This window comes from Brevundimonas sp. (assembly GCF_027484365.1).
GTDB lineage: Bacteria > Pseudomonadota > Alphaproteobacteria > Caulobacterales > Caulobacteraceae > Brevundimonas.
In genome coordinates this window covers 55,466-111,756 of the sequence record NZ_JAIXTC010000030.1, presented here as the reverse complement: position 1 = coordinate 111,756, position 56,291 = coordinate 55,466, and the positions used below count along the sequence as shown (strand labels likewise).

The window sequence follows — 56,291 nt, the reverse complement described above, 5'->3', positions numbered from 1 at the left end:
CCAGCAGGGTGCCCCCGCGACGGATGGCGCGCCGCCTGCGCTCCGTCGCCGTTTCGACGCCCTGCAACGCCATCAGGGCCGAAACGTCGGCGACGGCGGACGTCGGAGCCGTGGCTGCGGCCGCCGAGGACGGAGCGGCACCGGACGTTTGTGGCATGGAGAAGCCGCCGGCTGAACGCACCGGGCGCTGGCCGCCTGCGGGGGCGGCGCCCGACGGGCCGTTGACCTTCATGAGCGGAGACTCCGGGACATTCCGCACCATCGCCGGACGACCGTCACCGTTTGGTTAACGGCAGGGCAGGATTTGCCGGGTCAGACGGGTGCATCCGCAGTATCATCCCTGATTTTGCTTGTCTTTCTATCCGGCACGATCTTCGCAACCCCGGCCCCTGAACCCTCGTGGAAAGACGGCCCAGTGCAAAAGTTTCTCACCGCCTTCCTGATCCCCGTCGCCCTCGGCGCCCTGATGGCCGCCCCGGCCTCGGCCCAGTCGCGCATCAAGGACATCGCCTCGATCGAGGGCGTCCGCACCAACCAGCTGGTCGGCTATGGCCTCGTGGTCGGTCTGAACGGCACGGGCGACAGCCTGCGCAACTGCCCCTTCACACGCCAGTCGCTGGAGGGGATGACCGAACGTCTGGGCGTCAACATCCGCGGGACCAACGCCAACTCCAAGAACCTGGCGGCCGTCATGGTGACCGCCGAACTCCCGCCCTTCGCGACCCCGGGTTCGCGCGTCGACATCTCGGTCTCCAGCCTGTGCGACGCCAAGAGCCTGCTGGGCGGCACGCTTCTGGTCACCAGTCTCCAGGGCGCCGACAGCCAGGTCTATGCCGTGGGCCAGGGCTCGGTGCAGACCGGTTCGGTCTCGGGCTCGGGCGGGTCAGGGTCTTCCGTGACGCGCGGCGTGCCGACGGCCGGACGCATCGCCTCGGGCGCCACGGTCGAGCGTGAGACAGGGTTCCAGCTCGACAGCCTCACGGAAGTCCGCCTGACCCTGCGCAACCCGGACTTCACCACGGCCCAGCGCGTCGCCGCCGCCATCAACGCCACCTACCCCGCGACCGCCCTGGCCGAGAACGGCTCGGTCATCGCCCTGCGCGCCCCGGCCCAGCTGGGCATGGCCGCCTTCATCAGCCGGGTCGAGAACATGCCGGTCGCGGTCGACACCCCGGCCCGCGTCATCATCGACGAGGTCAACGGCGTCATCGTCATGGGAGAGAACGTCCGCATCTCCACCGTCGCGATCGCCCAGGGCAACCTGACCATCTCGGTCCAGGAAAGCCCGCAGGTCAGCCAGCCCGCTCCCTTCAGTCAGGGTCAGACCGCAGTGGTCCCCCAATCCGACGTCACGGTCGAGGAGGAGCTGGGCCGCGAGATCCGGCTGGTCAACGGCGCGACGTCCCTGTCGACCCTCGTCAACGGTCTGAACGCCCTCGGCGTCTCGCCCCGGGACATGATCTCCATTCTCCAGGCCATCAAGGCGGCAGGTGCCCTGCAGGCCGATATCGAGGTGCTGTGATGAGCGACCTGGCCGTCTCTCCCGCCCTGCTGACCTCGGTCCCGGCCCCGAATGCCGAGACGCCGCGCATGCGCGAGACAGCGGAGAAGTTCGAGGCCTCCTTCCTGTCGCAGATGCTCAAGCCCATGTTCGAGGGCCTCTCGACCGACGGGCCGTTCGGCGGCGGCGAGGCCGAAGGCACCTGGCGCAGTTTCATGATCGACGAAATGGCCAAACAGACCGTCCGCGCCGGCGGCATCGGCCTGGCCGACACCGTCGTCTCCGAGATGATCCGCATGCAGGCTGAACAGACGCAGGGTCTGGCCCAGCCCCTGACGGGAACGACCGCATGAGCCACGACCCGACCACCGCCACGGCCTATCTGCGCAATCTTACGGCCCTAACCGACAGGCTGACCGCCCGGCTGGAGGTGGAGACGGACGCCTTCGCCACGCGTCGCGCCGCCGACGTCGCCGCAGGCCTGGCCGCGACCCAGGAACTGGCCAACCAGTACCGTCGCGAGTCCGCCCATCTGAAGGCCAACAGGGCTATCCTGCTGGCAGCCCCGGCCAGCGAGCGCATGGCTTTGGTCAAGGCGACCGAGGCGTTCGAGGCGGTGCTGGCCGTCCACGGCCGCACGGTCGAGGCCGCGCGCACCATCTCGGAAGGCCTGGTCCGCACCATCGCGCAGGAAGTCGCCGCCGCTCGGGCTATGGGGACCGGCTATGGCGCCTCCGGCCAGGCGAACGGCGGCGACAGCCGCGCCGTCACCCTCAACCGCACGGCCTGATCGCTAGACGGCCATCGCAAGTTCCAGCGGCCCATCGGCCTCGGACACCACAGCCCGTTGGCGATAGACATGCCGGCCGACGACCGGCCAGAGCTGCTCCGCCACCGAGGCCCACAGGCTGTTGATCTCGAAGGCGGCCTGACTGTCCGGCTGATCTTCCTGGGCGCCCAGCCCCTTCCACATCGCGTTCTGATAGGCCGCACGTTGGCGCAGGCCGACCTCGGCCAGAGGGATGCGGAATTCGGACAGGTAGTCGACGGCGTCGCGAATGACGCGCGGCTCCGCCCCATTCCGCCGCACCGGGGCCTGGTTGAGCACGAACAGTCCGGGGCGGCGCAGGTTCTCGACCAGTTGCACCGTCCGGCCGACCGCCTGGAGGTCAAAGAAGTTCGGTCGGACGACGATCAGACACAGGTCCGCCAGACGCGCCGCCTCGGACGCCTCCGTGTCCGCCGACGGGCGGGTGTCGACAAGCATGAGGTCGATGCCCTCGCGCTCGGCCGCGCGGTGGGTCGTGAACAGGGCGCCGGCCCGGCCTTCCATGACCAGCGGCCAATCTGCGGTGCGTTCGCGAGCCCATTCCAGGGACGATCGCTGCGGGTCCATATCGACCAGCATCACGCGTTTTCCGGCCGCGACCGCCGCTGCGGCCATGTGCACGGCCAGGGTCGACTTGCCGGCCCCTCCCTTGCGCGACATCACCGCGATCGTCTTCATGGGCCCCCGCCTGTTCTGGATGATCGGCCCCGCGCTCCCGGAACGTCGTTACCGTTTGTTCACCATAGATGCCGCGCAGACTGCGTCAACGAATCACCCGTCTCACCGCGTGCTGCAGGGCTTTTTCGCGTCATTAAGGACGACTGTGCGGCGAAGTTTAACGGGGAGGGCACAGGATCGACGCATGACGATCCGTACGAGCCTTCTGGGATTCGCCTTCGCCTCTGCCGACCTTTTGCTCGAGCTCGACAAGCGGGGCTCGACGGTGCTCGGCCTCGGCTCCGGCCCGACGACCGGGCTGTCGGCCGAGAGCTTCAATGGCGTGGCCCTGTGGAACCGCGTGGCCCCGGCCAGCGTGGACACGCTGAACGGCGTGCTCAAAAGCCTGCGTCCGGGGGCGCGGTCCGCCCCCGTCGAACTCCTTTTCAACGCGGGCGAGGGACGGATGCGACGGGCGACAGCGCGCTTCTTCCTGCTGCCCGACCTGGCGCCGAATATCTCCTGCTCCGTCACCTGGGAGGGTCCGGCCTATCGCCTGCACGATCCGGAAGCCGCTCCGGCTCTCGAGCCGGAAGCCTTCCTTGCCCGTGCCCAGCAGATGATGGCGCCCCCCGCCGAACCGCGCGACCTGGCCATCGCCTTCGTCAACGTCGAGGGACTGGCCGCCGCCCAGGGCATGGGCGAGGCCGGCGAGCGCCTGAACGCCCGCGTCGAGGCCGCCCTGCAGGCCGCCTCGGTCGACGGCGCCACGGCCGGAAAGCTCGGCCCTGAAAAGTTCGCGCTGCTCCGGGATCGCAGCGAGGCGACTGATCTGGCCGGCGAGATGGAAGAGATCGGCCGCGACGAAGGCTTCGAACTCTTTGCCGACTCGACGGAGTCGGATCTGACCGCAGGCGGTGAGTCGCTCAGCGCCCTGCGCGCCCTGCGGGTCGCCGTCGAAGGATGCCTGAGGGACGGCGGTTCCGGCCGACCGGATCTCAGCTTCACCGCCGCCCTGTCGCAGACCCTGAAAGACGCCCACGCTTTCCAGACCATGGTCAAGGGCCGCCGGTTCGAGCTGCATTACCAGCCGATCGTCGACCTGAAGACCGGCGCCGTGCACCATTTCGAGGCCCTGGCCCGGTTCAGGGGTTCGGACAGCCCGGCCGACGCCATACACATGGCCGAGGAAATGGCCCTGATCGACAGCTTCGACGTCGCCGTGGCCGAGAAGGCCCTGAGCCGACTGCGCCAGCCGGGCGCGGGCCTGCTGAAGTTCGCCGTCAATGTTTCGGGGGCCTCGCTTGCCGACGACCGCTATGTCCAGGCCCTGTTGCGGATGACCTCAGCCCGTCCCGACGAGCGCAAGCGACTGATCGTCGAGGTCACGGAGTCCGCCGCCCTCTCGGATGTCGAGGCAGCCAACCGTCGCCTCGGCGGCCTTCGCTCCGCCGGCATCAAGGTCTGTATCGACGACTTCGGGGCGGGTGCCGCCTCCTACGACTACCTGCGCCGCCTGTCGGTCGACACGGTCAAGATCGACGGGACCTTCATCCAGGGACTGGAAACGGATCCCCGCGCCCGCACCCTGATCGGCCATCTCGTCGAGCTTTGCCGCTCGCTGAAGATCGAGACCATCGCCGAGATGATCGAGACCGAGGCCGATGCCGAGGTTCTGCGCGAGCTCGGCGTCGACCTGGGCCAGGGCTGGCTGTTCGGCAAGGCGGAGGCCGAGCCCCGCACCCAGTTGGCCTACAATGAACCCGTCATGTCCCGCCGGGTCGGCGCGGTGGCCAGCTGGGGCTGACCGGACGCAGACCGTGCGATCGGCGGCGGGAGTGATTTCACCCGCCTCATCACGCTGAACGACGGGCCGGTCCTGCGCGACTGACAGCATCTGGCGGCAGCGCCTTGATGTTCTCACATTGTTCTTGCTGAATCAGCGCGATCAGTCCCCATATAGCGTTGTCGCACCGGACCCCGTCCGGCGCTCCCGCGTTCCCGGCCCCCCGTTTCCTGGCAGCATGACCGAAAAGCACAACTTCATTCGCGTGCGTGGCGCCCGCGAGCACAATCTCAAGGGCGTGGACGTCGACATCCCGCGCGAGAAGCTGGTCGTCATGACCGGCCTGTCGGGGTCGGGCAAATCCTCGCTCGCCTTCGACACCATCTATGCCGAGGGCCAGCGCCGCTATGTCGAGAGCCTGAGCGCCTACGCCCGCCAGTTTCTGGAACTGATGGGCAAGCCGGACGTCGACCTGATCGAGGGCCTGTCGCCGGCCATCTCGATCGAACAGAAGACGACGTCGAAGAACCCGCGCTCCACCGTCGGCACGGTGACCGAGATCCACGACTATATGCGCCTGCTCTGGGCGCGGGTGGGCGTGCCCTATTCGCCCGCCACCGGCCTGCCGATCGAGAGCCAGACCATCTCCATGATGGTCGACAAGCTGACCGCCCTGCCCGAGGGCGAACGTCTGTTGCTGCTGGCCCCGGTCGTTCGCGGTCGGAAGGGCGAGTACAGGAAGGAGATCGCCGAGTGGCAGCGCTCCGGCTTCCAGCGTCTCAAGATCGACGGCCAGTTCTACGCCATCGAGGACGCGCCCCCGCTCGACAAGAAGTTCAAACACGACATCGACATCGTCGTGGACCGGATCGTCACCAAGACGGGCCTGGAGGCGCGCTACGCCGACAGTCTGCAGACCGCTCTCGGCCTCGCCGACGGCATCGCCGTGGCCGAATGGGCCAATGCGGAAGAGGGCCGGGAGCCGCGCCGGCTGACCTTCTCCGAGAAGTTCGCCTGCCCGGTCTCCGGCTTCACGATCGCCGAGATCGAGCCCCGGCTGTTCTCGTTCAACAACCCGTTCGGCGCCTGTCCGGTGTGCGACGGCCTGGGGGTCAAGCTGGCCTTCGACGCCGATCTGGTGATCCCGGACCGCGACAAGACCCTGCACAAGGGCGCTGTCGCGCCATGGTCGCGCGGTCCCTCGCCGCTCTACACCCAGACCCTCCAGGCCCTGGCGCTCCACTACGGCTTCTCGATGGACAAGCCGTGGCGCGAATTGCCCGAGAAGGCCCAGAAGGTCATCCTGAACGGCACGGGCTCCGAGAAGATCAAGTTCGTCTATGACGACAACGCCCGGAAATACGAGGTCTCCAAGCCGTTCGAGGGGGTCGTGCCGAACCTCGACCGCCGCTGGCGCGAGACCGACAGCGCCTGGGTGCGCGAGGAACTGGGCCGCTTCCAGTCGGAAACCCCCTGCGAAGCCTGCGGCGGCAAGCGACTGAAGCCCGAGGCCCTGGCGGTGAAGATCGCCGGCAACGACATCGCCGAGATTTCGATGCTGTCGATCAAAAAGGCCTTCGACTGGGTCAGCGCCCTGCCCGATCAGCTGACCGAGAAGCAGATGGAGATCGGTCGCCGCATCCTGAAAGAGATCAGCGACCGCCTGAGGTTCCTGAACAACGTCGGGCTCGACTACCTCAGCCTGTCGCGCGCCTCCGGCACACTGTCCGGCGGCGAAAGCCAGCGCATCCGGCTGGCGTCGCAGATCGGCTCGGGCCTGACCGGGGTGCTGTATGTTCTGGACGAACCGTCGATCGGCCTGCACCAGCGCGACAACACCCGGCTGCTGGAAAGCCTTCGCGGTCTCCGCGATCTCGGCAACTCCGTCCTCGTCGTCGAACATGACGAGGAGGCGATCATGACTGCGGACTATGTCATCGACATGGGCCCGGCCGCCGGCGTTCACGGCGGCGAGATCTGCGCCGAGGGCACCCCCGCCGAGGTCATGGCGAACCCGAAATCCCTGACCGGCAAATTTCTCACCGGCGAGCGCGAGATCGAACTGCCGCCCGAGGGCCGCCGGCCGGTCAACCGCAAGAAGATGCTGAAGGTCTCGGGGGCCACCGGCAACAATCTGAAGACCGTCACCGGCGAAATCCCCGTCGGGGTCTTCACCTGCATCACCGGCGTGTCGGGCGGCGGCAAGTCGACCTTCACGATCGAGACCCTGTACAAGGCGGCCGCGCGTCGCCTGAACAACGCCTCGGACGCTCCGGCCCCGTTCGACCGGATCGAGGGGCTGGAACATTTCGACAAGGTGATCGACATCGACCAGTCGCCGATCGGCCGCACCCCGCGCTCGAACCCGGCGACCTACACCGGCGCCTTCGGACCGATCCGCGACTGGTACGCCGGCCTGCCGGAGTCCAAGGCCCGCGGCTATGGGCCGGGACGGTTCAGTTTCAACGTCAAGGGCGGGCGCTGCGAGGCCTGTCAGGGCGACGGCCTGATCAAGATCGAGATGCATTTCCTGCCCGACGTCTACGTCACCTGCGACGTCTGCAAGGGCAGGCGTTACAATCGCGAGACCCTGGAAATCGTGTTCAAGGGCAAGTCGATCAGCGACGTGCTGGACATGACGGTCGAGGAGGCTGCGCGCTTCTTTAACGCGGTGCCGCCGATCCGGGACAAGATGAAGACGCTGGAGCGCGTCGGCCTCGGATATGTCCAGGTCGGCCAGTCGGCGACCACCCTGTCGGGCGGCGAAGCCCAGCGGGTCAAGCTGTCCAAGGAACTGTCGAAACGGGCGACGGGCAAGACCCTCTACATTCTCGATGAGCCCACCACCGGCCTGCATTTCGAGGACACGAGGAAGCTGCTGGAGGTGCTCCAGGAACTGGTCGAAAGCGGCAACACCATCGTCGTGATCGAGCACAACCTGGATGTCATCAAGGTCGCCGACTATCTGCTGGACTTCGGTCCCGAGGGCGGCGACGGCGGCGGAGAGATCGTCGCGGTCGGCACGCCGGAACAGGTCGCGGCCAACGACAAATCGTGGACCGGCAAATACCTCAAGGAGGTGCTGGACCGGCACGAGACGCGTCGCAAGGCGCGGGTCGCGGCCCTGACGTCCGAGGCTCCGGTGAAGAAGCCGCGGGCGAAGGCCAGCGCCTGAGCGAAATCAGGTCGCGGGCGCTTCGGGGGTCTCGGCGGACCGGGGCGCGACCGCTTCGGGTATGGCGTGGCCCTTGAATGGCCCGCGCAGGACGACCCAGACACTGCCGCCGAGCAGGATGGCGGTCGTGACCACGCTGGCCTCCGGGCCGAAGGTCGCACCGGTCAGCCACCAGGGTGAACCCGTCGTGGTCGTCAGGTCGACGAACAGCGGGGTGACGTCGAGGACGTGACCCGACACCTCCAGGCCGAAGCCCAGGCCCAGCAGCCAGTTCCACGCCGCATGCCAGCCGCACACGCCCCACAGCGAGCCTTCGCGCGCCGCGTAGAGGCCGATGAAGGTGCCGAACAGGACGATATTGACGACGCCCAGCGCCAGCTCCTTCGTCGGCTCGGTGTTGCCGGCATGGACCAGGCCGAACAGGATGGCGTTAACGATCAGGGCGACGACCAGCCCGTGGCGCGAGGCGATCAACTGCATCAGCCATCCCCGGAACACGATCTCCTCGGTCGAGCCCTGGACTATGAAACCCAGCAGCAGGGCGCCGATGGGAACGAGCGCTGCGACGGCCCCGGCCTTGGCGAAGGCGCCGCCGCTTTCGATGCGATAGCCGCCTGCGACCCAGATCACGCCGATCGTCGCCAGCAGGAACCCCAACCCGATCGCATAGCCGCGCAGGAAGCGCTTCAGGCCGTGCCCGTTGAAACCGATCGTCGGCAGCGGCCGCCGCTCGAACAGGACGACCCAGGCGATCAGCAACACCGCTGTCAGGCCGAAGAAGACGACGAGCTGGTAGAGCTCGCTGAACCACCCCATCCGGGAATTCAGCCCGGTGACCTGGGCGATCATGACCGCGATCAGCGGCCCGGCAATCAGGAAGACGGCCGCGAGGACCACCGCCGCAACGCTCCAGGTGCGCCGATGACGCGCCAGTCTCGGTGCGTAGAGTTCAATTCCGGCCATCTGGGGTTCCCCGCCCTGTTTCCGTGACGCTATCCGCCCGGTCGTACCGCGCCAAGTTACCCTTGCGACAGAAAGCCTAGTCCTGCGGCAGACCCTTCAGCTCGCGATAGGCGGCCGAGAAGGGTGCGTAGATCACCGCGAGCTGCAGCGCCGAGAAGATCGCGTTGATGGCTCCCCAGGCGAGCAGACCCACGCCAGCCGTCTGAAGGATCTGGGCAGTGGACTGGCCGTCGAGCGCGGCCAGCTGGTCCAGTCCTCCAGTCGCCATGGTCACGGGGAGGGCCACTATGGTGGCGAGAATACTGACCAGCATCGACATGATGAAGGCGATCACCGCCATGCCCAGCAAGGGAAGGGTGTGTCCCTTGGTCAGGGCGAAGGTGGCGAAGGGCGAGATGCGCTTCTCATGGAATGTGGCCGGAACGGCCAGGCTGAGTCGAACCGACAGCCAGATCAACACAGCGACGGCTGCGAGACCAAGCACCACGCCGACAAGAATGCCGACGCCCGTATTGACCTGGCCCGCGACGCCGACCGCCACGCCGACGACGGAGAACAGGAGCACGGTCACGGCGAAGAAGACGATGCCCAGAATCACGGTGACCGCCAGCACGCGCAGCTCGTCTCCGCCCAGCCGCATAAAGCCGAACGCCTTTTCGGCGGGCCTCAGCACGGAGCGCGCGACCGCAGCGTTGAGGACCGCCCCAAGCACCAGACTGAGGGGAAGGCCCAGCACCATGAAGCTCGACCAGCTCGCCATCAGCGCCTGGATCTCCTGCGGGCTGGGCTGGGTCCCTTCCAGGCTCTCGGTCGTCGCCATCACCGTGGCCAGAGGCCCGGCGAACAGGCCGAAGAAGGCAGCGAAGCAAATCACATAGGCCAGGGCCCAGAACACGATCGCCACCGGGTTGCGACGCACCACGCGGAAGCCCTCGAAGGCGGCCTCTGTCGCTGAAAAGGTCATAGAATCCCTCCCTGAATCCTCATTTACGAGGACTGTAGCGTATCGATGGGCGGCGCGTCTTCGACGATCGGCCCGACCGGGGGTGTCGGTACCCCGTCGAGCAGTTGCCGCGCCGCGACGACGCCGGGCGCTGCGTACAGGGCCATGATCCAGCCGAACACGATCGAGAACGGGATCAGGGTCGCCAGCGCCGGAACGATCATCGCCTGGACCAGGGGCTGCACATCCGCATAACCCTCGACCTGGGCCGGCCACTCCAGGCCCTGGCCGAAGAAGCTTCCCACCAGGATCGCGCCCGCGAGGGCGTACATGAGGATCAGGCTGACCATGTAGATCAGCCAGACCACCAGATTCAGCCCAAACAGCTTCCACATCTGCCCCCTGGCGAGCGCCCAACCCTCGACGAAGGCGAACCGTTTCAGGATCAGACTGGCCGGCGCGATCAGCGACACCCGCAGCCAGCCCCAGATCGACAGGGCGAGCACCAGCAGGCCGTATAAGACCAGAACGACGATCGCCGTCGCTTCACTGGAACTCCACAACGCCGCAATGATCCCGACGCCGATCAGGATCAACACCAGAAGGGCGATGTACCAGGCGACGAAGACCGCCACGACGGTCACCGCGACCCGCACCTCATCCATTCCCAGGCGCAGAAACAGGAACCGGTCTCCGCGTCCCGGCGACAGGGTCGCCCGCGCCGCCGCCGTCCAGGTCAGCAACATGATGAGATACATCACGAGGTTCATGCCGTTCAGCGCGGCCTGTAACCGCACCGCCTCCAGCATGTAGATGTCGAAAGCCTCCTGGCGATCGGCCGCGCCGATCATCGACCCCATGGCCGGGATCAGCAGGCTGTACATGGCCGCGACCAGGGCCATCATGATCAGGCCCCAGACGAACAGGTAGAGGGGCCGCCGCCTCAACAGGACGAAAGGCGCGCCAATCGCGTCGTTGAAGGAAAAGCCCGGCTTCATCGCTTCGTCTCCTCGGGGAACCAGTATTCCAGTTGGCGGTAGGCGGCACCGAGGAAGCCGATCGTCAGCGGCAGTTGCAGCCCGATCAGCCCCAGCGCCCAGACCACGCTGACGGCCTGCCCTGCCGCCACGCCCGTCCCGATCAGCATCGGCAGAACGAGGTTCGGCACGGCCGTCACGATCAGACCGGCCAGCAGCGGCCAGAAACTGCCGTAGGCGATGCCCATCGAGTTCAGCGACACCATCTGCCGCCGACCCAGGGTCGCGGGCGCGAACAGGGACAGGCGCACGATGAGCAGCAGGGGAATGGCGACGGCGCCGAGCCCGATCACGGCCAGGATGGCAAGCTTCCACGGCTCGCCCACGGCGGCCCAGTTGCGCGCCTGGATGGCCTCAACGTTGAGCTCCGCCATGCCGAAGATCGCGAGGACGACCAGGGCCAGGATGCTCACGATCATCGCCAGGAACAGCAGGCACAGAAGGGCGGCGCCGAGCAGCCGGGCCTCGGGGAGCTTTGCCTGCAATCCCATCGGTCCGAGACCCAGAGCCCGGGCTTCCGCCACGTCGTCGCTGACCGACAGGCGGGCGAGCGCGCCGATGGCGACAAGGGTCGAGGCCCCGACCGCAAGGGCCCAGGCCCATCCCGTCCAGCCTTCGACCGTCACGATCAAGGGCAGCAGCCACAGGCTCCCGCACAGAATCAGGGCACCTGCCGCCCCTCGCCACAGCAAGGGCAGCACACGCAGCGTCCGGCCCAGCGCGACCCGAAGGTTCAGACGCCGGCCTCCTACATCCTTGTGGCTCATCAAGCCCCCTCGCTGAGCAATGCGACATCATAGCCGTCGAAGCCACGGGCTGACAGACACCTGCTGACGAACACCGCCCGCGTGTCTAAGAAGCCGCATGACCGACCTCTCCCCTATCCACGTCATCGGCGGCGGCCTCGCCGGATCCGAAGCCGCCTGGCAGATCGCCTCCGCCGGCGTCCCCGTCGTCCTGCACGAGATGCGTGGCGTGCCCGGCGTCAGGACCGACGCCCACCACACCGACGGCCTGGCCGAACTGGTATGCTCGAACTCCTTCCGCTCCGACGACTGGGAGCACAACGCCGTGGGCCTGCTGCACGCCGAGATGCGGGCGCTCGGCTCGATCATCATGGCCAGCGCCCACGACCATCAGGTGCCCGCCGGCGGGGCCCTGGCCGTCGACCGCGACGGCTTTTCGCAGAAGGTGACGGCGAAGCTGGAGGCCCATCCCCTGGTCACCATCCAGCGCGAGGAGATCGCCGGCCTGCCGCCCGAAGACTGGGACAGCGTCATCGTCGCGACCGGCCCCCTGACCTCCCCCGCCCTCGCCGAGGCGATCCTGTCACTGACCGGCGAGGAGAGCCTGAGCTTCTTCGACGCCATCGCCCCCATCGTCCATGCGGACTCGATCGACTTCGACATCGCCTGGCGTCAGTCGCGCTACGACAAGGAAGGTCCGGGCGGCGACGCCGCCGCCTACGTCAACTGCCCGATGAACAAGGCCGAGTACGAGGCCTTCGTCGACGCTCTGATCGACGGGCCCAAGGCCGAGTTCAAGGAATGGGAGAACGTCCCCTATTTCGACGGCTGCCTGCCGATCGAGGTCATGGCCGAACGCGGCCGCGAGACCCTGCGCCACGGCCCGATGAAGCCGGTCGGCCTGACCAATCCGCGCGATCCCCTGGTCAAGGCCCACGCCATCGTCCAGCTGCGTCAGGACAACGCCCTGGGGACGCTGTTCAACATCGTCGGCTTCCAGACCAAGCTGAAACACGGCGCCCAGGCCGAGACCTTCCGCATGATCCCGGGCCTGCAGAAGGCCCAGTTCGCGCGCCTCGGCGGCCTGCACCGCAACACCTATCTGAACTCCCCCCGGCTGCTGGACCGCCAGCTGCGCCTGAAGTCGATGCCGCGCCTGCGTTTCGCCGGTCAGGTCACCGGGGTCGAGGGCTATGTCGAGAGCGCCGCGACGGGCCTTCTGGCCGGCCGCCTCGCCGCCGCCGAACGGCTCGGCAAAAGCCTGGACGCGCCCGAGGCCCACACCGCCATCGGCGCCCTGGTCGAACACATCACCGGCGGCCATCTGGAAGGCGCCAAGTTCCAGCCGATGAACATCAACTATGGACTTCTGCCCCCGCTCGAAGCGCCCAAGGTCGACGAGGCCGGGGTCAAGATCCCGCTGAAGGAACGCGGACGGGCCAAGAAGCGGCTCATGAGCATCCGGGCCCTGCGCGCGCTGGAAGCCTGGCGGGACGCGGCCTGATCGATGCTTGATCCGGTCAAGGTCACGATCCGTCGCCGGATCAACGAGCTGTTCAACGACTATGAGCGGGGCGAGCGGCCGGCGCTGCGTCGCGCCGACGCCCTGTTCCCGACCGATGCCGTCGCCTGGCGGGTCAATGGCGACATCGTCACCATGATGATCGGCGGGGTGTCGGGTCTGCTGCTGCAGATGCTGCACCCGGCGGTCCTGGCCGGTGTCTGGGACCATTCCGACTTCCGCGCCGATATGCATGGGCGGCTGCGGCGGACGGCCAAGTTCATCGCGGTCACCACCTACGATCACGCCGCCAATGGACAGGCCGCCATCGACCGGGTGAAGGGCATCCACAGGAAACTCGGCGGAACCCTGCCCGACGGCACGTCCTACAAGGTCGACGACCCGACCCTGCTGGCCTGGGTCCATGTGACGGAGATCAAGAGCTTCCTCGACGCCTGGGTCCGTTATGGCGAGCCGGCCATGTCGGCGGCGGATCAGGACGCCTATTTCGACGAGATGGCCCGCATCGGCCTGGCGCTCGGCGCCGACCCCGTGCCGCGCGATCGGGCATCGGCCGAGGCCCTGATCCAGTCGATGCGGACCCAGCTCAAGGCCGACGCCCGCACGCGCGAGGTCGCGGCCCTGGTCATGGCCCAGAGGATCGGCGGCCCGGCCGAGGGCGTCGCGGCCGGGCTGGTCATGGCGGCGGGGGCCGACCTTCTGCCGGACTGGGCCCGCGCCATGCATGGCCTGTCCGCCGCGTCGGCCGCCCAGCGGTTCGGGGCGAGGTCGCTGGCCCGCACCCTCGACTGGGTCTACCAGGGCTCGCCCAACCGCAAGGTCTGGCCCGATCCGGTCAGCGTCTGGCCGGAATAGCCGTCAGGCCAGCCAGAACCAGGCGCAGAGGCCGAACTGGGCCGCGGTCGCCAGCACCAGTCCAGCGACGAGGATCAACTCGACTCGATCCGGTCGCCGAGGGCGTGCGGCCTTGGCCGAAGGCCGGCAGACCGGGGCGGGAAAAGGGTGAACGCTCAACGGCTCGTCTCCAGCGACCGGCAGACGGTACACGATTCGAACAACAACTTGAGCGTGGCAACACAGGCTATTCACCCGCCCTGCGCGGGGTTGGCCCCGCTCCTATTGAAGCGGAGCCCGCCTCAGGTCCTGCAGACTGGCTGAGCCGGTGCAGAAACAGGCTGTGCGCAGCTGGCGGATGACCACCTGGAAATGCTCGACCACCGCCTCGGTCGAGACCGTCGCGGCCTTGAGGACGCCGGCCGCCTGACCCACGAGGTCGGCGCCCAGCCGGATGGCCCTGGCGGCGTCGACGCCGTCCCGGACGCCGCCCGATCCGATCAGGACGATGTCCGGACAGGCAGCCCGCACCTTTGCGATGGCCTCTGCGGTCGGAATGCCCCAGTCGGCGAAGGCCAGGGCGTGGGCCTTGTCGGCGGGGTCGGTGGCGCGTTCGCCCTCGATCAGCCCCCAATTCGCCCCGCCCGCCCCGGCGACGTCGAGCGCCGCGACGCCCATGTCGGCCAGACGCCGTGCTGTCGCCGCAGACAGGCCGGCGCCCGTCTCCTTGACCACCACCGGAGCCTCAAGCCGTCGCACCAAGGCCTCCAGCGCCGCGCCGACGCCCCACCAGTCGCGGTCGCCCTCAGGCTGACAGGCTTCCTGCAGCGGGTTCAGATGCACAATCAGGGCGTCGGCACCGATCATCTCGATGACCCGCCGCGCCTCATCGACGCCGAAGCCCCGGGTCAGCTGGGCCGCGCCGATATTGGCCAGGATCGGAGCGTCCGGCGCCCGCCGCCGCAGCGACGGGTCCAGTCCGCTGGCCCCGCCTTCAAGCGCCGCCCGCTGCGATCCGACCGCCATGGCGATGCCCAGGGCCTGGGCCGCCTCGGCCAGGTGGGCGTTGATCGCCTCCGCGCGGGCGGGCCCGCCCGTCATCGAGCTGATCAACAGCGGAGCCTTGAGCCTGCGGCCCAGAAAATCGGCCCCGAGATCGATCTTTGCAGGATCAAGATCCGGCAGGGCCTCATGGACGAACCGGACGGCGTCGAACCCGGCGTCGCGCGCATGCCGTCCGCCGCCCGACAGGACGACGTCCAGATGCTGGTCCTTGCGGTCGCGGATCGCGTCGTCGGTCATGCTGACTGCTTAGCGGCACGACGCCACGGTTGGAACAGCGGCCGCGCAGGCGTAGTCTGTCGCCATGCTTCCCCTGTGGTTCACACTGCTGACCCTGGCCGTCTTCTTTCTCATGGAGGGCGTCGCCTGGTGGACCCATCGCTATGTCATGCACGGCCCGCTGGGCTGGGGGTGGCACCGCGACCACCACGAGCCCCATGACAAGATGTTCGAGACCAACGACCTCTACGGCGTGGTCGGCGCAGTCGTTGGAACGAGCCTGTTTGTCATCGCCTGGCTGACGGGTCTGTGGTGGGTGCGGGCCATCGCCCTGGGGGTGACCCTGTACGGGGCGGTCTACGCCTTTGTGCACGACGGTCTGGTGCATCAGCGCTGGCCGTTTCACTGGATGCCGAAGAACGGCTACGCCCGCCGCCTGGTCCAGGCGCACAAACTCCACCATGCCGTCCAGACCCGGGAAGGCGCGGTCTCGTTCGGCTTCGTGTTCGCCCCCGACCCGCAACGCCTCAGCGCCATTCTGAAGGCCCGCCGCGCCGGGCGCCAAACCCCGGATCGCCCGGTGGTCACGGAGTGACGGCCGCCCGCCAGACCGCCATCGGCCTGACCCTGGCGGCCCTGATCGTCGCAGGCTGGATCACGCTGCACGTCTGGGGCGTCTTCTTCCAGCCGCTGACCGGGTCGAACCTGGCCGTCGCGCCCCTGATCATCCTGACCCAGAGCTGGCTCGGCGCGGGCATGTTCATCGTCGCCCATGACGCCATGCATGGGTCGCTGGCCCCGGGCCGTCCGCGCCTGAACGCCGTGGTCGGCCAGATCTGCGTCGGCGCCTATGCCGCCTTCTCCTACCGCAAGCTCAACGGCAGCCACCATCAGCATCATCGGACGCCCGGCCAGGCCGCAGACCCCGACTTCCATGCCGCTCGACCCGAGGCCTTCGTCCCGTGGTTCTACCGCTTCTTCACCCGCCATTTCGGCTGGCGCGAGTTCGCCATCGTGACGGCCGTGCTGGTCGCCTATCTGCTGATCGGCGCCCGGGTCGCCAACCTGATCCTGTTCTGGGCGCTCCCCGCGATCATCAGCGCGGCCCAACTGTTCTTCTTCGGCACCTGGCTGCCGCACAGGCATGACCGGACGGCCGAACCGTTCGCCGACCATCACAATGCCCGGACCATCCCCATGCCCTGGATCGCGTCACTGCTGACCAGTTTCCACTTCGGTCTGCACCACGAGCATCACCTGTCCCCGATGACCCCTTGGTGGCGGCTACCGGAGCTCCGGCGGCGGCCGGACGCCTGACGCTTGCCATTTTTTGCCATCGTCATACCTTGGCTGCATGGCCACGATGAACATCTCTCTCCCCGACAGCCTCAAGGCCGATGTCGACAGCCGGATTTCAGAGGGCGGATACGGCACTGGCAGCGAATATGTTCGCGATCTGATCCGTCGTGACCTGGATCGGCAGACGCTCCGGCGCTTGCTGCTGGACGGCGCGTCATCGCCGCCGGACGAACAGCCCTACGAAGACTGGATCGAGTCACTGAGAGAACGGATCAGGACTCACCCATCTTGAAGGCGCGCAGGATCGAACGTCAGACCCGGGCTCGGGAAGACGTCCGGGCCGCACTGGAATTCTACCTTGCCGAAGCGGGGACGACGGTCGCGGAGAGCTTCCTCCAGGCGATCGACGATGCATTTCAACATGTCGCTCGGATGCCGACGGCCGGATCGTCCAGACTGGGACAGGAAGTGGGTCTCCCCGACCTGCGATCGTGGCGGCTCAAGCGCTTTCCATATCTCGTCTTCTACTATGACAAGGGCGACAGCATCGTCGTCTGGCGGGTGCTCCACATGCAGCGCGACCTGCCGAAAACCTTGTCCGAGCTTGGCTAGACGCGCGTCCAGAGCGCGGGTCGAGGCGGCGGCGCCTTGCCGCGATCCAGCGCCTGGGTCCACACGGCGATCAGGGCGCCGCGCCCGAACAGCCAGAGCTTCATCGGCCGACCGACCGAGACGCGCCTGACCCACACGCCCGGCCCGCGCCGGCGGACCTTCCTGCCGATCTCGCGATAGATGCCGCGCGCCGCCGCGATCGCCATGGAGGACCGGAACGGCAGACCGCGCAGCCCGTCGCGTGCACTGTCGTAATAGGGCTCTGCGACCGCCAGCAGGCGAACGGTCACGGCATGAACCACGGCCCGGTTCGCCGGATCCGCCACGGCCGCGGCCGTCGGCTCCAGGCCGGCCTCGACCAGCCAGTCGGCAGGCAGATAGACCCGACCGTCCTCGGCGTCCTCGATCACATCGCGCGAGATATTGGTCAGCTGGAAGGCCAGTCCCAGATCCTGGGCCCGACGCAGCACCTCGGGATCCGTCACCCCCATGACCCGCGCCATCATCACCCCGACGACCCCGGCGACATGCCAGCAATAGGCCATGACATCATCGAGGGTCCGATAGTCCCGATGCTCCACATCCATGGCGAAGCCGTCGATCATATCCATCGCCCAGCGCTCTGGCAGGCGGTGGCGGAGAGCGACCCGCTGGAAGGCGGCGAAGGTCGGGTCGGGCATGGGCTCGCCCGTCATCGCGCGCCGGGTCATGTCGTAGAGCCGGGCCAGACGTCGCTGCTGCTCCTCGACGGACAAGACTTCGTGGCCGAAGCCGTGATCCTGCCCGTCGATCTCGTCGTCGCAGGCCCGGCACCAGGCATAGAGCAGCCAGGCGTCCTCGCGCACGGCCGGATCGAACAGCCGAGAGGCGGAGCGGAAGCTCTTTGACCCCTTGGTGATCGAGGCCTTGGAGGCGGCGAGGACGGCGTCTGTCATGTGGTTCGGACGGCCTGTTCCAGCATCAGCCCCGCCGTCGCCTTGGCCGAACCGACCACGCCGGGGATGCCTGCCCCCGGATGGGTGCCGGCCCCGACAACATACAGGTTGGAGATGACGTCGTCGCGATTGTGCGGCCGGAACCAGGCGCTCTGCGTCAGGATGGGCTCGAGCGAGAAGGCCGAGCCCAGGTGGGCGTTCAGGTCTTCCTTGAAGTCCGCGGGCGTCCAGATGCGCGTCGTGACCAGATCCCGTCGCAGGTTAGGGATGTACCGTTCTTCCAGGTAGTCGATGATCTTCTCCCGGTACTCCGGCCCCTTGGTCTCCCAGTCGATGTCGGCGGCGCCCAGGTGGGGCACGGGCGACAGGACATAGTGGCTGCTCATGCCCTCCGGGGCCATCGACGGGTCGGTGGCGCAGGGGGCGTGCAGATAGAGGGAGAAGTCCTCGGGCAGGGTCGGACCGGAGAAGATCTCCGAGATCAGTTCGCGATAGCGCGGGCCGAAACAGATGGTGTGGTGGGCCAGCTGGGGCTGGGGCTGGGACGTGCCGAAGTGAAGCACGAACAGGGACATTGAAAACCGCTTGGACTTCAGCGACTTCGCCTTGGCCTTGCCGCGCGGGGTACGGCCCAGAAGCCTGTCGTAGGTGTGGACCACGTCGGCGTTGGACGCGACCATGTCCGCGGCAATGGTCTCGCCGGTATCGAGCGTCACGCCCGTCGCCCGGTCGCCTTCCGTTTCGATCCGCTCGACGGAGGTGTTCAGGCGGACGGTACCACCCAGATCCTCGAACCCCTTCACCAGGCCGGCGATCAGGGCGCCGGTTCCGCCCCGCGCGAACCAGACGCCGCCGCGCCGTTCCAGGGCATGGATCAGGGCGTAAACCGAACTGGTCTTGAAGGGATCACCGCCGACCAGAAGCGTGTGGAAGCTGAAGGCCTGCTGCAGATGCGGGTCCTTGACGTAGCGGGCGACCATGGCGTGGACGCTGTTCCAGCTTTCCAGCCGCGCCAGCGCGGGCGCCGCCTTTATCATCGACCAGAAGGACTGGAACGGCACAGCCCCCAGCTTGAGGTAGCCCTCCTGGTACAACTCCTCGGAATAGGCGTGGAACCGGTTGTAGCCCTCGACGTCGGCCGGGTTGAAGGCTGCGATCTGGCGCTCCATCGCGGCCTGGTCGTCGTTGTAATCGAACGACGCCCCATCCTCCCAGCACAGGCGGTAGAAGGGATCGACGGGCAGCAGTTCGGCATAGTCAGACAGCGACCGGCCGGTGCCCTCGAACAGTTCGATGAGGCAGTCGGGGTCGGTGATGACCGTAGGGCCGGCGTCGAAAGTGAAGCCCTGCTCCTTCCAGACATAGGCACGGCCGCCCGGCTTGTCGCGCTTTTCGACCAGGGTCGTCTGGATACCCGCGCGCTGAAGCCGGATCGCCAGGGCGATGCCGCCGAAGCCCGCGCCGATCACCACCGCACGCCGGGCCGTCACGTCTCTCATGCCGCTCTTCCTCGCCCGGTTTCCCGGAGTTGCCTCAGCGCCCGACCGACGGGCACGGGGGGTTTTCCCGCCAGGATGCGGACCTTGTCCAGCGCCGTGCTGGTCCCTGCGTAGAAACGCCTCACCAGGGGTTCCGGCAAGCCGTAGAAGCGCCTGAGCACCTTCCACCGTTCCCCCGGCACCGCGGCCCGGAACAGCATCCGGTCGAGCAGGCGATAGTAGGCCCGATCGGCCCAAAGCGCTTTGGAGTGCGTCTCCAGCAGCATCCGCAGGCCGGCCGAGGACAAATCACTGGCGCGGGCGACCAGACGGGCGACGGCGACCGCATCCGGCAGGGAATAACCCGTCGTCGGATGGAACAGCGCGCCCGCCAGCCCGGCGCGCCCCACGGCCGGCCCCTCGGCCCAGAAGGCGTCGACGTCGCCATCGAGCGCAATGGGCAGCACGCCCTGTTCCTCGTCGACCACCGCCTCGACGCTCCAGCCGCGCGAACGGATATAGGCGTCGATGCGGCGGCCCAGCAGCGCCCGGTCCAGATCGGGCCCATCCGCATAGTAGGTGTCCTCGACCAGCACGGTCCGCTCGTCGAACGGCAGCAGATAGACGAAGCGATAGGCGTCGCCCTGCCCCACCGTGGCGTCCATGATCGTCGGGCGCGTCAGGCCGTGGGGCTCGGTCAGTCGAACCGTGCGACCGACGAACACCTGCCAGCCGAGGTCGAGATGAGGTGTCGGGGCGGGGCCTCTGGCGTCGATGACGCCGGCGGCGCGCAGAACGGTCTGATCACTCAGTGTCACAGCATCGGGTGAAACCGCCACTGCGTCCCCCCGGATCAGGCGATCACCGAGCAGCGGCGCGACCGCTTCATGCAGCCGCGCGGAGGTCAGGCTGTTGTAGGGCGTCTGCAGCACCCGGCTGAGGCCCGGGAAATAGACCTCATACCCGTCCGGCCAGCGGTGCGGGGTCGCGGGCGCCAGCCAGGCGCGGTCCTCGTCCGACACATCGCCATCGAAGAAGGACCAGGTGTGCTTTCCACCCAGCCGCCCTTCGCGCTCGACCACGGCGACCCGCACCTCCGGCCGGTCGATCGCCAACCGCCAGGCGATCAGGCTGGACGCCAGCCCGCCGCCGACGAGGATCAGATCATGGTCGGGGGAGCCCATGTCCGACTCATAAAGCGAAAGAGGCCCCGACGCGAATGCATCGGGGCCTCCTCGAAGATTGCAGACTCTGTGCGATCTGCAGAAATCTGCATAGCCGTCGTCACCGAAATCACCGGCCGACAGCCGTCATTGCGTCGTCGAAATCACCGCGAACTCACCGGTTGGCCAGCAACGGCAATCGACTACTCCTTGGGCTCGACCGTCAGGGCGTAGGCGCCCGACTGACCCGAGGAGAAGCTGCGGGCGCGGATGACGTAGTCGCCCTCTTCCTCAACCGCCCAGTCGATCTTGGCGTGGGTGTCGGACAGGCTGTCGTCATCAGAGACCACCGAGGTGAAGACCCCGGCCTCGTCTTCGCGGCCGATGTCGATGAAGGCGTCGAACTCATTGGAAACCATGGTCAGACGCAGCTTGTCGCCGGCCTTCACCGAAATCTTGTAGGCATCGTAGAAGCTGCCGTCCTCGGCCAGGGCGTCATCCTCTCCGAGCGTGCCGCGCGCCGTGGCGCCGACCAGGATGCTGCCCGGCAGGGGCTGCGGACCGCGATCCAGCAGTTCCAGTGAATACAGGCCGTTCGCATCCGAAGAGAGCGGCGAGGCGCGGACGATGAACTCCCCGTCGTTCGGCAGGACGTAGTTCAGGCGTGAGTCCGTCCCTTCGCCGAGGCCGTCGTCGTCCGAAGCCATGGCGTAGAAGTCGCCTTCGGGGCTGCCGATCTGAAGATAGGTGTCGAAGTCGCCCGAGCGCATGATCAGCTGGATCCGGTTCCCGGCCGTTCCGCTGAAGCTGTAGGCGTCGAAGCCACGGCTCTCGTCGTCGAGCGGATCGCCGGCGACGATCTCGCCCTGCACCGTCGTACCGTAGCCCAGGGCCACCGGAGCCGGCAGGGGCGCCGCCTCCTCGAACGTCAGGGTATAGTCGCCTTCGCCTTCACCGGTGAAGGCGCGCGCCTCGATCGTGTACTGGCCGTCGGACGGGATGGTGTAGGTCAGGCGCGAGTTGGTGCCTTCGCCCGCGCCGTCGTCGTCCGAGTCCAGCGCATACCGGCCGCCGTTCTCATCAGAGTTCTCCGAGAACAGCTCGAGATAGGTGTCGAACGCGTCCGAGCTCATGGTCGCAACGATCCGCTGGCCGGCGGTCCCGGTGAAGCTGTAGGCGTCGGCGCGCTGGCCGAATGCGTTGCCGCCGTCGCCGGCGTCGAGGGAAGCCTCGACCGTCTCGCCCACGGCGATCGAACGCGCCACCAGCGGCGGCGGACCTTCGGCCAGACCCAGTTCGTAGTCGCCGTCGGTCGACCCATCCAGGGGCGCGGCGCGGATCACGAATTCGCCGTTCGCGGGGGCAGTGAAGACCAGATAGGAATTCAGGCCGCCGGCGCCTGAGTCATCGTTCTGGGCCAGTTCCTCAAACGCGCCGTTGCGGCCCATACGGCCGACGCGCACGATCGGATCGAAGTCCTCGCTCTCCAGAGTGATAGCGAGCCGTTCGCCCTGGCGCGCCCGGAAGCTGTATCCGTTGTACGTGTACTCCCCGTACTGCCCGTCTTCCTCGACCGGGCTGCGGTCGCTGATCGCGCCGTTGACATTGTCGCCCAGGCGGATAGCGGTCGGGCGGGGCGCGCGCGGGGCCTGACCGCGGTCGATGACCTCAAGTGTGTAGTCGCCGCCCTCAAGGCCGGCCAGAGTACGGGCGCGGATGATGTAGGTCCCGCGCTCGGCGGTGAAGCGGGCGCGCGCGTTGGTTCCCTCTCTCAGGCCGTCGTCGTCCATGGCGATCGCTTCGCCCGTGTCGGTGTCCTTGTAGACTTCCAGATAGGCATCGAAGGCGTCCGAACGCATCGCGACCTGCAGGCGCTGACCGTCGCGGGCCTGAACCGACCAGGTATCGTAGACAAACTGGCCGAAGTTCTCGTTGTCGACGCTGGGGTCCTCGGCGGTCAGCTGACCGCTGACCGTCTGGCCGATGCGCAGCGGCGTGGCGTCCTGCGCGGCGGCGTGGCCGGCGGCGAACAGCGCCATGGCGCTGACGGTCATGATGAAAGCGGAGCGGCGCATTGGATTTCCCTGTTCTGAGAGGCCAACATAGACGCTGAACCGTGACGCCTGTAAATCGCCCGCACCTTATCGAATCCTGACGAAAGAGGGCCTCCCATGGCCGAATCCAACGCGCGCGCGGCGATCATCGACGGCAAGGCCTTCGCTGCCGGTCTGGTCGAGCGGGTGGCGGCCGCCTCGGCGCGGCTCGAGGCGGCCCACGGTCTCAAGCCGGGACTGGCCGTGGTGATCGTCGGCGAGGATCCCGCCAGCCAGATCTACGTCCGCAACAAGGGCGAAACGACCGCTCGCGCCGGGATGAGGTCCGACACCCATCGCCTGCCTGACACAACCAGCCAGGCCGAGCTGCTGGCCCTGGTCGAGACGCTGAACGCTGACGCGGGAATCCACGGCATCCTCGTACAGTTGCCCCTGCCCGCTCAGATCGATTCCTCGGCGGTGCTGGGCGCGATCGATCCGGACAAGGACGTGGACGGGTTCCACGTCGTCAATGCGGGCCGCCTCGCGGTCGGCCTCCCGGGCCTCGTGCCCTGCACGCCGCTGGGGTCGACCATGCTGCTGAAGGACAGGCTCGGCGATCTCTCGGGGCTGAACGCGGTCATCGTCGGCCGCTCCAACATCGTCGGCAAGCCGATGGCCCAGCTGCTTCTGGCCGAGAACTGCACGGTCACCATCGCCCATTCGCGCAGCCGGGACCTGCCCGCACTGTGCCGCGCCGCCGACATCCTGGTCGCCGCCGTGGGCAGGCCAGAGATGATCAGGGGCGACTGGATCAAGCCCGGCGCGACCGTGATCGACGTCGGCATCAACCGCGTCCCGTCCGCCGATCCGGTCAAGGCGGCCGAAGGCAAGACACGCGTCGTGGGCGATGTCGCCTTCGCCGAGGCGGTGACCGTCGCCGGCGCGATCACGCCCGTGCCCGGCGGGGTGGGCCCGATGACCATCGCCTGCCTGCTCGCCAACACCTATACCGCCGCCTGTCGCGCTGCCGGGGTCGCGCCGGAACCACTGGACGCTTGAAGCGGCGTCACGAACGCCTGATAGTCCCCCATCGACAGACGGCGCTTCGCCGTTGGATGGAGAGATTCATGGCTCGCAGCGCATCTCGTCTCGCCGGTTCGGTCGCCATCCTTCTCGCCGCCCAGAGCCTGGCGGCCTGCGGCTACAACACCATCCCGGAGAAACAGGAGCGGGCCGAGGCGGCCTGGGCCGACGTCCAGAGCCAGTACCAGCGCCGCGCCGACCTGATCCCCAACCTCGTCGCCACCGTCCAGGGCGCAGCGATCCAGGAGCGCACCACCCTGACCCAGGTGATCGAGGCCCGGGCCCGCGCCACGGCCGTCCAGATCACGCCAGAGACGCTCAGCGACCCGGCCGCCTTCCAGCAGTTCCAGGCCGCGCAGGGCCAGCTGACCAGCGCCCTGTCGCGCCTGCTGGTCACGGTCGAAGCCTATCCCCAGCTTCAGGCCAACCAGGGCTTTCTGCAGCTCCAGTCCCAGCTGGAAGGCACCGAGAACCGGATCACCATCGCGCGGCGCGACTACAATGAGGCGGTCCGCGACTACAATACGAGCCTGCGCACCTTCCCGACCGTGATCTGGGCCAGGACGGCCTTCTCGGGCGAGGAGCCGATGCAACTGTTCACCGCAACAGCCGAGGCGCAGACCGCGCCCCAGGTGTCGTTCAACCTTGACGGTCAGGCCGCCGCCGCGCCGGGCGGTTCCGCCCCTGCCGTCGCACCGGGCTCGACGCCACCCGCCCAGTGAACCCGTTCCGGGCACCCAGTTTGACCAGGGATTTTCGGGTCGTCGTCCTCGCCGGTCTGGCGGCGCTGCTTTCGTTCGTTCCCCAGGCCTTCGCGGCTGACCCGGCCTTCCCCGCCCTGTCAGGTCGTGTCGTCGATCAGGCGGAGTTGCTGACGCCGGCCGTCGAGGCCGCAGTTACCGCGAAACTGGCCCAGCTGGAGACGGACACGGGCGACCAGTTCGTTGTTGTCACCCTCGACAGCCTCCAGGACTATGAGATCGAGGACTACGGCAACCGGCTCGGCCGCGCCTGGGGCATCGGAAATGCGGAAAATGACAGCGGCGTCCTGCTGATCGTCGCACCGAACGAACGCAAGGTGCGGCTTGAGGTCGGCTACGGCCTCGAGCCGGTCCTGACAGACGCCTTGTCCAACCAGATCATCCAGACTGACATCCTGCCGCCCTTCCGCGACGGCGAGTATTCGCGCGGCATAGAGAGCGGGGTCGATGCCGTCATCGCCCAGTTGCGTCTGGACCCAGCAGAAGCTGCGGCCCGCGCCGCAGAGGCCGCGCCCAGCGAGGCGGGGGCGCCGGTCTTCGCGGGTCTCGTCATCGCCCTGATCTTCATCTTCCTCTTCCTGAGCCTGCTGCGAGGCATCGGCAGGAGGGGACGCAAGCGCGGCGCTCGCCGGAGCGGGATCGATCCCATCCTGATCTGGGGGGCGTCGGAAATCCTGTCGAACGCCGCGCGTGGATCGTCGCGCGGTTCGTCGAGCCGTTCCTGGGGAGGTTCGGACAGCGGCTTCGGCGGTTTCTCGGGCGGCGGCGGCAGCTTCGGCGGCGGGGGAGCCTCGGGCGGATGGTGATGCGACTGAACTCCAGCGAACATGCACGCGTCGCCGGCGCCATCGCGACGGCGGAAGCCGCCACCTCCGGCGAGATCTTCTGCGTCCTCGCGGGACGCGTTTCGAGCTATCGCGACATCAGCCTCGCCTGGGCGGCGGCGGCGGCGCTGATCCTGCCGCTCCTCATGATCCCGTTAGGGTTCGAGCCCGCCTGGTTCCCGGGGCTGGGGGACGGCTGGGAGGCCGGCCATCTGTCCGCCCTGGACCTCAACCTCGGCCGTGCGCTCGGCGTCTATGCCGTGGTGCAGGCCGCAGTGTTCGTGACGGTCTATACACTGCTCAGGATTCCCCTGCTGACACGGCTGGCGACGCCGCGTGGCGTGCGGCGCGACCGGACGCGGCAGGCGGCCATGCATCAGTTCCTGGCCCACGGCCTTCATGTCACCGAGCACCGCACCGGCGTCCTGATCTTCGCCGCCATGGCCGATCGGCAGGTGGAGGTCATCGCCGACCAGGGCATTCATTCGCGGGTCGATCAGGCGGTCTGGGCCGACGCGGTGCAGGCTCTGACCGAGGGGTTGCGCGACCGACGCGCCGCCGAGGGTTTCGAACGGGCGATCGCCCTGGTCGGCGGCGTGTTGGCCGAACATTTCCCGCCCCGGCCGCGCAATCCGAACGAAGTGCCCGATCGACTGGTCGAAATCTGACGCTCCGGACGGTCTCGCTTTTGACAGGGAATTGGCCTAGCCCGTGGCACCATGCGGCTAGTCACCTATAACGTCCATCGCTGTGTCGGAATGGACAGACGACTGGACGTCGAACGCATCGCCGGCGTGATCGCCGAGCTCGAACCCGACATCGTCTGCCTGCAGGAACTCGACGTCGGCCGCGCCCGGACCGGCGGGGTCGATCAGGCCCGCGCCATCGGGGACCGTCTGTCGATGGCCGTCCGCTTCCACCCCGCCATGCGGATCGAAGCCGAAGAATACGGCGATGCGATCCTGACCCCGCACCCGGAGACTCTCGTTCGCGTCGGCGCCCTCCCGACCGTGCGCGGCGTGCCCGGACTGGAACCGCGCGGCGCCCTTTGGGTGCGCGTCAACATCCAGGGCTTCGATATCAATGTCCTCACGACCCACCTGGGCCTGGTTCCGCGCGAGCAGCGGCTCCAGGCAGCGGCCCTGGTCGGCAAGGACTGGCTGGGTCACCCGGACTGCAAGGGACCCACGCTTCTGGCCGGCGATTTCAACGCGACCTCGATCACCCGCCCGTACCAGACCCTGGCGAAAAGCCACGCGGACTGTCAGCGCCAGCTCGGGCTCAAGCCTACCCTGAAGACCTTCCCGTCCGGCTTCCCGGCGATCCGCATCGACCACGTGTTCGTCAGCCCGGACATCAAGGTGACCGGCGTGCGCGCGCCGTTCTCACCGCTGTCACGGATGGCGTCCGACCATCTGCCCCTGGTGGTAGATTTCGAGATTCAACCCGGCGACTGAAGCCGCTGCGAGCGGTTGCGGCGCTTCCAGGGTCGCCAGGCGTCCCGCGGCGAGGTCGGATCGCCCAGCTGGAACTCGGCGACGGTCCGCTGGATCATGGACGGAGGCGTGGCACCGAGCGCAGACATGCGACCATTGCCGAATTTCTGGATCGCTCCGCCGATGGAGCCGCAGACGGCTTCGGCGGCCGAGAATTCCTCCGCCGTCACACCGATGAAGTGACCGATCGTGTGATGGCGGAAATGCCGGATGGCCGCATGCCCGGCCTCGTCCTCCGGAGCGATCGCCACGTCACATTCGGTGTCGAACCCCAGCGACCGGTTGTTCAGATTCGTCGAGCCGATGCGCAACAGGACATCGTCCACCACCGTCACCTTGGCGTGGACGATGATGCGCTCGCCATTCTTCGTATTCGGGCTGAAGGCGAAGAAGCGGTTGTGCCGGTCGGCGCTCTCCAGCCGGAACAGGACCTCGGCCCGCGCGGTGTCCATAGTCATACTGTCGAACCAGCTGGGACTGCGGCCCGTCGAGACCAGGACGATCTCCGGTCCATCCGTTTCGTCCAGGCGCTGCGCCAGGGCGTTGGCGATGATCGGCGACGTGAAATACTGGTTCTCCATGTAGATCAGCTTCCGCGCGCCCCGGATCGCCTCGAGGTGCAATCGCTCGTTCTCCCGGACCTCATGACGGCCGCCGAACCCCGGCTCCGTCCGCGCTATGCCGACCGGCGTGTTGCTGAAGTCCACCGCCAGATCATCGGGCCAGGGGTCTCCCTCGACCGTCTCCGGCACAGTCCGCTCCCAGGTGGCCTTGAACCACCGCTCCCGAGCCAGATCGCCCAGGGCCCGCGCCGCCGCTCCGCTCATCACGCACATGGTCTCATGCCGGGGCGCCGAGATGATCCCCGACGGCTGACAGCGCAGCGGATCGTCGTCCAGGTGGGCCTCGGAATCCCAGCGATCGACCGAAATGTCCCCGCCGCCGCAGAAGGCCACGGCATCGTCGATGATGATCGCCTTCTGGTGATGACAGGCGCCGATCGGGCCCGGCGTGTCCAGGCGGAACTCCACCATCCGCTTGCGGAACCAGGCCTGGGCCTTGTGCGGATAGAAGCCTTGCGACGCGGCGATCAGCAGAGGCGACTTCCAGATCAGTAGCCTGACGTCGAGCTCGGGGCGGGTCTTGACCAGCATCCGCAGCAGATGGCCGATCTCGGCCTGCCGGTCCCCGTGGCGGGTCGCCGGGTCCAGCCGCGTGCGCGGGTCGAACTGCCAGCCCAGGACCACCACCGATCGTCGTGCCTTCGACAGGGCGGACGCCAGGGCCGCGAAATAGGCGCTGTTCTCCATCAGGATCGACAGGCGGTCGGCCTGTTCGACCCGCCAGCACGTATCGCCGGGCGCCAGGAGGGCGCCAGTGTCCAGCTGCGGGCCTTGGGCGGCGTCCATGTCGGGTGTCCCTGCCGGCGTCGAAGATCGGGGCGCCCGGTTTGCAAAGACGCCCGGACCTATCTTCCGTTCCACGCCCATGGCTCGCCGGTCAATGTGGTTCCGCGGCCGGATTGCCCGGTTCGTCGAAATCAGGCATAAGACGGGTCGGAACGGGGAGTATCGCACGTGCAGGCGCTGATCGAGTTGCTGGCCGGATTCATAGCCCTGCTCGCCACGGCCGCGCTGGCCCAGTTCGGCGTTGACCTCAACAGTGCGCCCCGCCCGGATCGGGAGATCCATCGTGTCAGCGAATGCCCGGACGTTCCGGCCCAGGCTCGATTGACGACGCAACCGACGAACGACTGCTAGGTTACGGCGCTTCAAATTGACCATCGACGCCTGCCGGGCGCTTTTTTGACCCAACGGCGAGTCGATACCCGCGCAAAATGGTCTAGGGTTGAGACCGCGCGTGAATTCTGCGTCACGCGCCAGCCCACCTGAGATCCGCCCCCCATGAAGTCCCGCTCCCGGCCGCCTTTGACCCTGTCTGACCCCGAACCGGCGCCTTTGGGCGACGCGACGGCCGGACTTGAAGACGCCGCCACAGCCGCGCCCGCCCCGCAACCCGAGAGCCCACCCGAACGGCCGATGTCGGAACGCCGCCGTCGTCGCCTGCTGGAACAGCAGCGTAACGCCGCCGATCTTGAACTGCCCTCGCCTGCCGAGCTTGAACCCGCAGCCCCCGTCGCGCCTCCACCCCAGACTGCTGAACCCGCGCCTGCGGTCGAGCCCATCGCCTTTTCGATCAGCGCAGACGCCCCTCCCGCGACCTATGCGCCGCCGCCTGCGCCTGCCACGGAAACCGCGACCCTCAGACCCGCGCCGGTGCAGTCCGGCCCCTCCTACCTGATCGCCGGCGTCGCCGCCGCCCTGTGGATTGCCGGCGTCGCCTCCTGGGCCGCCTATGAGGTCGGCTCCGGCGCTGTCTCCTCCGATCCCCTGCGGCTGGCGATCTACGCCCTGATCGCCCTCGCCCCCGCCGGTCTTGCCATCATGCTGGCCCACGCCGTGCGTCAGGGCGCCGGTCTGGCGTCCGAGACCCGTCGCGCCCGTGAGCTTGCCGAGGCGCTCGTCGCCCCGACGGCCCTCGCCGCCCAGCAGACCGGCCATGTGCTCTCGGCTCTGCGCAACGACATCGACCAGGCCGCGCTGGCCGCCGAGCGCGCGCGCAACGACATGGCCCTTTTGCGCGAAGCCCTGTCGATGGAGACGAACCGCCTGAACGAGGCCGCCGAGGCGGCCGGTCGCACCGCGCGTCGCCTGACCGAGTCCCTTGGTCGCGAGCGCGACGAGATGACCGCCCTCGGCGGCCGCCTTGATGGACAGGCCTCCGGCGTGCTCGACGCCGTGGAGCGCCAGTCGCGCCTCATTGTCGACGCGTCGGACCTCGCACAGACCCAGCTTCGCGAAGCCGAAGCCGCCCTCGCCGCCCGCGCTGCCGATCTCGCGGCCGCCGCCGGGGAGGCCCAGGACGCCGCCAGAATGGCGGCCGACGACCTGGCGCGCCAGACCCTGCGCCTCGAGAACGCCGGCACGGGCGTCGCCGAACAGATCCAGTCCGTCGAAGAGGGTCTGGGACAGCAGCGCGCCGCCCTGGTCACCGCCGCCTATGCGCTGCGCACCGACCAGGAGGACTTCTCGGCCCAGGTCGAAAGCCAGCGCGCCCAGCTGACTGAACAGCTGTCGGCGGCCCGCAGCGCGACCGGCGATCTCAGCGAGACCTCGGTCAAGGCGACCGAAGGCCTGCGCGACCTGGTCGAGGCCGCAACGGACCAGTTCCGCGCCCTCGTGGACCTGTCCCAGCGCGAGGCAGACAGCTTCGATGCGGCCACCAAACTGTCTCTCGACCGCTTCGAGGCCCTGGCCGCCGAGGCCCGTGACACCCTGGTCGAGGAAACGCGCCGCACCCTCGCTGTGCTTAAGGCTACCGCTGAAGAGAGCCGGGCCGCCGCCGACGGTGCCGCAAGTCAGGCCCAGATCCGCGCCGACCGCCTCGGAGAGGCGCTGTTCGACGCCGCCCAGAAGGCGGACATGGCGGCCGACGCCCGTGTCGAGGGCGCCCGCCGGATCGTGGGCGAGACCGTTCACCTGGTGGACCAGGCCGGCGAGCGGGCGATCGAGAAGCTGGAAACCACCCTGTCCCGCATGACCCAGGCCCTCGCCGAGGTCGACGCCGCCATCGGCGATCTGGATGACCGCGCCTCGCGCCTGCCGGAAGAAGCCCGCGCGCGCGCCGAGGCGGTCCGCGTGACGGTCGAGGAAGGCCTCGCCGCCCTCGGCGCCGCCTCTCGCAAGGCCGCCGAGGACACCGAGGCGCTGGACGCCGGTTTCCAGGAACGGGTCCGCCGCAACTACGACATGCTGACCGAGGCCGTTCGTTTGATGGGGGTCGTCTCCGGCGACGGCGGCGCGCCGATCCGTCGACGCGAGCCCCTGGCCGAACCCGCACCGGCCACCGAGCGTCGTTCGCCGCCGGCGGACACGGATCGCGTCTTCGGCCTGCGCGGCCGCATGCAGCTGGCGACCGCCGAAGACGATCCCGGCGCCCGTCCCACACCTCCCGCCAGGGACCGGCTTGACTGGAGCGATCTCGTCGATGACGGTCCGGGCGATCCGCCGCTTGACCTCGATACGCCGGTCATGCCTGCCGACGACGGCGCGCTGACCGACCGGATCACCGCCGCAATTCGGCGCATGGGGGTTGATCCTAACGCCCTGCTGCCGCGCTCGCGTGTCGAGGAGGCGGCGTCCGCTTTCGCCGGCCGCGACCCGGACCGGGCCCGTCAGATCGTCCGCCGCGTCGCCCCGGCCGCGGTCCGCAGCGTCTCGCGCCGGGTCATGAGCGACCCCGAGTTGCGCGCAGACGCCGAACGCTATGTGCGCGCTTTCGCCGGTCGCCTGAGCAACGAAGCCCGGGCCGGCGCAGCGGCGGTTCTGGCCGTGCTCGCGACCGACGCGGGACGGGCCTTCATGCTGCTCGATGCGGCGGTAGGTGATCTCGCCTGATGGGTGAAATCACCCTCTCAAACCGTCCGGCGCGCGGTTTTGACTTGACGAGATCGTCCGCTTGCGGACACCGTCCGGCCGCTGTCACAACGTTGTCACGCGCCTAGCAGGGTTCATGCTCGACACCATCGCCGAGAACCAACCGGACCGTAGGCCCGCGATCCTGGTCTGTGTCTATGAGACGGCCGATCCCCTCTGGAACGCCCTCGACAGTGATACCGACTGGGCCCCTCCCGGCGCGCGTCTGCGCCCGTTGGGCCCTGGCGAACCCGCCGTTCTCGCCGACCGGATCAACTGCGAACTCGATGAGGCGGATTGCAGCGCCGTCCTGCTCGTCGGCCGGACCCGCAAGAGCGACGGCTTCCGCGTCCAGATGCGGGCTGAAAATCGCGCCCTGACCGGCGGAAAGAAACTCTCGGAGACAGGCCCCAGCCTCGCGCGCGCCACCGCACCCGTGGCCGAAATGGTTCGCGCACTGAACGATGCCGGCCTCAGCGCCGATGCGACCTCGGACAGTGAAGACGATGCAGGCTCCTATCTGCTCTATCGCGTTCTGACGTCCCTGCAGGATGACGTCGATGCGCCGGCCGTGGGTCTGCTGCGGGCTCCCTCGACGGTAGACGAAGCCCAGCTTCGGCTAGGCATCCAGACCGCCGCAACGGCCATGGCACGACACCTGTCGCCCTTGCCGCGCACCCGCCTCGGCTAGATCCCGCCAATCCGGCGCAGACGCCAGCCCAGCAGCAGGCCGATCACGGCCAGTCCGCTCATGGCCAGATAGCCCAACACCCCCACGCGGTCATACAGCGGCCCGGCCGCCAGGGTCGCCAAACCGATAAGGATGCCGGCCGCCATAACGGAGTTCAGGGTCTGGGCGGCGGTATGCCCGCCGGGCGGGGCCAGTTTTTCGATGATCTGCACCCCCGCCAGATAGGTAGCCGCGAAGGTCAGGGCGTGGAGCGCCTGCAGCGGCCAGAGCATCCACAGGGCCGGGGCGAAGGCCATCGCGGTCCAGCGTACCACGGCCGCGATACCGCCGAGGGTCAGGATCGTCCATGGTCCGATCCCGCGCCGCTTCCGCCACGGCTCGACCCACCACATGAAGGCGATCTCGACCACGACCGAGACGGCCCACAGCAGGCCGGTCATCGTCTCGCTGATACCCTGAGCTTTCCAGGCGATGGCTGAGAAGCCGTAGTAGAAGCCGTGGGTGGCCTGGACCGCGCCGATGGCCAGGACGGCGGTCATGAAGACCGGATCGACGGCCAACCGGGTCAATCCGGCCAACCGTTCGCGTCCCGCAAGCTTCGGCCCCTCGGTAACCGGATCGGCGGGCAGCAGGGTCGCGGCCGTCAATGCGACCAGGGCCCCGGCGACGGCGATCCAGACGATCACCCAATCCGCCGATCCCCGCGTCAGGATCGCGCCCATGATCACATTGGCGGCGACGAAGGCCGCAGAGCCGCACCCTCGCGGCCAGGCGAAATCGAACCCGTGACGTCGCGCGACCTGGAGCGACAGAACGTCGCTGAGCGGGATCAATCCGGCCATGGCGGTGGCGGCGACGAACCACACGAATCCCTGCAGCCAGACTCCCTCCGTCAGGCCGGCCCCCGCATAGGCCAGACCGAGGACCAGTCCCAGGATGGCGATCGGCGAGCGACGCCGCCGGAAGCCGTCCGCCCACACCGCGATGGCCGGTCCAGTGATCAGGCGGGCCAGCATCGGGGCCGCCAGAAGCACACCGATCTCGGCGCCCGAGAATCCCTGGGCGCGAAACCACAATCCCGCGAACGGCAGGCTCACGCCGTTGGCGCCGAAGAGCAACACATACTGCAGGGCCATGCGCCGTGACGGATTCATGGACCATCCGATAGCAGACGGCGACGGATGCGTGGGCTACGGTCAGCGAATGACTCGGAATCGTCACCTTGCCGTCTTCGCAGCGTTCAACGGCGCGATGGCGGTGGCTGTGGGCGCCTTCGCGGCGCACGGGGCGGGGCCGGAGATCAAGACCCTGCTGACTACCGGCGCCTCCTACCAGCTGGCCCATGCCCTGTTGGCCCTGATCTGCGCCGTTTCCCCGATCGATCGTCCGGCGGCCGCGGCCGGCTGGCTGGCTTCGTCGGGGGGTCTGATCTTTTGTCTCGCCCTGGCCTTGCTCGGCTTGCTCAGCCTGCCCGTGCTGGGCGCGGTCGCTCCGATCGGCGGGGTGCTGATGATCGCCGGCTGGCTGATGTTTGCCTTCGCCGCTTTCCGGTCACAATCCGTAAACGCTTGATCCCTTAGCTGAAAGCTCCGACCACCGAATGGCTTTTCCCGTGACCGAGACGCCCCGACGCGAGCTTTATCCCGAGCTCGAGCCCTTTGCGTCCGGCTGGATGCAGACCGGAAGCGCCCACGAGATCTACTACGAGGAATGTGGAAATCCGCAGGGAAAGCCCGCGCTCGTTCTGCACGGCGGCCCTGGCGGGGCGGTGAACCCCGGAATGCGGCGCTATTTCGATCCCGCCATCTACCGCATCGTCATGTTCGACCAACGTGGCTGCGGAAAGTCGCGGCCGAACGCCTCTCTCGAAGACAACACGACCTGGACCCTGATCGATGACATCGAGCGGCTGCGCGAACGCTGCGGCATCGACAAATGGACGGTCTTCGGCGGCTCCTGGGGTTCAACCCTGTCGATGGCCTACGCCATCACCCACCCGGAACGGGTCGACGCCCTGATCCTGCGCGGCATCTTCCTGCTGACGAAGAAGGAGCTGCACTGGTTCTACCAGGACGGCGCCTCGATGATCTTCCCCGATGCCTGGGAGCGGTTCGTCGCCCCGATCCCCGAAGATGAGCGCCACGACCTGATGGGCGCGTATTACAAGCGCCTGACCGGTGACGACCGGGCCGAGCGCGAGCGCTGCGCCATCGCCTGGTCCAGCTGGGAGGGCGAGACGGTCAGCGTGGAGGGCCCGGCCGCCCGCCCGGACAAGTTCGCCGAACCCGACTTCGCCGTCGCCTTCGCCCGCATCGAGTGCTGGTATTTCGTCAACGGCGGTTTCTTCCCCGAAGAAGGCTGGCTGCTGAAGAACATCGGCCGGATCCGCCATATCCCGACCTGGATCGCCCAGGGCCGGTTCGACGTGGTCACCCCGATCGCCAGCGCGTGGGCCCTGCACCGCGCCTTCCCGGACGCGAAGCTGGATGTCGTCCCCGACGCCGGTCACGCCTCGACGGAGCCGGGCATCGTCGACAGTCTGGTCCGGGCGACAGACTGGGCCGCCACACTCTAGGCACTGGACCGGATCCGGGCGGAGGGCCCGGATCAGCCGAAGCTGAAGGCCGCGTGCACGGCTGTCCGGGTCCGGACGGAAAACACCCTGACGAAGCGGACGAAACGGACGAGCCCGGGACCGGGGTCGGCTGAACTTTTGAAAGATCGGCGCGGGGCAACGGAATCCTCGCCGCAAGGCGCAAGCCTGGCTGCGGAATACCTTCTCCAGAAGGCGCCGATCAGATCAGGCCGTGGCCCTTGGGCAGCTCGGTGTACCGATGCACCCGCACGGCCATGACCAGGCCGAAGCCGATCATCACCGTCAACATGACGGTCCCGCCATAGCTGAGCAGCGGCATCGGCACGCCCACCACCGGCGCCAGCCCCATGACCATGGCTCCGTTGATCAGGACATACAGGGCGAAGGTCGCAGTCACGCCGGCCGCCCCCATCCGCCCGAAATGGCTATGCGACAGGGAGGCGATGCGGAAGGCGATCAGGATGATGGCCAGATAGCAGAGCAGGATCGAGAAAGAGCCGACGAAGCCGAACTCTTCGGACAGGGCCGCGAAGGCGAAGTCGGTGTGTTTCTCCGGCAGGAACTCCAGCTGGCTCTGGCTGCCGAGGCCATAGCCTTTGCCCAGAAGGCCTCCGGATCCGAGGGCGATCTTGGACTGGGTGATGTGATAGCCGGTTCCGGACGGGTCACTCTCGGGCGACAGGAAGGTCAGGACCCGGTTGCGCTGATAGCCGTGCATGCCGAACAGGACATAGAAGGGCACCGCGATGGCGGTCGGGATGGTCACTGCGGCGATGACCTTCCAGTCCAGGCCGGCGATGAACATCATGGCCGCTCCCGTCAGACCGATCAGCATGGCGGTGCCCAGATCCGGCTGGTGCGCCACCAACAGGAAGGGCGCGGCTATGATCGCGACCGGATAGATGAGCTTCCAGCTGAGCCGCGCATCCTTGGCCGAAGCGCCGTGGTAGTAACGGGCGAGCGCCAGCACCACGCCGATCTTCATGATTTCAGACGGCTGGAAGCTGATCGGCCCGATCTCAAGCCAGCGGGTCGCCCCCATCCGCGTATCCCCGGCCACCTCGACCGCGACGAGCAAAAGAAGGGCGACTGCATAGACCGGATAGGCCGCCCCGAACCACAGGCGCAGGGGAACCAGCGACAGGCCGAGCATCATGACCAGACAGAAGCCGAAGCGGATCACATGGTTCGTCGCCCACGGCTCCCACGACCCTCCGGCGACCGAATACATCATGGCGCCGCCCGTGCCCCCGACGATGCACAGCAAGGCGGCGAAGCGCCAGTCGATCTGGCCGAACTTGACCGACAGACGGTCGCGCTCGCCCGGGCGGGTCAGGGCCGAGGATGTCATTGCGGCTCCGACAGATAGGGTTGCGGGCCAGTGGTGGCGCGAGGCGCGGCGGGAGCGGTCTGTGTCGGCGGCGCGACCGCAGGTTCCGGCGCGGCCCCGATCTCGCCTTCGTCCAGTTGCGGGCCGGTGGCCTCGGGCGGCGGCGGGCGGGTGATCCGCTCGCGCATCTCCGGATCCTTCAGAAGGACGGTCCGCATGACCTCGCGGGCGCGGGGAGCGCCGGCCGTGCCCCCGCCCCGCCCGCCATGTTCGATAATGACGACGACGGCGTAGCGCGGCGCATCGACCGGCGCGAAGGCGATGAACAGGTTATGGTCCTTCTGCGACCAGATGTTCGAGCGACGGCTGCCGGACCCATAGTTCCGCGTCTGGGCTGTACCGGTCTTGCCGGCCATCTGGATGTCGCCGAGGCCGAGCTGGGACTGGCGATAGGCAGTGCCCGACCGGTCGTTGGCCACAGCGATCATGCCGCCCCGGACGATGTCCAGATGCTCGACACTGAACGGCAGGTCGGGGACCTCGGCGCCCGAGGGTCGATCGACGCCGCCGACAGACTTGATCAGACGGGGCTGGATCGCCTTGCGGCCATTGGCCAGTCGGGACGTATAGACCGCCAGCTGAAGGGCGTTGACGGTGACCGCCCCCTGTCCGATCGCGACCGAGGTCGTCTCGCCGGGGTGCCAGACTGGATCGCGCGGGAAGGTCCGGCGCTTCCATTCCGTGGACGGCAGCATGCCCTTGCGCTGGTTGTCGACGCCGATGTCGAACTCGTGCTCGAAGCCCAGTTTCATCGCAGTGTCGCGGATCAGGTCGACGCCCGCGCGATTGCACATCGTGTAGAAATAGATGTCGCAGGAGTTCTTGATCGCATTGTGCATGTCCTGTGAGCCATGACGGCCCCAGCAACGTTGGCCGGTGCGAAAGACGCCGCTGCAGTTCACGCGATCGGCCGGATTCACGCCGGCCGCCAGCAGGGCCAGGGCGGTGGCCGGTTTGAAGGTCGAGCCCGGCGGGAAGGTGCCGTTGATCGTCTTGTCCAGCAGCGGCTTGCGCTCATAGTCCGCGAGCGCTCGATAGGTGCGGGTCGGCACGCCCGAAACGAACAGGTTCGGATCGAACGACGGCGCCGACATCATGCACAGGATGTCGCCGTTGCGGACGTCCATGACCACGCAGGCGCCGCTTTCGTCGCCGAACACTTCCAGCGCACGGTTCTGGACGTCGGCATCGAGGGTCAGGACCACATCCTTGCCGGGGACGGCAGGACGCGAGCCGCCGATGTCCTCGGCCACGACGCGACCCCGCGCATCGACCTCGACACGGTTGCCGCCGGCCTCCCCGCGCAGGTCCGCGTCCAGGGCCTTCTCGACCCCGGAACGGCCGATGCGGAAGCCCGGGTTGAACAGGATCTGCGGCGGCTCCTCGCCCCGGTCGCGGATGGCCTGGATGTCGCGGTCCGAGACCTTGGCGACATAGCCGATCACATGGGCGAAGGCGCCGGTGTACGGGTAGAAGCGCGCCTCGTTCATGTCCGCCATGACGCCCGGAAGCTCGGGCGAATAAAGGTTGACCCTGGCGAATTCCTCCCAGGTCAGGTCGCTCTTGATCGGGACGGGGCTGAACCGGGGGGCGGCGTTGACGTCGCGGATGATGGCCCGGCGACGGTCGAGCGTGTCGGGCAGCAGGCGGCCGAGCAGATCCAGCGTCTGGTCCAGATCCCGGGTCTCGTCGCGCACGACGAGCACGCGGAAACTGGGCCGGTTGCCGGCGATGGTCACGCCGTTGCGGTCGAGGATGCGCCCGCGCGGCGGCGGGACGAGGCGGAAGTTGAACTGGTTCTGGCTGGCGAGGGTCGAGTATTCCTGGGCCTGAACCACCTGCAACTGGGCCAGACGTATGGTCAGGGCGGTGGCGCCCAGCGCCGTCAGCCCGCCGACCACGAACGTCCGGCGCAGGAACGAACCCTGACGTTCGTTCACGTCCGAGAAGAAGATCGAAGGTTCGCCGCTCATCCTGCTTCGCTCCTCGAAGGAGCTTCGCAGGACTGGATCAATCCTTCGTAGCCTTGGCGGAGTAGGATCATCGGAACCGCACGTCGCCATCATCGAACCGCTGGATCATCCAGTCGGCCGCCGGGAAAAGAAGCAGGGTCGGTACGACCTGTCCGAGGAGAGACAGCAGGCTGGGCGCCCGGCCCGCATCCAGTGTGACCACAAGATAGGCCACGATGAAGGCGGCCAGAACGCAGAGGGCATACCAGACGAAAAGAACCTGGGTTTCCTGACCGGCCAGCAAGTTCCGCGAAGCGAGGACGACGCCGTAGACGCTCAACAGGCACAGCGGCCAGAGGCCCAGGGTTCCTCCCCAGAACATGTCCAGGAACAGGCCGAGGCCGAACAGAACGGCAGGGGCGACCATCGAGGGACGGATCAACGGCCAGGCGAAGGCCAGGGTCAGCGGCAGGACAGGCTCGGGCAGCTTCAGGCCGAACAGTTCGACCGGCGTCGCCAGAAGTACGGTCAGAGCGATAGCGACGAACGCGGGATAGAGGACCCACTGGGTCGGCCCGACCACGCGCATGGCGACGGCCCGTCTCACTCGGCGGGTCCAGGTTGCACGCCGGGCGTTGCGGCGGAAGCCGCGCGGTCACGCCGGGCAGCGGCGTCGCCGATGGCCGCGGCGGCCTCGGCAGTCGGAGCGGGCGCTGCGCCCAGACCGGCGAGCGGCGGAGCGTTCAGGGCGTCGGGCGTCACGAGCTGACCAAAGTCCTGGAACAGCATGACCCGGACGTAGTCGATCGCGCCCCGGTCGCTGAACAGCTTGACCCGCCAGGACCCGTCGATGCCGCGCGCGGCCACGCCGATGGGAAGGCCGCGCGGGAAGCCGCCGCCGTCGCCGGAGCTCAGAATACGGTCGCCGGCCTGAACCGCGTCCTGGCCGCGCACGAACTCAAGCCGCGGATTGCCCGATCCGTCGCCTGTCAGCATGGCGCGGGCGTCGGTGCGGTCGATCAGGACCGGGGTGCGCGAAGCCACGTCTGTCAGAAGCAGCATCCGGCTGACCCCGCCGGTCGCGCCGACGATCCGCCCGACCAGACCGTCCTCGTTGATCACCGGATTGCCGATGCGGACGCCCCTGGACGTTCCTGCGTCGAGCAGCCGGGCGTTGATGAAGGGGCCCCGCGATTCCGAGATCGAGCGCGCCGTGGCCATGGCCACGGGTGGCTCCGTCCGCAGGCCGAGCATGGCCTCGTATCGACCGTTGACGTTCTTGAGGGCGATGGCCTGGTCGCGCCAGGGCCGCAGCTCTTCCAGCTCGGCGCGCAGGCGGCGGTTCTCCGAAACGGCGAAGAAATAGCCCTTCACATAGTCGGTCGCGTTGCCGGCCCAGCGCACGGGCCAGGCCAGAAGGCCGTTCACGGGACCGGCGCCGGCGTCGAAGCCAGCGCGAACGGGGCCATAGCTGTCGCCCTCGGCATCATGACGGCGGTCGGCCAGGATCATGACGATCGAGGCGATGATGGCGACCACAGTCACAACCGCGGCGGTCCACGCCAGCGGCACTTTCAGTGACTCAAACGGTCCGTCGCGAAACGCCACGGCCTAGCCTTCCAATAGAGGTCAGAATCGGCGGGACGCCACCCGCCGCTGTATGCAGCCTATCGCAAAAACCGGGCCAGTTTGAAACCGGCGATTACGCCGGAATCACAAGGATTTGCGGTAACGCCCGAACCCGGGCCTAGAGGGCCGAGTCAAGGACGCCCTTCATCCAGCGCGGATGCTCGAGAACGCGGCCGCAACCGATGGCGACGCAGGACAGCGGATCGTCGGCGACCGAGACCGGCAGGCCCGTGTGATCGCGGATCTCGGCGTCCAGGCCCCGCAACAGGGCGCCGCCGCCCGTCAGCATGATGCCCTTGTCAGCGATGTCGGCGGCCAGTTCCGGAGGCGTGGCCTCCAGGGCGACCTTCACCGCGTCGATGATCTGCGAGACGGGTTCTGCGAGAGCTTCAGCAGCCTGGCGTTCCGAGATACGGACCTCGCGGGGCACGCCCTGCATCAGGTCGCGGCCCTTGACCTCGATCGACAGGCCTTCACCGTCGGCCGGGATGCGGGCGGTGCCGATGTCCTTCTTGATGCGCTCGGCGGTCGTCTCGCCGATCAGCAGGTTATGGTTGCGGCGCATGTAGCTGATGATGGAGTCGTCCATCTTGTCGCCGCCGACGCGGACGGACCGCGAATAGACGATGCCCGACAGGGACAGAACGGCGACCTCGGTCGTGCCGCCGCCGATGTCGACGACCATGGAGCCGGTCGGCTCGTGGATCGGCAGGCCGGCGCCGATCGCGGCGGCCATAGGCTCGTCGATCAGGCCCACGCGGCGGGCCGAGGCGTTCAGGCAGGAATCGTTGATCGCGCGACGCTCGACCGCCGTGGCGCCCGAGGGCACGCAGACGATGATCTTGGGGTTCACGAAGCCCTTGCGATTATGAACCTTGCGAATGAAGTGTTTGATCATCTCCTCGGCGACTTCGAAGTCGGCGATGACCCCGTCCCGCATCGGGCGAATGGCTTCCATGTGACCGGGGGTGCGGCCCAGCATCTGCTTGGCCTCGATGCCCACGGCGTGCACGATCTTCCGGCCACCGACGTTGCGCAGGGCGACCACGGACGGTTCGTTCAGAACGATGCCCTTGCCCTTCATATAGATGAGGGTGTTGGCGGTCCCGAGGTCCATCGCGATGTCGTTCGAGATGGCGCCGAAGAGGGAGAAGCTCATGGGGGTCGAATACCGTTCGGTTGGGGCCTTCAAGGCGCTGCAGTTCGACCGGTTTCGGCGACGCCCCATCCGGCGCGTATCCCCATACGCCTCGGATTTCCTGATCGTCCTCGCCTGACCGGCCGTGGCCCGTTTGCCCGCATGGGCAGGCGAATACAAGCCCCGTCGCCTCCCGAACGACCGCTTCCGATCACGACCCGGTGACGGCCCCGCCTGGGTTTCCGCGATGTCCGACCTCTGAAGGTTAGTCGGCCGCCCCGCCCGCCCGTTCGCGACGCCTGACGAGCTCGCGCACGCCCAGCATCAGACCCATCCAGACCACAGCGACACCGGCCAGAATGAGCGAGGTCCAGACGCCGTCGCCGCTGACCGCCGCGACAACCGCCCCGCCGAAGAAGGCGACCAGCGCCGTCTTCGGCAGGACGCCCAGGGCGCATCCGGCCAGAAACGCCGGGAAGGACGCGCGGGTCGCGCCAAAGGCCATGTTGACGACGATGAAGGGTGCCGACGGAACGTTGCGGATCATGAAGCTGGCGTAGAAGGCGTTCTTGCCGACGAACCGCTTCAGCCGGTCCATCGTGGCTCCGCCGAACCGGTCCAGCATCCGCGCCGTCGGTCCCCGGCCCAGCCAGTAGGTCACGCCCGCCGAGGCCACCGTCGCCGCCCAGCTGTAGATGAAGCCCAGCGAGGGCCCGAAGGCCACGACACAGGCCGCGATCAGGATGAATTGCGGCGCGCCGATGAAGGCCGCGACCACGAACAGGACCACCGTCGCGGCGAAGGCCCAGGGACTGCCGCGATAGCCCTGCAGCCAGCCCTCGAGGTTTTCCTCTGCCGCCAGCCCGAACTGGCTCTTGCCCAGCGCCAACAGGCCCACGGTCGCGCCCAGCAACAGCGCCGCCGCCAGCGCCGTGCGCCACCGCCGGCCCTCCATGTTGAGGATGAAGTCGAGGATGGGTTTCATGGCTTCAGGGCCGTGGCGCGAAGGGCTGGACCGTCCATTCGGAGACCATCCATTCGCTAAGGGATGGGTCCCAGATCCAAGTCTGACTGAAGTCGGCCGAGAAGCCCTGCTCCTGTCCCTCCGCATTCGCTTCGGAATAGCGAGCTTGGCCGGTCACCACCACGCGCCGAGCGTCAAGCGCGTCGTAGGTCGCGGGGTAGAAGCGAAGGCTCGGATGCTCCCGCAGACGGGCGATCACGAATTCAGCGACGTTCATGTCACGCCCCTGCTGCGTCGCGACGACCTCGCCGCCCCAGTTGAGCCGGGGCGAGCCGTTAGACCCGAGGTAATTTTGCCAGGCGTAGCGATCCAGCGGATCCAGATCAGGCCTCGGCCGCCCGTCGCGGATCTGGTCGAAGACCGTCGCAGCCGCGACCCGGTCGCCTTTCAGCGCCATGCAGGTCGCGATGAGGGTGACGACGTTTCTCTGCCGATCCAGGTCGAGACCCTGGCAATGCGGCTGAGCCTTCAACGTTTGCTCCGCCGCGAAGAAGGCGAAGCGCGTGGTCAGGGCCCCGTCGCAGGCGCTCTCGGTCCGACGCCTGACCGGTTCGGATTGCCATCGGGTGACTGGGCTGTTGGTCATCTCCACCGTCGAATTCCATGCATGCAGGCAGATGGCCGGCGCACTGTTGGGCGTCGAGGCAGACGTGGGTTCAACCAGCCGGCGGTCGGCGAATTCGGCCCGGGCTATCACCTCGTCCCAGATGGCGGGGCTGACCGGTGCTTCCAGACGCGCGCCGCCGGAGCCGTAGACCACCGACATAGGCCCACCGCCGGGTCTGCGCTCGAACACCAGGGCAGGCATGTCCCGGCCGTAGCCGTCGACGAAAAAGACCCGATACGATTCAACGCCCGCTGCGGCGTCTTCCTCCGCCGTTACCATGCCAAGGTTCGCCAACAATTCGGCGCGCATCGCAGGTGCGCAGATGTCGCGGTTGTTGTCGTCCAGACAGGTCCGGTCCGACACGGTCTGGGCAGCGAGAAGAGTGGCGCTCAGCAAGGCGATCAGCATGACGCAACTCCATAGAAGATTTTGCCGACGGCTCCATTTGCACGCGTGACGCCCCGCCCGTAAACAGCCTGTCTCCCCCCGAACGAGACTCGCCCATGTCGCAACTGCAATCCGCCGCCCTCGCCCGCGTCCAGCCGTCCGCCACCCTCGCGGTCACCGCCAAGGCCCGTGAGCTCAAGCGCGCCGGTCGCGACATCATCGGCCTGGGCGCCGGCGAGCCGGACTTCGACACCCCTGACAACATCAAGGCCGCCGCCATCGCCGCCATCCAGCGCGGCGAGACCAAATACACCGACGTCGACGGCACGCCTGAGCTTAAGGCGGCGATCGTCGCCAAGTTCGCGCGCGAGAACGGCCTGACCTACACGGCGGCCCAGATCCACGTCGCCTCGGGCGGCAAGCCGGTGATCTACAACGCCTTCGTCGCCACCCTGAACGCCGGCGACGAGGTCATCGTGCCGGCCCCCTACTGGGTCTCCTATCCCGACATGGTCCTTCTGGCAGGCGGCGAGCCCGTGTTCGTCACGGGCGAGGAGTCGGACGGCTTCAAGCTGCGGCCCGAGGTGCTGGAGGCCGCGATCACGCCCCGGACCAAGTGGCTGATCCTCAACTCGCCGTCCAACCCGACCGGCGCCGCCTACACCCGGGCCGAGCTGAGCGCCCTGGCCGACGTTCTGCGTCGCCATCCGCACGTCTGGGTCCTGACCGACGACATGTACGAGCACCTGACCTACGGCGAGTTCGAATACACGACGATCGCCCAGATCGCTCCGGACCTCTACGACCGCACCCTGACGGTCAACGGCGTGTCCAAGGCCTATGCCATGACCGGCTGGCGGATCGGCTATGCGGGCGGTCCCAAGCCCCTGATCGACCTGATGCGCAAGGTGGCCAGCCAGACGACGTCCAACCCCTCCTCCATCAGCCAGGCGGCCGCTGTCGAGGCCCTGAACGGGCCGCAGGACTTCATCGCCGAGCGCGGTCAGGCGTTCGAACGCCGCCGCGACCTGGTCGTGTCGATGCTGAACCAGGCGACCGGAATTCGCTGCCCCAACCCGGAGGGCGCCTTCTATGTCTATCCCTCGATCGAGGGCCTGATCGGCAAGGCGACCGAGGGCGGCGTGATCATCGACAGCGACGAAACCTTCGCCTCGGCCCTGCTGGAAGCCGAGGGCGTGGCCGTGGTGCACGGCGAGGCCTTCGGCCTAAGCCCCTATTTCCGCATCAGCTACGCCACGTCGGAGTCGGTGCTGGAAGAGGCCTGCAGCCGCATTCAGAGGTTCACCGCCTCGCTGCGCTAGGCCGCGCGGCTCACCGCGAAGTCCGCCAGGCCTTCCAGCGCGTCGCGCCAGAGGCCGGCGGGCAGGACGGCCAGCGCCGCCTTGGCCGCGTCGGCGTATTCGTCGGCGGCGTCCAGCGTCGAGGCCAAGGCGCCCGTGCCGATGACCAATTCACGGGCCCGGCGGAAGTCGTCTTCCGTCCGCTCGCCCTTGTTGATGGTCCGCTCCCAGAAGGCGTCCTCGCGTCCGCGCGTGCGGGCCACGGCCAGCAGCAACGGCAGGGTCGCCTTGCCCTCGCGGAAATCATCGCCGGCGTTCTTGCCGAGGGCCTCGGACGAGCCGCCGTAGTCGAGGGCGTCGTCGGCCAGCTGGAAGGCCAGGCCCAGATTGAGGCCGAAGGACCGTACGGCGGACGTGGTCTTCTCATCCGCCCCGATGCCGACCGCACCGGCCTCGGCGGCGGCGGCGAACAGTTCTGCGGTCTTGGCCGAGATGATCCGCAGATAGGTTTCCTGATCCAGGTTCAGGTCATGGGCGCGGGTCAGCTGCAGCACCTCGCCCTGGGCGATCACGCTGGAGGCCTGGGCCAGGATGCCGAGCGCACGGAGCTGTCCGGTCTCGACCATCAGTTCGAAGGCGCGGGCGAACAGGAAGTCGCCGACCAGGACGCTGGTGGCGGATCCCCAGATCAGGTGGGCCGCAACCTTGCCCCGCCGACGCTCCGACCCGTCCACGACATCGTCGTGCAACAGGGTGGCGGTGTGGATGAACTCGACCGAGGCGGCCAGCTTCACCGGGTTGGCCAGATCGACGTCCGGCATGGCGGCCGTCGCGGCGCGGGCGGCTGCGATGGTCAGCAGCGGACGCAGCCGCTTTCCGCCCGCCGCGATAATGTGTTCGGCCAGCAGGGGAATGACCGGCACGGGGGACTGCATGCGGTTGATAATCAGCGCATCGACCGCAGCCATATCGACCCGGGCCAGTGCGGCCAGGGCCTCCACGTCGCCCTGGGCCCGGGGGGCCTTGGCGCGGGGAGCGGTCAGAGTGACGGCATCCAACGGAAAACTCTCTCAAAAACCACGATGCGCGGGGGAGATCGCATCGCACAGGCGTCGCGGCGGCTTGCGGCGTCGCGCTCGGGCGGACAATGGTGACCGCGCCATGAAGGGTCAAGCCGCGTGACCGTCGCAACCTTGCCACCGCCCGGGACCAATTCACTGTTAAGTGGAAAGGTTACGCTCATTCAGCCTTCGGACGGCTATCGCGCGGGCATGGATGCCGCCCTGCTGGCTGCGGCCGTGCCGGCCAAACCGGACGAACGCGTGCTGGAGGCGGGGTGCGGCGTCGGGGGCGTGCTGACCCAGATCGCGGCGCGGCGGTCCGGCGTTTCCCTCCTGGGCATTGAGCGCGATGCGGTCGCCTCCGGACTCGCCGTCAAGAACGCCGCCCTTAACGGTCTGACAGACCGAATGGAGGTGATCCACGGAGACATCGCGGGGGGATTCGCCGCCCTGGATCGACCCCGCTTCGACTGGGCCGTCTCCAATCCGCCCTTCTTCGACGACGAGTCCGCGCTGCGGGCGCCGGCGCCGGCCAAGCGCGGCGCCTGGATCGCCGACGACGGCCTGGCCGTCTGGGTGAAGTTCCTGAGCGACGGCGTTCGCGACGGCGGGCGGATCGTCATCATCCATCGCGCCGACCGGCTGGCGGACCTGCTGGGGTTGCTGGCCGGGAAGTGCGGATCGTTCGCGATACGGCCGGTCCAGCCCTATGCCGACCAACCGGCCAGGCGGGTTCTGGTTCATGCGATCCGGTCGGGAAAGGCGCCGCTTCGACTGTTGCCGGCGCTGGTTCTGCATGACCGGTCGGGAGCGAAGCACACGCCCGAAGCCGAAGCGATCCTGAGGGGCGAAGTCGATCTCGGCTGGTGATCGGCTTGCCGCCAGGCCTCGCTCGCGATTGAGTGCGGCATGCGCCTGATCCTCATCCTCGCCTCCCTGTTGTTCGTCCTGCCCGCCCAGGCCCAGGAGGCGTTGCTGCTCCGCCCCGACCGGGTCTTCGACGGCGTCGATCCGCAGCCTCACACGGGCTGGTCGGTGCTGGTGCGCGGAAACCGGATCGAGGCAGCCGGTCCGGACATCCAGGCGCCCGCCGACGCCCGCGTTATCGACCTGCCCGGCCAGACCCTGATGCCCGGCATGATCGAGGGCCATTCGCACCTGTTCCTGCACCCTTACAACGAGACCAGCTGGGACGATCAGGTCCTGCACGAGCCACTGGCCCTGCGCACCGCCCGTGCCGTCAACCACGCCCGCGCCACCCTTATGGCGGGCTTCACCACCGTCCGGGATCTCGGCACGGAGGGGGCCGGGTATGCCGACGCAGGTCTGCGTCGGGCCATCAATGAAGGCATCGTCCCCGGCCCGCGCATGCTGATCGCCAGCCGCGCCATCGTGGCGACGGGCGCCTACGGTCCGAAAGGCTTCGAACCCGGCGTCGAGGTTCCCCTGGGCGCCGAGGAGGCGGATGGCGACGACCTGGTCCGCGTCGTGCGCAGCCAGATCGGAGCCGGCGCCGATCTGGTGAAACTCTATGCCGACTACCGCTGGGGTCCCGGCGAACCGAGCCGTCCGACCTTCTCCCAGGCCGAACTGACCGAGGCCGTCGAAGCTGCCCATTCTGCCGGACGCCAGGTCGCCGTCCACGCCGGCACGATCGAGGGCATGCGCCGCGCCATCCTGGCGGGGGCGGATACGCTCGAGCACGGGGACGCCGGAACCCCGGAAATCTTCCGCCTGATGGCGGAACATGGCGTGGCCCTGTGCCCCACCCTCGCCGCCACCGACCAGATCACGCGCTACCGCGGCTGGAGCGGGTCCGAGCCGGCGCCGCAGAACGTCCTGACCAAGCGCGCCGCCTTCGCCGCCGCCCGCGCGGCCGGGGTCGAAATCTGCATGGGCGGCGATGTCGGGGTCTATGCCCACGGGAACAATGCCCTGGAGATGGAGCTGATGGCCGGTCAGGGCATGCCGGCCGCCGAGGTCCTGATCGCCGCCACCTCGGGCAATGCCGCCATCTTCGACCTGGCCGACCGGGGCGCTGTCCGGGCGGGCCTGCTGGCCGACCTCGTGGCCGTCGCGGGCGACCCGACGGCGGACATCTCGGCCGTGCGCGCGGTACGTCTGGTGATCAAGGACGGCCAGATCGCGCGCGACGAGACGGTCCCGGCGCGCTAGAGGCCTGCCCCATGTCCCTGCGCCCCCTCTTCGTCACCCAGGTCTATGAGGCCTCGCTCGCCGCCGTCACCGGCTTCGACGGCTTCAACGCCGAACTGGCCGAGGCCTGCCGCATGCTCGCGGTCGAAGACGGCGCCGGGCGCGCCTGGTGCAAGGCTCACGGCTATCGCGGCTACACCTCCTACGGCTCACTGAACGACCTGCCCCAGCGCCTGCCGGAGTTCGCAGAACTCAAGAAGCATCTGGACCGCCATGCCCTCGCCTACGCCCGCGCGCTCAACTTCGACCTCGCGAGAAAGCCCCGCCTCGACACCATGTGGGTCAACATCCTCAAGCCCGGCGGGGCCCATTCCGGCCACATCCACCCGCACGCCTTCCTGTCGGGCACCGTCTATGTCGAGGTTCCGGACGGCGCCTCCGCCCTGAAGCTCGAGGACCCTCGCCTGCCGATGATGATGGCCAGGCCCTCGGTCGATCCCGACGCCCCGGAATCCGAACAGCCGTTCGTCTATCTGGCGCCACAGGCCGGGACGGTGCTGATGTGGGAAAGCTGGCTGCGGCACGAGGTGCCGATGAACGCCGCGAAATCCGACCGCATCTCGATCAGCTTCAACTATGCCTGACGCCGATCCCGCCCCGCGCGCGACCTATCCCGGTGTCTGCCTCGTCACCGGAGCCGCCTCCGGCATCGGGGCCGCAACGGCCAGACGCCTCGCCACGGACGGCGCCAAGGCATTGGTGCTCGTCGATCGCAACGGCGGCGCGCTTCGCGCGCTTGGCGACGAACTTGAGCAGGCCTATGGCGTCGCCCTCTACCTCTGCCACCAGGACATTCTCAGCGAAGAGGGCTGGGATGGCATCGAGCACGGCGTCACTCATCACTGGGGCGGGCTGGACACCGTGGTGATCAACGCCGGCGTTTCTGACGCGGGATCGATCGCCGGCCTTTCGCTTGAGGCCTGGCGATCGGTCGTGTCCGTCAACCTCGACGGCACGTTTCTGACCCTGAGAACCGCCATGCGCCTGCTTCGGGATGGCGGAGCGGCCGTGGTGGTCTCGTCGGCCTCTGCCGTGAAGGCGGAGCCCGGCACGGCCGCCTATGGCGCGTCCAAGGCCGCTGGTCTGCAACTGGCCCGCGTCGCGGCCAAAGAGGGTGCAGCCCGCGGAATCCGGATCAATGCCATCCTGCCCGGCGGCGTCGAAACGCCGATCTGGCAGGGCGTTCCGGCATTCAACGAGTTGGTCACTGAAGCCGGCTCGGAGCAGGCCGCCTTCGACCGGATGGCCGGTTTCGCGACACCGCTCGGCCACTATGCGAAGCCCGACGAGATCGCAGGTCAGATCGCCTTCCTGCTCTCGCCGGCCGCCCGTTCGATGACCGGCTCTGCGCTTGTCGTGGACGGCGGTTACATGCTCTGAGGTCGATGTAACCTTCCCCGCGTCCCGCACGAACCCCCGGGAGACCGTGACCGACCGCGAAGCGCATCTTCAGTCTCTCATGCTTCGTGGCCTCGAGGGCGACGCAGGGGCTTGGCGCGTGCTGCTGACCGATCTGGGCGCGCATCTGCGACCGTTCTTCGCCCGTCGGCTGTTCGACGGGGGGGCGGATGCCGAGGACCTGGTGCAGGAAACCCTGATCGCCATCCATGCCAAGCGGACCACCTGGGACCGACATCAGCCTTTCACGGGCTGGGCGTACGCGATCGCGCGCCACAAGCTGATCGACCATCTGCGCCGTCGCGGCCGCCGTCCGACCCACCCCCTGGAGGAGGCCGCCGAGTTGTTCGCCGACCACACGGTGGAAGACGGGGCCACGAGCGCCGACCTCTCCCGCTGTCTCGCCCTGTTGCCCGCCCGCCAGCGCCGCCTGATCGAGGACGTCCGCCTGAAGGGCCTGACCGTCGCCGAGGCAGCCGCCAATCACGGCTATACGCTGACCGCCGCCAAGGTCTCCATCCACCGCTCCCTGAAATCGCTGAACGCCCGCTACGCCCCCAATGCCGGCATGGCTGAGACAGCCGGGACCCCCACCGATGAAGACTGAAGACCTGATCGACGCCCTGGCCGTCGACCTGCCACCCTCCGGCAGCCGCCAGATCGAGCGCCACATCCTGCTGTGGATGGTGCCCGCCGCCCTGGCCGTGCTGGCCGGCGTCGGTCTGTGGCTGGGTTTCCGCAGCGACCTGGCCACGGCCATGATCGGCCCGACCTTCTGGGCCAAGGCGGCCTATACAGGGTCTCTTGCCGTCACCGCCTTCTGGCTGCTGGCGCGCCTGGGCCGCCCGGGCGCCAGTGCCAAGGCCCCCCTGCTGGTTCTTGCCGCCCTGCTGATGGCTGCCGGGGCTCTGGCGGTCTACGAGCTGGTCACCATGCCCATGCCGGAGCGGATGCCCGCCCTGATGGGCGACAGCGCCAGGGCCTGCGCCCCCAACATCCTGCTGCTCAGCGCCCTTGCCGCGCCGTTCGTCTTCTGGGCTGGCCGCGCCTTCGCGCCGACGCGGCCCGGGATGGCGGGTGCCGCCGCAGGGCTTCTCACCGCCGGGCTGGCCACGACCCTGTACGGACTGCACTGCCCTGAACACACCGCGCCGTTCGTCGCCGTCTGGTATTCGCTCGGCATGGGGCTGGCGACCGGCCTTGGTGCAGTCGCTGGACGGTTCGTGTTCCGCTGGTAGGACCGCCGGTCCGCCATCAATCCGCCCCGCCCGACCGCTAGTCGTTTGCCCTTCGGCGCGGCGGTCGCTACATCCCGCGCCTACCTCCCCATTCGATTGAACGACAGGGCGCACCGCACCTCATGGCGCAGCAATATATTTTCCAGATGCAGGGCCTGACCAAGGCCTTTCCCGGCGGCAAGAAGATCTTCGAGAACATCTGGCTGAGCTTCTACAACGACGCCAAGATCGGCGTCGTCGGCGTCAACGGCTCGGGCAAGTCGACCCTGCTGAAGATCATGGCGGGCATCGACCCGGAGTTCACCGGGGAAGCCAAGGCCGCCGACGGGGTCAAGCGCGGCTACCTGGAACAGGAGCCCCACCTCGATGACAGCCTGAACGTTCGCGAGAACGTCGAGGCCTGGTGCGAGGAGAAGCAGTGGGTCAACCGCTTCAACGCCATCGCCATGGAGATGGCCGAGAACTACTCCGACGAGCTGATGGAGGAGATGACCGCCCTCCAGGAGAAGATCGACGCCGGCGACGTCTGGGACATCGACAGCCGCATCGAGATGGCCATGGACGCCCTGCGCTGCCCGCCCGACGACTGGGCGGTGACCAACCTGTCCGGCGGTGAGAAGCGGCGCGTGGCCCTGGCCCGGCTGCTGCTGTCAAAACCGGACATGCTGCTGCTCGACGAACCGACCAACCACCTCGATGCCGAGTCTGTCGCCTGGCTGCAGCACCACCTCGAAGCCTTCCCCGGCTGCGTCATTCTGGTGACCCACGACCGCTACTTCCTCGACCTCGTGACCAAGTGGACGCTGGAGCTCGATCGCGGCAAGGGCATCCCCTACGAGGGCAACTACTCCAGCTGGCTGGAGCAGAAGCAGAAGCGGGTGGTGCAGGAGAACTCGGAATCCGAGGCTCGCCAGCGTGCCCTGACCCGCGAACTGGAATGGGTGCGCTCCGGCGCCAAGGCCCGTCAGGCCAAGTCCAAGGCCCGTCTGGCCGCCTATGAGCGGATGGTCACCGAGCAGGAGAACCTGCGCGGCGCCCAGACCCACGCCCACATCCAGATCCCGCCCGGGCCGCGTCTCGGCAATGTCGTACTGGAGGTCGAGGGGCTGCAGAAGTCCTATGGCGACAAGCTGCTGTTCGACAACCTGACCTTCAAGCTGCCGCCCAACGGCATCGTCGGCGTCATCGGCCCGAACGGCGCCGGCAAGTCGACCATGTTCAAGCTGATCACCGGCCAGGAGACGCCCGACGGCGGCACGATCAAGGTCGGGGAGACGGTCAAGCTGGCCTATGTCGACCAGTCGCGCGACGCCCTCGACCCCAACAAGACCATCTGGGAAGAAATCTCGGGCGGCACCGACGTGATGATGGTCGGCAAGCGCGAGATCAACACCCGCGCCTATGTCGGCTCCTTCAACTTCAAGGGCGGCGACCAGCAGAAGAAGGTCGGACAGCTGTCGGGCGGTGAGCGCAACCGCGTCCACCTGGCCAAGACCCTGGCCACCGGCGGCAACCTGATCCTGCTCGACGAACCGACCAACGACCTGGACATCGAGACGCTGCAGAACCTCGAGGAGGCCCTGGAGGAGTTCGCGGGCTGCGCCGTGGTCATCTCCCACGACCGCTGGTTCCTGGACCGTCTGGCGACCCACATCCTGGCCTTCGAGGGCGACAGCCACGTCGAATGGTTCGAGGGCAATTTCGAAGCCTACGAAGAGGACAAGAAGCGCCGCCTCGGCACCGACGCCCTGATCCCGCACCGGATCAAGTTCCAGAAGTTCGGACGCTGATATTGGTGGCGGGACATGAGCGATGAACTCCTGTCCTGCATCACTATCGAACCCGGCAGCGCATCGGAAAACCTTGCTTGCGCGGTGTCCGAATGAACGTGGCCGATGTGCTGGGTTGGCTGGCGCAGGCCAGCGCGAGAAGTCCATCCTCGGCTTTCATCGCGTTCTGGAGCCGGATCGGGTTCGGGAGACTCGGGGCGCGATGACCTCGCCAAAGGATAGGCACATGGCACATACTGTTGCGACGGACTGACCGGTCGGCGGCGTTGAACGCTGAGTCCAGAGGAGCAAAGCCGTGCCCGTCTCCAGAACCATCACGCTCCGCGACAACGACCATTTCGTCACCTATGTGAACGCCGGGGGTGCCACGGTCACCGCGCCGCGCGATCTGGTGCTGACGGTCTTTGCGCCCGACCGGCCCGGGACCTGGCCGGTCATTGTCTACAGCCACGGACATGGGGGCAGCAGTTCGCCGAACGGCGGCACAGGGCTGACCGCCCAGGCCCTGGCGGATCTGGGCTATATCGTCATTGTCCCCAACCATCTGGACAGCGGGGCCAACTATCCCGCCTGGCTGACCTCCCAGTTTTCGCCCAACAACGACGCCTCGGGCCTGCACCGCGCTGCCGACATCCAGTTCGCCCTGGATCAGGCCGCGACCCTGACGGCCGGGTTTCCTGGCTATACGGCGGACCTGACCGCGCCTGCTGTCGCGGGCCACAGCCATGGGGCCTTTACCGCCGGATTGATCGCCGGTCTGCGGCCCGACCGACCCGGCTATGACGCCCCGCCCGGCAATCCCTATGGCCTGACCAGCGTGGCCGATCCGCGCTTCAGGGCCGCCATCCTGTTATCCCCCCAGGGCGAGGACAGCAGTTGGGCGGATCTGACGCCCACATCCTGGGACAGAATCGCCATTCCCCTGTTGACGATCACCGGGACCGAGGATGAAGAGCCCGGTGGCTTCGTCGACTGGCATGGGCGGCTGGATCCGTTCCGCAATGGCGATGGCCGCGGCAACTATGCCGTGGTCTATCGGGACGCCTCACACGGTGACATCGGTGGCAACACCTCCATTCCCGGCATCACGGCCTCGATCACCCGTCTGATCGACCGATTTCTGGATGGTGAATTGCAGGGTGATGCTGCCGCCCGTGCCATGTTGGGCGATCCCGCTGGCCTGCTCGCGTCCGAACCCCTCCTGTCGCAGGCCTTCGCACGCGCGGACCCCGGCACGCCAGGCATCGGTGCGCTAACCGGAACCACGGGCGGGGACACCCTCGATGGACTGACAAGTGACGACTGGATCACCGGTGGCGCGGGTGCCGACATTCTGTCCGGCGGCAGCGGGAATGACACGATCCTGGGCGGTGACGGCAATGACCAGATTCGTGGCGGCCCCGGTAATGACTTCATCGACGGTGGCCACGGCGATGATGTCTTTCTGGTTCAGGGCACCCCCGGCAACTATCGGCTTCTGGTGTCCGGCAACTCTTTCATTCTGAAAGGTCTGGACGGGGTCGACTTCCTGACCGGTATCGAGACCATCCGTTTTTCTGACGGACGCATCATCGAACTCAACCGCCTGTACGCTCCGGAAGGCGAACCTGCTGAATCGTGGCCGTCTGTCGACGATCACCCCGACGTCGCCCTTGCCGGGCTGGAAGACACCGGCTGCCGCCTATCCCTGGACTGGGTCTTCAGCTAGATCGACGCTGGTGACGACCTGGACATCGAGACGCTCCAGAACCTGGAAGAGGCGCAGGAAGAGTTCGCGGGCTGCGCCGTGGTCATCTCCCACGACCGCTGGTTCCTTGACCGTCTGGCCGCCCACATCCTGGCCTTCGAGGGCGACAGCCACGTCGAATGGTTAGAGGGCAATTTCGAAGCCTGCGAAGAGGACAGGAAGCGCCTCCTCGGCACTGACGCCCTGATCCCGCACCGGATCAAATTCCAGAAGTTCGGGCGCTAGGAAAAGGTCCGCCCCCCCCCGGGGCCGGCTTCAGCGCACGACGATCGTATAGGTCGCGGTCTCGGCGGGGCGGGTATTCGTCTCCCAGGCCCGGCGGTAGGCCAAGGAAAGACGGACCGTGCCCGGCTGCCCGGCGAGGAAGCGCCATAAGGTGTTTCCGCCGACTCCGACCATGCCCGGTGCATGCGCGTCGATGACCTCCTGGCCGAACGGCGTGCCGGGTTTCAGGACCTCGCTGTTCGATCCCGACAGGGTCCAGGCGTAGCCGGTGGTGGCGTTGCTCGGCAGGCTGATCAGCAAGGTCTGTCCGACCGCCAGGGTCGTGCGCCCGTCGCGTAGGCCCTGCACCTCCCCGCCCGCCGCCTCGCCGCTCGCAGGCGAGGGCGTTTGGTCAGCCGGGGCCGCGCAGGCGCAAAGAACAATCAGCGAGGCGATGGAAACGATCCGTGCGGCGATCATGGGCGTGTCTCGGCGCGGAAGCGCGCACAGCCATCACACCGTCGGGGATCGATAAGTCAACCAGACGACACCTGACTGACGGGCGCCGTGGCTGTCTCCAGGCGCGACCGTCCTAGCGGCGCGCCCAGACCGGAGCGGCGCCTTCGACCACGGGGCGACCGGCCGGGAAGAGCACCGCCGGCGACACGGCGACGCCATCCTCGTCCGGCGTGACCAGCCAGCCTTTGCGGGCGAAGGCTTCACCGGTGCGACGACGCGAGGTGAAGACAGCGATCGGGGCGGCGAACAGCAGGGGCAGGACGATCGGAGCGAACCAGGTCGCCAGGTCGGGCCGGATGAACAGGCCGAGGGCGAACATCACGCCCGTAGCCATCTGCCAGCGCATGGCGGCGAAGGCGTCCTTCCAGCTCAGGCCGTCCGCGCTGCGCTGCTGGGTGGCCCAGCCGGCGTCATGGCCGCTGAAGATCTGGATGACGGCCCGGGTGTTGGCGACCATCAGGATGGGGGCCAGGGCGGCGGACAGGGCGATCTCGAGGGTCATGCCCTTGATGATCTGACGCGCGCCGCCGAAGGCCCGGCGCTCACCCGGACGGGTCAGGACCAGGACGAAGCCCATCAGCTTGGGACCCATCAGCATCACGCCGCCCAGCAGGGAAGCCAGCATGAAGGGCGAAAGCTTGGGGTTCAGGATGTAGAAGAAGGAGGTCCAGTCGACCGGGCTCTGCAGTTGCATGGCCATGCCGACCATCAGGGAGGCCAGCCACAGCGGCGACGACAGATAGGCCATGCAGCCCATCGCCAGCTGCAGGCGGCTGATCGGGTTCAGGCCCTTGGCGCCGATCAGGGCGAGATGCTGCAGGTTGCCCTGGCACCAGCGGTGATCGCGGCGGATGAAGTCGGTCAGGGTCGGCGGCGTCTCTTCACAGCTGCCGTCCAGGGCGGCGGTGACGTGGACCGCCCAGCCGGCGCGACGCATCAGGGCGGCCTCGACGACGTCGTGGCTCATGATATGGCCGCCGAACGGCTTGCGGCCCTCGAGTTCCGGCAGGCCCGCGCAGTCGGCGAAGGCGCGGGTGCGCAGGATGGCGTTGTGGCCCCAGTAGCTGGCTTCCGAACCGGCCCACCAGGCCAGGCCGGCGGCGGCGACGCGGCCGTACAGGCGCACGCCGAACTGCGACAGGCGGGCGAACAGGGTCTGGGACTTGATGATGGTCGGGGCGGTCTGGATCAGGCCGACGCCCGGATTGCGCTCCATGGCGTCGACGAGGCGCAGAACCGTCTCGCCGGCCATGGTCGAGTCAGCGTCCAGCACGATCATGAATTCGTAGGTGCCACCGAACGTGCGGGTCCAGTCGGCGATGTTTCCGGCCTTGCGCTCGATGTTCTCGCTACGGCGGCGGTAGTAGAGCTTGCTGCCCGCGTGGGCCCGGAGCGCCGCGCAGGCCGACACTTCGGCGGCGGCGGCCTCGTCCTTCGTCGAGTCGCTGAGCACGAACAGGTCGAAGGCGTCCGAGGCGCCGAGACGCGCGAGCGAGGCGTCGATCGCAGCCAGACGGCCCAGGGCCTCGCCGGCGTCCTCGTTGTAGAGCGGCATCAGGAGTGCGGTGCGGCGGGTCGGCAGCGGCGGATAGGGGGCGAAGTCCATGTCGTCCTGCTCGCGGCCTGTCAGCAGCACGATCAGGCCGGCGAAGGTCGAGCAGAACCAGCAGGCGATCGCCGAGATCAGGACCGCGAACAGGGTCAGGGCGACGATCTCGAGCGGCTGGAAGCCTTCGCGGGCGCACAGGATCACCGGCGCGATCATGGCCAGCAGAGCGACCGCCAGGGTCGCGCCGAACACGATGAAACGACGGGTCAGCAGGCCATCGGGACGCGACGCCAGCCGGTCCGTGACCTGGCGGGAGGCGTCGTTGAAGGTCTGGCGCGGCATGGCCAGCGGGGATTGTTCCGGCAGCCAGGGGGTGGCGCCGGCATAGGCCGAAACGATCTGGACTTGACCGTCGAGGTC

General features: G+C 67.9%; 54 protein-coding genes and 1 pseudogene (2 of these 55 running past the window's edge). 31 read left to right on the top strand and 24 right to left on the bottom strand.

Annotated elements, in window-relative coordinates; translation table 11 throughout:
- Window positions 1-232 carry the 5' portion of a flagellar assembly protein FliX gene (locus Q0044_RS15850; protein ID WP_298163435.1) on the bottom strand. It extends 194 nt beyond the left edge of the window, so 232 of the gene's 426 nt are visible here — the first part of the coding sequence; the start codon lies at window positions 230-232; its stop codon lies beyond the left edge, outside the window.
- 234 nt (window positions 233-466) lie between these two features.
- Between Q0044_RS15850 and Q0044_RS15845 the strand changes: the two genes are divergently transcribed.
- From Q0044_RS15845 to Q0044_RS15835, 3 genes are read left to right on the top strand one after another with little or no spacing between them, the layout of a single operon-like run.
- Window positions 467-1,522, top strand: coding sequence for a flagellar basal body P-ring protein FlgI (locus Q0044_RS15845; protein WP_298163535.1), 1,056 nt, complete (start codon window positions 467-469; stop codon window positions 1,520-1,522).
- On the top strand, window positions 1,522-1,854 hold the full coding sequence (locus tag Q0044_RS15840) for a rod-binding protein (RefSeq protein ID WP_298163434.1): 333 nt from the start codon (window positions 1,522-1,524) through the stop codon (window positions 1,852-1,854). The genes Q0044_RS15845 and Q0044_RS15840 overlap by 1 nt, the downstream gene beginning before the upstream one ends.
- Window positions 1,851-2,291 carry a flagellar basal-body protein FlbY gene (locus Q0044_RS15835; protein ID WP_298163433.1) on the top strand — a complete coding sequence of 147 codons (441 nt, stop codon included), beginning with the start codon at window positions 1,851-1,853 and terminating at the stop codon, window positions 2,289-2,291. Before Q0044_RS15840 ends, Q0044_RS15835 begins: the two co-directional genes overlap by 4 nt.
- A gap of 3 nt (window positions 2,292-2,294) precedes the next feature.
- Here Q0044_RS15835 and Q0044_RS15830 read toward each other — a convergent pair whose 3' ends face one another.
- Window positions 2,295-3,008, bottom strand: coding sequence for an AAA family ATPase (locus tag Q0044_RS15830; protein WP_298163432.1), 714 nt, complete (start codon window positions 3,006-3,008; stop codon window positions 2,295-2,297).
- Between the two features lie 184 nt (window positions 3,009-3,192).
- Between Q0044_RS15830 and Q0044_RS15825 the strand changes: the two genes are divergently transcribed.
- Window positions 3,193-4,794, top strand: coding sequence for an EAL domain-containing protein (locus tag Q0044_RS15825; protein ID WP_298163431.1), 1,602 nt, complete (start codon window positions 3,193-3,195; stop codon window positions 4,792-4,794).
- A 217-nt stretch (window positions 4,795-5,011) separates the two neighbouring features.
- Window positions 5,012-7,948 carry an excinuclease ABC subunit UvrA gene (gene uvrA / locus Q0044_RS15820; RefSeq protein ID WP_298163430.1) on the top strand — a complete coding sequence of 979 codons (2,937 nt, stop codon included), beginning with the start codon at window positions 5,012-5,014 and terminating at the stop codon, window positions 7,946-7,948.
- A 6-nt stretch (window positions 7,949-7,954) separates the two neighbouring features.
- On the opposite strand, the gene Q0044_RS15815 is transcribed toward uvrA, so the two are convergent.
- From Q0044_RS15815 to Q0044_RS15800, 4 genes are all read right to left on the bottom strand, one after another.
- Entirely contained in the window at window positions 7,955-8,911 is a 957-nt protein-coding gene (locus tag Q0044_RS15815) for a CPBP family intramembrane glutamic endopeptidase (protein WP_298163429.1), read from the bottom strand.
- Window positions 8,912-8,987: 76 nt separating this feature from the next.
- On the bottom strand, window positions 8,988-9,875 hold the full coding sequence (locus Q0044_RS15810) for a hypothetical protein (RefSeq protein ID WP_298163428.1): 888 nt from the start codon (window positions 9,873-9,875) through the stop codon (window positions 8,988-8,990).
- Window positions 9,876-9,898: 23 nt separating this feature from the next.
- Entirely contained in the window at window positions 9,899-10,852 is a 954-nt protein-coding gene (locus tag Q0044_RS15805) for a hypothetical protein (RefSeq protein ID WP_298163427.1), read from the bottom strand.
- Window positions 10,849-11,658, bottom strand: coding sequence for a hypothetical protein (locus Q0044_RS15800; protein ID WP_298163426.1), 810 nt, complete (start codon window positions 11,656-11,658; stop codon window positions 10,849-10,851). Before Q0044_RS15800 ends, Q0044_RS15805 begins: the two co-directional genes overlap by 4 nt.
- 97 nt (window positions 11,659-11,755) lie before the next feature.
- Between Q0044_RS15800 and trmFO the strand changes: the two genes are divergently transcribed.
- Window positions 11,756-13,141 (top strand): methylenetetrahydrofolate--tRNA-(uracil(54)-C(5))-methyltransferase (FADH(2)-oxidizing) TrmFO, encoded by a 1,386-nt coding sequence (gene trmFO, locus Q0044_RS15795; RefSeq protein ID WP_298163425.1) that lies wholly within the window; start codon window positions 11,756-11,758, stop codon window positions 13,139-13,141.
- A 3-nt stretch (window positions 13,142-13,144) separates the two neighbouring features.
- On the top strand, window positions 13,145-14,014 hold the full coding sequence (locus Q0044_RS15790) for an oxygenase MpaB family protein (protein WP_298163424.1): 870 nt from the start codon (window positions 13,145-13,147) through the stop codon (window positions 14,012-14,014).
- Between the two features lie 3 nt (window positions 14,015-14,017).
- On the opposite strand, the gene Q0044_RS15785 is transcribed toward Q0044_RS15790, so the two are convergent.
- Window positions 14,018-14,173, bottom strand: a complete 156-nt coding sequence (locus Q0044_RS15785) for a hypothetical protein (protein WP_298163423.1) — start codon at window positions 14,171-14,173, stop codon at window positions 14,018-14,020.
- A 102-nt stretch (window positions 14,174-14,275) separates the two neighbouring features.
- Window positions 14,276-15,295 carry a type 2 isopentenyl-diphosphate Delta-isomerase gene (fni, locus tag Q0044_RS15780; RefSeq protein ID WP_298163422.1) on the bottom strand — a complete coding sequence of 340 codons (1,020 nt, stop codon included), beginning with the start codon at window positions 15,293-15,295 and terminating at the stop codon, window positions 14,276-14,278.
- A gap of 64 nt (window positions 15,296-15,359) precedes the next feature.
- Between fni and Q0044_RS15775 the strand changes: the two genes are divergently transcribed.
- From Q0044_RS15775 to Q0044_RS15760, 4 genes are read left to right on the top strand one after another with little or no spacing between them, the layout of a single operon-like run.
- A complete protein-coding gene (locus Q0044_RS15775) occupies window positions 15,360-15,869 on the top strand; it encodes a sterol desaturase family protein (protein WP_298163421.1) in 510 nt (169 codons plus the stop codon).
- A complete protein-coding gene (locus Q0044_RS15770; protein WP_298163420.1) occupies window positions 15,866-16,591 on the top strand; it encodes a fatty acid desaturase in 726 nt (241 codons plus the stop codon). Before Q0044_RS15775 ends, Q0044_RS15770 begins: the two co-directional genes overlap by 4 nt.
- A gap of 37 nt (window positions 16,592-16,628) precedes the next feature.
- Entirely contained in the window at window positions 16,629-16,865 is a 237-nt protein-coding gene (locus tag Q0044_RS15765) for a ribbon-helix-helix domain-containing protein (protein WP_298163419.1), read from the top strand.
- Entirely contained in the window at window positions 16,862-17,185 is a 324-nt protein-coding gene (locus tag Q0044_RS15760) for a type II toxin-antitoxin system RelE/ParE family toxin (protein WP_298163418.1), read from the top strand. The genes Q0044_RS15765 and Q0044_RS15760 overlap by 4 nt, the downstream gene beginning before the upstream one ends.
- Here the strand turns inward: Q0044_RS15760 and Q0044_RS15755 are convergent.
- The 4 genes from Q0044_RS15755 to Q0044_RS15740 all read right to left on the bottom strand — a co-directional run bounded on the left by Q0044_RS15755 (window position 17,182) and on the right by Q0044_RS15740 (window position 22,836).
- Window positions 17,182-18,120 (bottom strand): phytoene/squalene synthase family protein, encoded by a 939-nt coding sequence (locus tag Q0044_RS15755; RefSeq protein ID WP_298163417.1) that lies wholly within the window; start codon window positions 18,118-18,120, stop codon window positions 17,182-17,184. The two genes, Q0044_RS15760 and Q0044_RS15755, sit on opposite strands and share 4 nt — an antisense overlap.
- Window positions 18,117-19,619 (bottom strand): phytoene desaturase, encoded by a 1,503-nt coding sequence (locus tag Q0044_RS15750; RefSeq protein WP_298163416.1) that lies wholly within the window; start codon window positions 19,617-19,619, stop codon window positions 18,117-18,119. Before Q0044_RS15750 ends, Q0044_RS15755 begins: the two co-directional genes overlap by 4 nt.
- Window positions 19,616-20,782 (bottom strand): lycopene beta-cyclase CrtY, encoded by a 1,167-nt coding sequence (gene crtY / locus Q0044_RS15745; RefSeq protein WP_298163415.1) that lies wholly within the window; start codon window positions 20,780-20,782, stop codon window positions 19,616-19,618. The genes Q0044_RS15750 and crtY overlap by 4 nt, the downstream gene beginning before the upstream one ends.
- Window positions 20,783-20,964: 182 nt before the next feature.
- The gene (locus tag Q0044_RS15740) at window positions 20,965-22,836 is read right to left on the bottom strand and encodes a PPC domain-containing protein (RefSeq protein ID WP_298163414.1); all 1,872 of its coding nucleotides are present in this window, start codon (window positions 22,834-22,836) and stop codon (window positions 20,965-20,967) included.
- A gap of 96 nt (window positions 22,837-22,932) precedes the next feature.
- Between Q0044_RS15740 and folD the strand changes: the two genes are divergently transcribed.
- The 5 genes from folD (at window position 22,933) to Q0044_RS15715 (ending at window position 26,922) form a co-directional block, all read left to right on the top strand.
- Complete coding sequence (gene folD / locus Q0044_RS15735) at window positions 22,933-23,856, top strand: bifunctional methylenetetrahydrofolate dehydrogenase/methenyltetrahydrofolate cyclohydrolase FolD (protein ID WP_298163413.1); 924 nt, start codon at window positions 22,933-22,935, stop codon at window positions 23,854-23,856.
- A gap of 68 nt (window positions 23,857-23,924) precedes the next feature.
- Entirely contained in the window at window positions 23,925-24,602 is a 678-nt protein-coding gene (locus Q0044_RS15730; protein WP_298163412.1) for a LemA family protein, read from the top strand.
- A gap of 20 nt (window positions 24,603-24,622) precedes the next feature.
- Window positions 24,623-25,447, top strand: a complete 825-nt coding sequence (locus Q0044_RS15725) for a TPM domain-containing protein (protein ID WP_298163411.1) — start codon at window positions 24,623-24,625, stop codon at window positions 25,445-25,447.
- Window positions 25,441-26,133, top strand: coding sequence for a TPM domain-containing protein (locus Q0044_RS15720; RefSeq protein ID WP_298163409.1), 693 nt, complete (start codon window positions 25,441-25,443; stop codon window positions 26,131-26,133). Before Q0044_RS15725 ends, Q0044_RS15720 begins: the two co-directional genes overlap by 7 nt.
- A gap of 51 nt (window positions 26,134-26,184) precedes the next feature.
- Window positions 26,185-26,922, top strand: coding sequence for an endonuclease/exonuclease/phosphatase family protein (locus Q0044_RS15715; RefSeq protein ID WP_298163407.1), 738 nt, complete (start codon window positions 26,185-26,187; stop codon window positions 26,920-26,922).
- On the opposite strand, the gene Q0044_RS15710 is transcribed toward Q0044_RS15715, so the two are convergent.
- Window positions 26,907-28,370 (bottom strand): phospholipase D-like domain-containing protein, encoded by a 1,464-nt coding sequence (locus Q0044_RS15710; protein WP_298163406.1) that lies wholly within the window; start codon window positions 28,368-28,370, stop codon window positions 26,907-26,909. The two genes, Q0044_RS15715 and Q0044_RS15710, sit on opposite strands and share 16 nt — an antisense overlap.
- A 168-nt stretch (window positions 28,371-28,538) precedes the next feature.
- Between Q0044_RS15710 and Q0044_RS15705 the strand changes: the two genes are divergently transcribed.
- The 3 genes from Q0044_RS15705 (at window position 28,539) to Q0044_RS15695 (ending at window position 32,127) form a co-directional block, all read left to right on the top strand.
- Window positions 28,539-28,721, top strand: coding sequence for a hypothetical protein (locus Q0044_RS15705; protein WP_298163405.1), 183 nt, complete (start codon window positions 28,539-28,541; stop codon window positions 28,719-28,721).
- A 144-nt stretch (window positions 28,722-28,865) separates the two neighbouring features.
- The gene (locus Q0044_RS15700) at window positions 28,866-31,418 is read left to right on the top strand and encodes a tipN (protein ID WP_298163404.1); all 2,553 of its coding nucleotides are present in this window, start codon (window positions 28,866-28,868) and stop codon (window positions 31,416-31,418) included.
- A 115-nt stretch (window positions 31,419-31,533) separates the two neighbouring features.
- A complete protein-coding gene (locus Q0044_RS15695) occupies window positions 31,534-32,127 on the top strand; it encodes a C15 family peptidase (RefSeq protein ID WP_298163403.1) in 594 nt (197 codons plus the stop codon).
- Here Q0044_RS15695 and Q0044_RS15690 read toward each other — a convergent pair.
- Entirely contained in the window at window positions 32,124-33,281 is a 1,158-nt protein-coding gene (locus Q0044_RS15690) for an MFS transporter (protein ID WP_298163402.1), read from the bottom strand. The genes Q0044_RS15695 and Q0044_RS15690 overlap by 4 nt on opposite strands.
- A 49-nt stretch (window positions 33,282-33,330) precedes the next feature.
- Here Q0044_RS15690 and Q0044_RS15685 point away from each other — a divergent pair, with 49 nt between their 5' ends.
- On the top strand, window positions 33,331-33,699 hold the full coding sequence (locus tag Q0044_RS15685) for a DUF423 domain-containing protein (protein ID WP_298163401.1): 369 nt from the start codon (window positions 33,331-33,333) through the stop codon (window positions 33,697-33,699).
- A 28-nt stretch (window positions 33,700-33,727) separates the two neighbouring features.
- Entirely contained in the window at window positions 33,728-34,702 is a 975-nt protein-coding gene (pip, locus tag Q0044_RS15680) for a prolyl aminopeptidase (RefSeq protein ID WP_298163399.1), read from the top strand.
- Window positions 34,703-34,922: 220 nt separating this feature from the next.
- Here the strand turns inward: pip and rodA are convergent, their stop codons facing one another.
- The 7 genes from rodA to Q0044_RS15645 all read right to left on the bottom strand — a co-directional run bounded on the left by rodA (window position 34,923) and on the right by Q0044_RS15645 (window position 42,826).
- The gene (rodA, locus tag Q0044_RS15675) at window positions 34,923-36,074 is read right to left on the bottom strand and encodes a rod shape-determining protein RodA (protein ID WP_298163398.1); all 1,152 of its coding nucleotides are present in this window, start codon (window positions 36,072-36,074) and stop codon (window positions 34,923-34,925) included.
- Entirely contained in the window at window positions 36,071-38,086 is a 2,016-nt protein-coding gene (mrdA, locus tag Q0044_RS15670; RefSeq protein ID WP_298163397.1) for a penicillin-binding protein 2, read from the bottom strand. The genes rodA and mrdA overlap by 4 nt, the downstream gene beginning before the upstream one ends.
- Window positions 38,087-38,153: 67 nt before the next feature.
- Window positions 38,154-38,672 carry a hypothetical protein gene (locus Q0044_RS15665; RefSeq protein WP_298163396.1) on the bottom strand — a complete coding sequence of 173 codons (519 nt, stop codon included), beginning with the start codon at window positions 38,670-38,672 and terminating at the stop codon, window positions 38,154-38,156.
- Window positions 38,669-39,610 carry a rod shape-determining protein MreC gene (mreC, locus tag Q0044_RS15660; RefSeq protein WP_524536188.1) on the bottom strand — a complete coding sequence of 314 codons (942 nt, stop codon included), beginning with the start codon at window positions 39,608-39,610 and terminating at the stop codon, window positions 38,669-38,671. The genes Q0044_RS15665 and mreC overlap by 4 nt, the downstream gene beginning before the upstream one ends.
- Before the next feature lie 202 nt (window positions 39,611-39,812).
- Window positions 39,813-40,853 (bottom strand): rod shape-determining protein, encoded by a 1,041-nt coding sequence (locus Q0044_RS15655; RefSeq protein ID WP_013269710.1) that lies wholly within the window; start codon window positions 40,851-40,853, stop codon window positions 39,813-39,815.
- 244 nt (window positions 40,854-41,097) lie between these two features.
- A complete protein-coding gene (locus Q0044_RS15650; protein ID WP_298163393.1) occupies window positions 41,098-41,817 on the bottom strand; it encodes a TVP38/TMEM64 family protein in 720 nt (239 codons plus the stop codon).
- Between the two features lie 4 nt (window positions 41,818-41,821).
- Window positions 41,822-42,826: a hypothetical protein gene (locus tag Q0044_RS15645; protein ID WP_298163392.1), complete on the bottom strand. Its 1,005-nt coding sequence runs from the start codon at window positions 42,824-42,826 to the stop codon at window positions 41,822-41,824.
- Window positions 42,827-42,966: 140 nt separating this feature from the next.
- Here Q0044_RS15645 and Q0044_RS15640 point away from each other — a divergent pair, with 140 nt between their 5' ends.
- Window positions 42,967-44,172 carry a pyridoxal phosphate-dependent aminotransferase gene (locus tag Q0044_RS15640; RefSeq protein ID WP_298163391.1) on the top strand — a complete coding sequence of 402 codons (1,206 nt, stop codon included), beginning with the start codon at window positions 42,967-42,969 and terminating at the stop codon, window positions 44,170-44,172.
- On the opposite strand, the gene Q0044_RS15635 is transcribed toward Q0044_RS15640, so the two are convergent.
- Window positions 44,169-45,152, bottom strand: coding sequence for a polyprenyl synthetase family protein (locus Q0044_RS15635; protein WP_366941135.1), 984 nt, complete (start codon window positions 45,150-45,152; stop codon window positions 44,169-44,171). The genes Q0044_RS15640 and Q0044_RS15635 overlap by 4 nt on opposite strands.
- A gap of 270 nt (window positions 45,153-45,422) precedes the next feature.
- Between Q0044_RS15635 and Q0044_RS15630 the strand changes: the two genes are divergently transcribed.
- The 9 genes and pseudogenes from Q0044_RS15630 to Q0044_RS15590 all read left to right on the top strand — a co-directional run.
- Window positions 45,423-46,082, top strand: a complete 660-nt coding sequence (locus Q0044_RS15630) for a tRNA1(Val) (adenine(37)-N6)-methyltransferase (protein WP_298163389.1) — start codon at window positions 45,423-45,425, stop codon at window positions 46,080-46,082.
- 39 nt (window positions 46,083-46,121) lie between these two features.
- Entirely contained in the window at window positions 46,122-47,387 is a 1,266-nt protein-coding gene (locus Q0044_RS15625) for a metal-dependent hydrolase family protein (RefSeq protein ID WP_298163388.1), read from the top strand.
- 11 nt (window positions 47,388-47,398) lie between these two features.
- The gene (locus tag Q0044_RS15620; RefSeq protein ID WP_298163387.1) at window positions 47,399-48,010 is read left to right on the top strand and encodes a TIGR02466 family protein; all 612 of its coding nucleotides are present in this window, start codon (window positions 47,399-47,401) and stop codon (window positions 48,008-48,010) included.
- Window positions 48,003-48,806: an SDR family NAD(P)-dependent oxidoreductase gene (locus Q0044_RS15615; RefSeq protein WP_298163386.1), complete on the top strand. Its 804-nt coding sequence runs from the start codon at window positions 48,003-48,005 to the stop codon at window positions 48,804-48,806. Before Q0044_RS15620 ends, Q0044_RS15615 begins: the two co-directional genes overlap by 8 nt.
- Before the next feature lie 46 nt (window positions 48,807-48,852).
- Window positions 48,853-49,431, top strand: coding sequence for a sigma-70 family RNA polymerase sigma factor (locus Q0044_RS15610; protein ID WP_298163385.1), 579 nt, complete (start codon window positions 48,853-48,855; stop codon window positions 49,429-49,431).
- Window positions 49,421-50,062, top strand: a complete 642-nt coding sequence (locus tag Q0044_RS15605; protein ID WP_298163384.1) for an NrsF family protein — start codon at window positions 49,421-49,423, stop codon at window positions 50,060-50,062. The genes Q0044_RS15610 and Q0044_RS15605 overlap by 11 nt, the downstream gene beginning before the upstream one ends.
- A gap of 122 nt (window positions 50,063-50,184) precedes the next feature.
- Entirely contained in the window at window positions 50,185-51,852 is a 1,668-nt protein-coding gene (gene ettA, locus Q0044_RS15600) for an energy-dependent translational throttle protein EttA (protein WP_298163383.1), read from the top strand.
- 295 nt (window positions 51,853-52,147) lie between these two features.
- On the top strand, window positions 52,148-53,560 hold the full coding sequence (locus tag Q0044_RS15595) for a hypothetical protein (protein WP_298163382.1): 1,413 nt from the start codon (window positions 52,148-52,150) through the stop codon (window positions 53,558-53,560).
- Window positions 53,561-53,572: 12 nt separating this feature from the next.
- A pseudogene (locus Q0044_RS15590) lies at window positions 53,573-53,824 on the top strand (energy-dependent translational throttle protein EttA); the annotation flags it as partial.
- Window positions 53,825-53,854: 30 nt separating this feature from the next.
- Here the strand turns inward: Q0044_RS15590 and Q0044_RS15585 are convergent.
- Together Q0044_RS15585 and mdoH are read right to left on the bottom strand one after the other, a co-directional pair.
- The gene (locus Q0044_RS15585; protein ID WP_298163381.1) at window positions 53,855-54,283 is read right to left on the bottom strand and encodes a protease inhibitor I42 family protein; all 429 of its coding nucleotides are present in this window, start codon (window positions 54,281-54,283) and stop codon (window positions 53,855-53,857) included.
- Between the two features lie 112 nt (window positions 54,284-54,395).
- Window positions 54,396-56,291, bottom strand: partial view of a glucans biosynthesis glucosyltransferase MdoH gene (gene mdoH / locus Q0044_RS15580; RefSeq protein WP_298163380.1) — the 3' portion only. It continues 33 nt past the right edge of the window; the window shows 1,896 of its 1,929 coding nt (coding positions 34-1,929); its start codon lies beyond the right edge, outside the window — the gene reads right to left on this strand; it ends in the stop codon at window positions 54,396-54,398.

Coding starts and splice junctions, on each gene's coding strand:
- Q0044_RS15720 (WP_298163409.1), top strand. CDS start 25,441: ATGGTGATGCGACTGAACTCCAGCGAACATGCACGCGTCGCCGGCGCC.
- Q0044_RS15605 (WP_298163384.1), top strand. CDS start 49,421: ATGAAGACTGAAGACCTGATCGACGCCCTGGCCGTCGACCTGCCACCC.
- Q0044_RS15830 (WP_298163432.1), bottom strand. CDS start 3,008: ATGAAGACGATCGCGGTGATGTCGCGCAAGGGAGGGGCCGGCAAGTCG.
- Q0044_RS15615 (WP_298163386.1), top strand. CDS start 48,003: ATGCCTGACGCCGATCCCGCCCCGCGCGCGACCTATCCCGGTGTCTGC.
- Q0044_RS15740 (WP_298163414.1), bottom strand. CDS start 22,836: ATGCGCCGCTCCGCTTTCATCATGACCGTCAGCGCCATGGCGCTGTTC.
- Q0044_RS15835 (WP_298163433.1), top strand. CDS start 1,851: ATGAGCCACGACCCGACCACCGCCACGGCCTATCTGCGCAATCTTACG.
- Q0044_RS15790 (WP_298163424.1), top strand. CDS start 13,145: ATGCTTGATCCGGTCAAGGTCACGATCCGTCGCCGGATCAACGAGCTG.
- Q0044_RS15825 (WP_298163431.1), top strand. CDS start 3,193: ATGACGATCCGTACGAGCCTTCTGGGATTCGCCTTCGCCTCTGCCGAC.
- Q0044_RS15585 (WP_298163381.1), bottom strand. CDS start 54,283: ATGATCGCCGCACGGATCGTTTCCATCGCCTCGCTGATTGTTCTTTGC.
- Q0044_RS15765 (WP_298163419.1), top strand. CDS start 16,629: ATGGCCACGATGAACATCTCTCTCCCCGACAGCCTCAAGGCCGATGTC.
- Q0044_RS15815 (WP_298163429.1), bottom strand. CDS start 8,911: ATGGCCGGAATTGAACTCTACGCACCGAGACTGGCGCGTCATCGGCGC.
- ettA (WP_298163383.1), top strand. CDS start 50,185: ATGGCGCAGCAATATATTTTCCAGATGCAGGGCCTGACCAAGGCCTTT.
- Q0044_RS15755 (WP_298163417.1), bottom strand. CDS start 18,120: ATGACAGACGCCGTCCTCGCCGCCTCCAAGGCCTCGATCACCAAGGGG.
- Q0044_RS15840 (WP_298163434.1), top strand. CDS start 1,522: ATGAGCGACCTGGCCGTCTCTCCCGCCCTGCTGACCTCGGTCCCGGCC.
- Q0044_RS15655 (WP_013269710.1), bottom strand. CDS start 40,853: ATGAGCTTCTCCCTCTTCGGCGCCATCTCGAACGACATCGCGATGGAC.
- uvrA (WP_298163430.1), top strand. CDS start 5,012: ATGACCGAAAAGCACAACTTCATTCGCGTGCGTGGCGCCCGCGAGCAC.
- Q0044_RS15810 (WP_298163428.1), bottom strand. CDS start 9,875: ATGACCTTTTCAGCGACAGAGGCCGCCTTCGAGGGCTTCCGCGTGGTG.
- pip (WP_298163399.1), top strand. CDS start 33,728: ATGGCTTTTCCCGTGACCGAGACGCCCCGACGCGAGCTTTATCCCGAG.
- mrdA (WP_298163397.1), bottom strand. CDS start 38,086: ATGAGCGGCGAACCTTCGATCTTCTTCTCGGACGTGAACGAACGTCAG.
- trmFO (WP_298163425.1), top strand. CDS start 11,756: ATGACCGACCTCTCCCCTATCCACGTCATCGGCGGCGGCCTCGCCGGA.
- Q0044_RS15700 (WP_298163404.1), top strand. CDS start 28,866: ATGAAGTCCCGCTCCCGGCCGCCTTTGACCCTGTCTGACCCCGAACCG.
- crtY (WP_298163415.1), bottom strand. CDS start 20,782: ATGGGCTCCCCCGACCATGATCTGATCCTCGTCGGCGGCGGGCTGGCG.
- Q0044_RS15640 (WP_298163391.1), top strand. CDS start 42,967: ATGTCGCAACTGCAATCCGCCGCCCTCGCCCGCGTCCAGCCGTCCGCC.
- Q0044_RS15685 (WP_298163401.1), top strand. CDS start 33,331: ATGACTCGGAATCGTCACCTTGCCGTCTTCGCAGCGTTCAACGGCGCG.
- Q0044_RS15620 (WP_298163387.1), top strand. CDS start 47,399: ATGTCCCTGCGCCCCCTCTTCGTCACCCAGGTCTATGAGGCCTCGCTC.
- Q0044_RS15630 (WP_298163389.1), top strand. CDS start 45,423: ATGGATGCCGCCCTGCTGGCTGCGGCCGTGCCGGCCAAACCGGACGAA.
- fni (WP_298163422.1), bottom strand. CDS start 15,295: ATGACCGACGACGCGATCCGCGACCGCAAGGACCAGCATCTGGACGTC.
- rodA (WP_298163398.1), bottom strand. CDS start 36,074: ATGACATCCTCGGCCCTGACCCGCCCGGGCGAGCGCGACCGTCTGTCG.
- folD (WP_298163413.1), top strand. CDS start 22,933: ATGGCCGAATCCAACGCGCGCGCGGCGATCATCGACGGCAAGGCCTTC.
- Q0044_RS15775 (WP_298163421.1), top strand. CDS start 15,360: ATGCTTCCCCTGTGGTTCACACTGCTGACCCTGGCCGTCTTCTTTCTC.
- Q0044_RS15845 (WP_298163535.1), top strand. CDS start 467: ATGGCCGCCCCGGCCTCGGCCCAGTCGCGCATCAAGGACATCGCCTCG.
- Q0044_RS15715 (WP_298163407.1), top strand. CDS start 26,185: ATGCGGCTAGTCACCTATAACGTCCATCGCTGTGTCGGAATGGACAGA.
- Q0044_RS15800 (WP_298163426.1), bottom strand. CDS start 11,658: ATGAGCCACAAGGATGTAGGAGGCCGGCGTCTGAACCTTCGGGTCGCG.
- Q0044_RS15695 (WP_298163403.1), top strand. CDS start 31,534: ATGCTCGACACCATCGCCGAGAACCAACCGGACCGTAGGCCCGCGATC.
- Q0044_RS15730 (WP_298163412.1), top strand. CDS start 23,925: ATGGCTCGCAGCGCATCTCGTCTCGCCGGTTCGGTCGCCATCCTTCTC.
- Q0044_RS15710 (WP_298163406.1), bottom strand. CDS start 28,370: ATGGACGCCGCCCAAGGCCCGCAGCTGGACACTGGCGCCCTCCTGGCG.
- Q0044_RS15805 (WP_298163427.1), bottom strand. CDS start 10,852: ATGAAGCCGGGCTTTTCCTTCAACGACGCGATTGGCGCGCCTTTCGTC.
- Q0044_RS15625 (WP_298163388.1), top strand. CDS start 46,122: ATGCGCCTGATCCTCATCCTCGCCTCCCTGTTGTTCGTCCTGCCCGCC.
- Q0044_RS15750 (WP_298163416.1), bottom strand. CDS start 19,619: ATGAGAGACGTGACGGCCCGGCGTGCGGTGGTGATCGGCGCGGGCTTC.
- Q0044_RS15690 (WP_298163402.1), bottom strand. CDS start 33,281: ATGAATCCGTCACGGCGCATGGCCCTGCAGTATGTGTTGCTCTTCGGC.
- Q0044_RS15650 (WP_298163393.1), bottom strand. CDS start 41,817: ATGAAACCCATCCTCGACTTCATCCTCAACATGGAGGGCCGGCGGTGG.